The 55763-nt window shown below is 70.7% G+C and carries 56 protein-coding genes, 1 tRNA gene and 1 other RNA gene (1 of these 58 running past the window's edge); 25 read left to right on the top strand and 33 right to left on the bottom strand.

Going from position 1 to position 55763, the window contains the following annotated elements; all coding sequences use genetic code 11:
- On the bottom strand, positions 1-546 hold the 5' end (the start) of the coding sequence (locus ACWEOE_RS23385; protein WP_452012490.1) for an LLM class flavin-dependent oxidoreductase. It extends 546 nt beyond the left edge of the window; 546 of the gene's 1092 nt are visible here — the first part of the coding sequence; it begins with the start codon at positions 544-546; the stop codon falls past the left edge of the window.
- Positions 547-865: 319 nt separating this feature from the next.
- Here ACWEOE_RS23385 and ACWEOE_RS23380 point away from each other — a divergent pair, with 319 nt between their 5' ends.
- From ACWEOE_RS23380 to ACWEOE_RS23360, 5 genes are all read left to right on the top strand, one after another.
- Positions 866-2917, top strand: a complete 2052-nt coding sequence (locus tag ACWEOE_RS23380) for a DNA gyrase/topoisomerase IV subunit B (RefSeq protein WP_452012657.1) — start codon at positions 866-868, stop codon at positions 2915-2917.
- A 29-nt stretch (positions 2918-2946) separates the two neighbouring features.
- A complete protein-coding gene (locus tag ACWEOE_RS23375; RefSeq protein ID WP_452012489.1) occupies positions 2947-6345 on the top strand; it encodes a DNA topoisomerase (ATP-hydrolyzing) in 3399 nt (1132 codons plus the stop codon).
- Between the two features lie 103 nt (positions 6346-6448).
- Positions 6449-7186 carry a hypothetical protein gene (locus ACWEOE_RS23370; RefSeq protein WP_452012488.1) on the top strand — a complete coding sequence of 246 codons (738 nt, stop codon included), beginning with the start codon at positions 6449-6451 and terminating at the stop codon, positions 7184-7186.
- Between the two features lie 119 nt (positions 7187-7305).
- Positions 7306-8580, top strand: a complete 1275-nt coding sequence (locus ACWEOE_RS23365; RefSeq protein ID WP_452012486.1) for a PepSY-associated TM helix domain-containing protein — start codon at positions 7306-7308, stop codon at positions 8578-8580.
- Positions 8577-8936 carry a hypothetical protein gene (locus tag ACWEOE_RS23360; protein WP_452012485.1) on the top strand — a complete coding sequence of 120 codons (360 nt, stop codon included), beginning with the start codon at positions 8577-8579 and terminating at the stop codon, positions 8934-8936. Before ACWEOE_RS23365 ends, ACWEOE_RS23360 begins: the two co-directional genes overlap by 4 nt.
- A gap of 103 nt (positions 8937-9039) precedes the next feature.
- Here ACWEOE_RS23360 and ACWEOE_RS23355 read toward each other — a convergent pair whose 3' ends face one another.
- Positions 9040-10341 carry an RICIN domain-containing protein gene (locus ACWEOE_RS23355; RefSeq protein ID WP_452012483.1) on the bottom strand — a complete coding sequence of 434 codons (1302 nt, stop codon included), beginning with the start codon at positions 10339-10341 and terminating at the stop codon, positions 9040-9042.
- A 280-nt stretch (positions 10342-10621) separates the two neighbouring features.
- Here ACWEOE_RS23355 and ACWEOE_RS23350 point away from each other — a divergent pair, with 280 nt between their 5' ends.
- Positions 10622-11404, top strand: a complete 783-nt coding sequence (locus ACWEOE_RS23350; RefSeq protein WP_452012481.1) for a hypothetical protein — start codon at positions 10622-10624, stop codon at positions 11402-11404.
- On the opposite strand, the gene ACWEOE_RS23345 is transcribed toward ACWEOE_RS23350, so the two are convergent.
- The 6 genes from ACWEOE_RS23345 to ACWEOE_RS23320 form a co-directional block, all read right to left on the bottom strand.
- Positions 11401-11889, bottom strand: a complete 489-nt coding sequence (locus tag ACWEOE_RS23345) for a YbaB/EbfC family nucleoid-associated protein (RefSeq protein ID WP_452012479.1) — start codon at positions 11887-11889, stop codon at positions 11401-11403. The genes ACWEOE_RS23350 and ACWEOE_RS23345 overlap by 4 nt on opposite strands.
- Positions 11873-12235 carry a YbaB/EbfC family DNA-binding protein gene (locus tag ACWEOE_RS23340; RefSeq protein WP_452012477.1) on the bottom strand — a complete coding sequence of 121 codons (363 nt, stop codon included), beginning with the start codon at positions 12233-12235 and terminating at the stop codon, positions 11873-11875. The genes ACWEOE_RS23345 and ACWEOE_RS23340 overlap by 17 nt, the downstream gene beginning before the upstream one ends.
- 5 nt (positions 12236-12240) lie before the next feature.
- Positions 12241-13335 carry an NlpC/P60 family protein gene (locus tag ACWEOE_RS23335; protein ID WP_452012476.1) on the bottom strand — a complete coding sequence of 365 codons (1095 nt, stop codon included), beginning with the start codon at positions 13333-13335 and terminating at the stop codon, positions 12241-12243.
- Positions 13336-13345: 10 nt separating this feature from the next.
- Positions 13346-13651 carry a hypothetical protein gene (locus ACWEOE_RS23330; protein ID WP_452012474.1) on the bottom strand — a complete coding sequence of 102 codons (306 nt, stop codon included), beginning with the start codon at positions 13649-13651 and terminating at the stop codon, positions 13346-13348.
- Between the two features lie 80 nt (positions 13652-13731).
- Positions 13732-14544 (bottom strand): DsbA family protein, encoded by an 813-nt coding sequence (locus ACWEOE_RS23325; protein WP_452012655.1) that lies wholly within the window; start codon positions 14542-14544, stop codon positions 13732-13734.
- The gene (locus ACWEOE_RS23320; protein ID WP_452012654.1) at positions 14541-15125 is read right to left on the bottom strand and encodes a MauE/DoxX family redox-associated membrane protein; all 585 of its coding nucleotides are present in this window, start codon (positions 15123-15125) and stop codon (positions 14541-14543) included. The genes ACWEOE_RS23325 and ACWEOE_RS23320 overlap by 4 nt, the downstream gene beginning before the upstream one ends.
- Positions 15126-15213: 88 nt before the next feature.
- Here ACWEOE_RS23320 and ACWEOE_RS23315 point away from each other — a divergent pair, with 88 nt between their 5' ends.
- From ACWEOE_RS23315 to ACWEOE_RS23300, 4 genes are all read left to right on the top strand, one after another.
- Positions 15214-16044, top strand: a complete 831-nt coding sequence (locus ACWEOE_RS23315) for a glutamate ABC transporter substrate-binding protein (protein WP_452012473.1) — start codon at positions 15214-15216, stop codon at positions 16042-16044.
- Positions 16045-16057: 13 nt separating this feature from the next.
- Positions 16058-18478, top strand: a complete 2421-nt coding sequence (gene hrpB, locus ACWEOE_RS23310; protein WP_452012471.1) for an ATP-dependent helicase HrpB — start codon at positions 16058-16060, stop codon at positions 18476-18478.
- A 102-nt stretch (positions 18479-18580) separates the two neighbouring features.
- Positions 18581-19495 (top strand): ATP-binding cassette domain-containing protein, encoded by a 915-nt coding sequence (locus ACWEOE_RS23305; RefSeq protein WP_452012469.1) that lies wholly within the window; start codon positions 18581-18583, stop codon positions 19493-19495.
- On the top strand, positions 19492-20289 hold the full coding sequence (locus tag ACWEOE_RS23300; protein ID WP_452012468.1) for an ABC transporter permease: 798 nt from the start codon (positions 19492-19494) through the stop codon (positions 20287-20289). Before ACWEOE_RS23305 ends, ACWEOE_RS23300 begins: the two co-directional genes overlap by 4 nt.
- A 58-nt stretch (positions 20290-20347) precedes the next feature.
- On the opposite strand, the gene ACWEOE_RS23295 is transcribed toward ACWEOE_RS23300, so the two are convergent.
- Positions 20348-20902 (bottom strand): TetR/AcrR family transcriptional regulator, encoded by a 555-nt coding sequence (locus ACWEOE_RS23295; RefSeq protein WP_452012467.1) that lies wholly within the window; start codon positions 20900-20902, stop codon positions 20348-20350.
- 51 nt (positions 20903-20953) lie between these two features.
- Here ACWEOE_RS23295 and ACWEOE_RS23290 point away from each other — a divergent pair, with 51 nt between their 5' ends.
- Positions 20954-22075, top strand: coding sequence for an FAD-dependent monooxygenase (locus ACWEOE_RS23290; RefSeq protein WP_452012466.1), 1122 nt, complete (start codon positions 20954-20956; stop codon positions 22073-22075).
- A gap of 45 nt (positions 22076-22120) precedes the next feature.
- Here the strand turns inward: ACWEOE_RS23290 and ACWEOE_RS23285 are convergent, their stop codons facing one another.
- Complete coding sequence (locus ACWEOE_RS23285; RefSeq protein ID WP_452012464.1) at positions 22121-22705, bottom strand: TetR/AcrR family transcriptional regulator; 585 nt, start codon at positions 22703-22705, stop codon at positions 22121-22123.
- Positions 22706-22850: 145 nt separating this feature from the next.
- Between ACWEOE_RS23285 and ACWEOE_RS23280 the strand changes: the two genes are divergently transcribed.
- Both ACWEOE_RS23280 and ACWEOE_RS23275 read left to right on the top strand, forming a co-directional pair.
- A complete protein-coding gene (locus ACWEOE_RS23280; RefSeq protein ID WP_452012463.1) occupies positions 22851-23063 on the top strand; it encodes an SDR family NAD(P)-dependent oxidoreductase in 213 nt (70 codons plus the stop codon).
- Positions 23041-23634 (top strand): short-chain dehydrogenase/reductase, encoded by a 594-nt coding sequence (locus tag ACWEOE_RS23275; RefSeq protein WP_452012461.1) that lies wholly within the window; start codon positions 23041-23043, stop codon positions 23632-23634. The genes ACWEOE_RS23280 and ACWEOE_RS23275 overlap by 23 nt, the downstream gene beginning before the upstream one ends.
- A 25-nt stretch (positions 23635-23659) precedes the next feature.
- Here ACWEOE_RS23275 and ACWEOE_RS23270 read toward each other — a convergent pair whose 3' ends face one another.
- Entirely contained in the window at positions 23660-24322 is a 663-nt protein-coding gene (locus ACWEOE_RS23270) for a response regulator (protein ID WP_452012459.1), read from the bottom strand.
- Positions 24319-25878 (bottom strand): sensor histidine kinase, encoded by a 1560-nt coding sequence (locus tag ACWEOE_RS23265; protein WP_452012457.1) that lies wholly within the window; start codon positions 25876-25878, stop codon positions 24319-24321. Before ACWEOE_RS23265 ends, ACWEOE_RS23270 begins: the two co-directional genes overlap by 4 nt.
- Positions 25879-25953: 75 nt before the next feature.
- Between ACWEOE_RS23265 and ACWEOE_RS23260 the strand changes: the two genes are divergently transcribed.
- Both ACWEOE_RS23260 and ACWEOE_RS23255 read left to right on the top strand, forming a co-directional pair.
- Positions 25954-26163, top strand: coding sequence for a hypothetical protein (locus ACWEOE_RS23260; RefSeq protein ID WP_452012456.1), 210 nt, complete (start codon positions 25954-25956; stop codon positions 26161-26163).
- A complete protein-coding gene (locus tag ACWEOE_RS23255; RefSeq protein ID WP_452012454.1) occupies positions 26160-26888 on the top strand; it encodes a hypothetical protein in 729 nt (242 codons plus the stop codon). Before ACWEOE_RS23260 ends, ACWEOE_RS23255 begins: the two co-directional genes overlap by 4 nt.
- Here ACWEOE_RS23255 and ACWEOE_RS23250 read toward each other — a convergent pair.
- Positions 26870-27091 (bottom strand): hypothetical protein, encoded by a 222-nt coding sequence (locus tag ACWEOE_RS23250; protein ID WP_452012453.1) that lies wholly within the window; start codon positions 27089-27091, stop codon positions 26870-26872. The genes ACWEOE_RS23255 and ACWEOE_RS23250 overlap by 19 nt on opposite strands.
- Positions 27092-27101: 10 nt before the next feature.
- Complete coding sequence (locus ACWEOE_RS23245; protein ID WP_452012452.1) at positions 27102-28232, bottom strand: anion permease; 1131 nt, start codon at positions 28230-28232, stop codon at positions 27102-27104.
- A gap of 320 nt (positions 28233-28552) precedes the next feature.
- Here ACWEOE_RS23245 and ACWEOE_RS23240 point away from each other — a divergent pair, with 320 nt between their 5' ends.
- Positions 28553-29995: a nitrilase-related carbon-nitrogen hydrolase gene (locus ACWEOE_RS23240; protein ID WP_452012450.1), complete on the top strand. Its 1443-nt coding sequence runs from the start codon at positions 28553-28555 to the stop codon at positions 29993-29995.
- Between the two features lie 35 nt (positions 29996-30030).
- Positions 30031-30159 (top strand): hypothetical protein, encoded by a 129-nt coding sequence (locus ACWEOE_RS23235; protein WP_452012449.1) that lies wholly within the window; start codon positions 30031-30033, stop codon positions 30157-30159.
- A 59-nt stretch (positions 30160-30218) separates the two neighbouring features.
- Here the strand turns inward: ACWEOE_RS23235 and hutI are convergent, their stop codons facing one another.
- Genes hutI through hutH form a run of 5 tightly spaced genes read right to left on the bottom strand, consistent with a single transcriptional unit; the run spans position 30219 to position 37036 of the window.
- Positions 30219-31373 (bottom strand): imidazolonepropionase, encoded by a 1155-nt coding sequence (hutI, locus tag ACWEOE_RS23230; protein WP_452012447.1) that lies wholly within the window; start codon positions 31371-31373, stop codon positions 30219-30221.
- Complete coding sequence (locus tag ACWEOE_RS23225; protein WP_452012446.1) at positions 31361-32665, bottom strand: formimidoylglutamate deiminase; 1305 nt, start codon at positions 32663-32665, stop codon at positions 31361-31363. The genes hutI and ACWEOE_RS23225 overlap by 13 nt, the downstream gene beginning before the upstream one ends.
- Complete coding sequence (locus tag ACWEOE_RS23220) at positions 32662-33858, bottom strand: allantoate amidohydrolase (protein WP_452012444.1); 1197 nt, start codon at positions 33856-33858, stop codon at positions 32662-32664. Before ACWEOE_RS23220 ends, ACWEOE_RS23225 begins: the two co-directional genes overlap by 4 nt.
- Complete coding sequence (gene hutU / locus ACWEOE_RS23215; protein ID WP_452012443.1) at positions 33855-35507, bottom strand: urocanate hydratase; 1653 nt, start codon at positions 35505-35507, stop codon at positions 33855-33857. Before hutU ends, ACWEOE_RS23220 begins: the two co-directional genes overlap by 4 nt.
- 2 nt (positions 35508-35509) lie before the next feature.
- Positions 35510-37036, bottom strand: a complete 1527-nt coding sequence (gene hutH / locus ACWEOE_RS23210; RefSeq protein WP_452012441.1) for a histidine ammonia-lyase — start codon at positions 37034-37036, stop codon at positions 35510-35512.
- A gap of 139 nt (positions 37037-37175) precedes the next feature.
- Between hutH and ACWEOE_RS23205 the strand changes: the two genes are divergently transcribed.
- Together ACWEOE_RS23205 and ACWEOE_RS23200 are read left to right on the top strand one after the other, a co-directional pair.
- Positions 37176-38150 carry an aldo/keto reductase gene (locus ACWEOE_RS23205; protein WP_452012440.1) on the top strand — a complete coding sequence of 325 codons (975 nt, stop codon included), beginning with the start codon at positions 37176-37178 and terminating at the stop codon, positions 38148-38150.
- A complete protein-coding gene (locus tag ACWEOE_RS23200; RefSeq protein ID WP_452012438.1) occupies positions 38147-38944 on the top strand; it encodes an IclR family transcriptional regulator in 798 nt (265 codons plus the stop codon). The genes ACWEOE_RS23205 and ACWEOE_RS23200 overlap by 4 nt, the downstream gene beginning before the upstream one ends.
- A 47-nt stretch (positions 38945-38991) precedes the next feature.
- Here the strand turns inward: ACWEOE_RS23200 and ggt are convergent, their stop codons facing one another.
- The 6 genes from ggt to ssrA form a co-directional block, all read right to left on the bottom strand.
- On the bottom strand, positions 38992-40794 hold the full coding sequence (gene ggt / locus ACWEOE_RS23195) for a gamma-glutamyltransferase (protein WP_452012437.1): 1803 nt from the start codon (positions 40792-40794) through the stop codon (positions 38992-38994).
- 174 nt (positions 40795-40968) lie between these two features.
- Positions 40969-41376: a hypothetical protein gene (locus tag ACWEOE_RS23190; protein WP_452012435.1), complete on the bottom strand. Its 408-nt coding sequence runs from the start codon at positions 41374-41376 to the stop codon at positions 40969-40971.
- Entirely contained in the window at positions 41357-41779 is a 423-nt protein-coding gene (locus ACWEOE_RS23185) for a hypothetical protein (RefSeq protein WP_452012433.1), read from the bottom strand. Before ACWEOE_RS23185 ends, ACWEOE_RS23190 begins: the two co-directional genes overlap by 20 nt.
- Positions 41776-41901 carry a hypothetical protein gene (locus ACWEOE_RS23180; RefSeq protein ID WP_452012432.1) on the bottom strand — a complete coding sequence of 42 codons (126 nt, stop codon included), beginning with the start codon at positions 41899-41901 and terminating at the stop codon, positions 41776-41778. Before ACWEOE_RS23180 ends, ACWEOE_RS23185 begins: the two co-directional genes overlap by 4 nt.
- Positions 41898-42386, bottom strand: coding sequence for a phosphotransferase (locus ACWEOE_RS23175; RefSeq protein ID WP_452012431.1), 489 nt, complete (start codon positions 42384-42386; stop codon positions 41898-41900). Before ACWEOE_RS23175 ends, ACWEOE_RS23180 begins: the two co-directional genes overlap by 4 nt.
- 338 nt (positions 42387-42724) lie before the next feature.
- Positions 42725-43097, bottom strand: a transfer-messenger RNA (tmRNA) gene (gene ssrA, locus ACWEOE_RS23170).
- 198 nt (positions 43098-43295) lie between these two features.
- Between ssrA and ACWEOE_RS23165 the strand changes: the two genes are divergently transcribed.
- From ACWEOE_RS23165 to ACWEOE_RS23145, 5 genes are all read left to right on the top strand, one after another.
- Positions 43296-43982 carry a sensor domain-containing protein gene (locus tag ACWEOE_RS23165; protein ID WP_452012429.1) on the top strand — a complete coding sequence of 229 codons (687 nt, stop codon included), beginning with the start codon at positions 43296-43298 and terminating at the stop codon, positions 43980-43982.
- On the top strand, positions 43979-45112 hold the full coding sequence (locus ACWEOE_RS23160) for a sensor histidine kinase (protein ID WP_452012427.1): 1134 nt from the start codon (positions 43979-43981) through the stop codon (positions 45110-45112). The genes ACWEOE_RS23165 and ACWEOE_RS23160 overlap by 4 nt, the downstream gene beginning before the upstream one ends.
- Before the next feature lie 54 nt (positions 45113-45166).
- A complete protein-coding gene (locus tag ACWEOE_RS23155) occupies positions 45167-45808 on the top strand; it encodes a response regulator transcription factor (protein ID WP_452012425.1) in 642 nt (213 codons plus the stop codon).
- Between the two features lie 83 nt (positions 45809-45891).
- Positions 45892-46128 (top strand): hypothetical protein, encoded by a 237-nt coding sequence (locus tag ACWEOE_RS23150; protein ID WP_452012424.1) that lies wholly within the window; start codon positions 45892-45894, stop codon positions 46126-46128.
- A gap of 94 nt (positions 46129-46222) precedes the next feature.
- Entirely contained in the window at positions 46223-47560 is a 1338-nt protein-coding gene (locus ACWEOE_RS23145) for an acyltransferase family protein (protein WP_452012423.1), read from the top strand.
- Here ACWEOE_RS23145 and ACWEOE_RS23140 read toward each other — a convergent pair.
- The 8 genes from ACWEOE_RS23140 to ACWEOE_RS23105 form a co-directional block, all read right to left on the bottom strand.
- Positions 47550-48446: an amidohydrolase family protein gene (locus ACWEOE_RS23140; RefSeq protein ID WP_452012422.1), complete on the bottom strand. Its 897-nt coding sequence runs from the start codon at positions 48444-48446 to the stop codon at positions 47550-47552. The genes ACWEOE_RS23145 and ACWEOE_RS23140 overlap by 11 nt on opposite strands.
- Positions 48443-48925 carry an SsrA-binding protein SmpB gene (gene smpB, locus ACWEOE_RS23135; protein WP_452012421.1) on the bottom strand — a complete coding sequence of 161 codons (483 nt, stop codon included), beginning with the start codon at positions 48923-48925 and terminating at the stop codon, positions 48443-48445. The genes ACWEOE_RS23140 and smpB overlap by 4 nt, the downstream gene beginning before the upstream one ends.
- A gap of 51 nt (positions 48926-48976) precedes the next feature.
- Positions 48977-49870 carry a permease-like cell division protein FtsX gene (gene ftsX / locus ACWEOE_RS23130; RefSeq protein ID WP_452012420.1) on the bottom strand — a complete coding sequence of 298 codons (894 nt, stop codon included), beginning with the start codon at positions 49868-49870 and terminating at the stop codon, positions 48977-48979.
- Positions 49871-49926: 56 nt separating this feature from the next.
- The gene (gene ftsE / locus ACWEOE_RS23125) at positions 49927-50616 is read right to left on the bottom strand and encodes a cell division ATP-binding protein FtsE (RefSeq protein ID WP_452012418.1); all 690 of its coding nucleotides are present in this window, start codon (positions 50614-50616) and stop codon (positions 49927-49929) included.
- 204 nt (positions 50617-50820) lie between these two features.
- Positions 50821-51924, bottom strand: coding sequence for a peptide chain release factor 2 (gene prfB / locus ACWEOE_RS23120; RefSeq protein ID WP_452012416.1), 1104 nt, complete (start codon positions 51922-51924; stop codon positions 50821-50823).
- Between the two features lie 63 nt (positions 51925-51987).
- Complete coding sequence (locus ACWEOE_RS23115) at positions 51988-52488, bottom strand: PadR family transcriptional regulator (protein WP_452012415.1); 501 nt, start codon at positions 52486-52488, stop codon at positions 51988-51990.
- 594 nt (positions 52489-53082) lie between these two features.
- Positions 53083-53156, bottom strand: a tRNA-Met gene (locus ACWEOE_RS23110).
- A gap of 53 nt (positions 53157-53209) precedes the next feature.
- A complete protein-coding gene (locus ACWEOE_RS23105; RefSeq protein WP_452012414.1) occupies positions 53210-53827 on the bottom strand; it encodes a TetR/AcrR family transcriptional regulator C-terminal domain-containing protein in 618 nt (205 codons plus the stop codon).
- A 76-nt stretch (positions 53828-53903) separates the two neighbouring features.
- Between ACWEOE_RS23105 and ACWEOE_RS23100 the strand changes: the two genes are divergently transcribed.
- Positions 53904-55763 (top strand): FAD-dependent monooxygenase (locus tag ACWEOE_RS23100; RefSeq protein ID WP_452012413.1); only part of this gene is annotated, 1860 nt, incomplete at its 3' end.

Below are 55763 nucleotides of genomic sequence, written 5' to 3'. Positions count from 1 at the left end.
GCGGATCGAGCCGTGCCACACGAACGGGGGTACGTCGTCGAGCGGACGCGGAGTCGAGGTGAAGCCCTGCAGCGGCGTGCGGAACTGGCCTTCCCAGTCCACGACCTCCTCGCGCCAGAGCCGGCGCAGCAGCGCGTAGTTCTCGACCGTGAGCGGGATGCCCTGGCGGATATCCTTGCCGAACCACGGGTACACCGGGCCGGTGTTGCCGCGGCCGAGCATGAGGTCGACGCGACCGTCGGCCAGGTGCTGCAGCATCGCGAAGTCCTCGGCGATCTTCACCGGGTCGCTGGTGGTGATCAGCGTCGTCGAGGTGGAGAGGACGAGCTTCTCCGTCTGCGCGGCGATGTAGCCGAGCATCGTGGTGGGCGACGAAGGCACGAACGGCGGGTTGTGGTGCTCGCCGGTCGCGAAGACGTCGAGGCCGACCTCTTCGGCCTTGAGCGCGATCCGGACCATCGCCTTGATGCGCTCGTGCTCCGACGGCGTGGTGCCGTTGGTGGGGTCGGTCGTGACGTCGCCCACCGAGAAGATTCCGAACTGCATGACCGCTCCTCAGCCGGTTGTGCTTTCTTGCTTGGTCAACTGCTCGCGTGGAAGAAGTATTCCGCGGTGACCATACCGGTGACCTGGCGCACGCCCCCGGCCGCACCCCTGGGCCACGGGACTCTCGCCACACCGGGGCCCGAGGGCGCGGAAGCTGTCGGGGTGTGCGGATATCCTGCAGTACGGTGTCGGCTCGGGGCCTGCCCTCCGGCACCACCGCGGCCGGGCGAAACCCCAGCCGACCAGCGTGAACAAGACCAACCGCACCACCAGCCTCGACAACGCCGTACAGCGAGCCAAGATCCGGGAGAGCGACCTCGTGACTGCTGAGACTCTGTACGGGGCCGACGACCTCACGCACCTCGAGGGCCTCGAAGCCGTCCGCAAACGCCCCGGGATGTACATCGGCTCCACCGACAGCCGTGGCATCAACCACCTGTTCTCCGAAATCGTGGACAACTCCACCGACGAGGGCGTGGCGGGACACGCCACGCGCATCGTCGTCACCATCCACGCCGACGGCAGCGTGCAGGTCGACGACGACGGCCGCGGCATTCCCACCGGCATCCACGCGAAGTCGGGCCTTTCGGGCGTCGAGCTCGTGCTCACGCGGCTGCACGCCGGCGGCAAGTTCGGCGGCTCGGGCTACAAGACCTCCGGTGGCCTCCACGGCGTGGGCGCGTCGGCGGTCAACGCGCTGTCGCACCGCTTCGACATCACCGTGAAGCAGGACGGCAAAGTGCAGCAGATGTCGTTCGCGCACGGTGTGCCCGGCACGTTCGACGCGCCCGGCCCCAAGGCGAAGTTCACCCGCCACTCCGGCCTCACCCTCGTCGGCAAGATGAAGCGCGGCGAGCGCAGCGGCACGTCGATCCGCTACTGGTACGACGCGCGCTACTTCGAGACGGGCGCGGCGCTCGACGTCGAGGGCGTGCGCACGAAGCTGCGCAACACGGCGTTCCTGGTGCCCGGCGTCACCTACGTGCTGCGCACGGCACTCGAGGACACTATCAACGAGGAGACCTTCCACTACCCCCACGGGCTGGTGGACATGGTCGACTTCCTCACGCCGTCGGGCGAGAAGCCGGTGTGCGGCACGATCGTGATCACCGGTGAGGGCACGTACAAGGAGAACGCGGCCGACGCCAACGGCGTGATGCAGTCCAATGTAGAGCGCCACGCCGAGATCGAGGTGGCGCTGCGCTGGGGCACCGGCTACGAGCGCACGGTGGAGTGCTTCACCAACACGATCCGCAACGTCCACGGCGGCACCCACCGGCGTGGTTTCGACCGCGCCGTCACGCGCGCGCTGCAGGACGCGATCGGCAAGACCCGCGGGCTGCTCAAGCCCAAGGAGGACCCGCCCACGCTCGAAGACGTGCTCGAGGGCATGACCGCGGTGATCCACGTGCGCCTGCCCGAGCCGCAGTTCACGTCGCAGACCAAGGACGAGCTGTCCACGGCCGGCATCACGCGCGTGATCCAGGGAGTCGTCGACAAGCACGTGAAGGCGTGGGTCGAGGACCGCAAGACCAAGTCCGAGGCCAAGGTCGTGCTGCAGAAGGTGGTCGACGCCGCGCGCGTGCGGCTCACCCAGAAGCAGCAGAAGGACGCCGCGCGGCGCAAGACGGCGCTGGAAGGCGCGGCGATGCCGCCGAAGCTCGTCGACTGCCGCACCACCGGTGTGTCCCGCAGCGAACTGTTCCTCGTCGAGGGTGACAGCGCACTGGGTTCGGCGCGGATGGCGCGTGTGTCGGAGTACCAGGCGCTGCTGCCGTTGCGGGGCAAGATCCTCAACGTGCAGAAGGCCTCGCTGGGCGACACGCTGAAGAACGCCGAGATCGCGTCGATCGTGCAGGTGCTCGGCGCCGGCACCGGCCGCACGTTCGACCTGTCGACGATGCGCTACGGCCGCGTGATCCTGATGGCCGACGCCGACGTCGACGGTTCGCACATCCGCACCCTGCTCATCACGCTCTTCGCGAAGTACATGCGCCCGGTGATCGAAGACGGCCGGCTGTACGCCGCGATGCCGCCGTTGCACAAGCTCGTGACGAAGGGCCGCAACCCGGAAACCCACTTCACCTTCACGCAGCGGGAGATGGAGACGAAGTTCGCCGAGCTCGAAAAGGCGGGCAAGAGCATCGTCACGCCGGTGCCCCGGTTCAAGGGCCTCGGCGAGATGGACGCCGACGAGCTGTGGGAAACCACCATGAACCCCGCCAGCCGCTCCGTCCGCCGCATCACCATGGACGACGCCGAAGCCGCCGAAAGCGCCCTGGAGTTGCTCATGGGCGAAAAGGTCGAGCCCCGGCGCAACTGGCTCGTCGCCTCCTCCGACCGCGTCGACCGCGACGCCATCGACGTCTGAGTTTTTCGCAGCTACCAAGGAGTTCTCCCGTGGCACGCCGCAAGGGCACCACCACCAAGGTCGATCCCACCGCGTTCGACTCCGCCGGCGCGAACGTCTTCGACAACTCGCTGAAGACGGAGATCGAAGACTCGTACCTGGAGTACGCGTACTCGGTCATCCACTCCCGCGCGTTGCCGGACGCCCGCGACGGGTTGAAGCCGGTGCACCGGCGGATCCTGTACTCGATGAACGAGAACGGCTACCGGCCGACGCACGCTTACGTGAAGTCGTCACGCGTGGTCGGCGACTGTTTCGTCCGGGGCGCACTGGTCTCCACGCCCGCCGGGCTGCGGCCGATCGAGGACATCGAAATCGGCGACGACGTGCTCGACGCCCGTGGCCAGGCCGTGACCGTGACCGAGGTCTACGAAAACCCGGCCTCCGAACTGGTCCGCGTCACCTGGTCCAACGGGCACACGATGCTCGTCACGCCAGGCCAGCGATTCCGCACGGTGGCCGAGGATTCGACCCTCACCTGGACCGCCGCACGCGACCTCACCGACCGGCTGACTGTCGCTTACGGCAAGGCACGGCGGGATACCGGGCTGGATCTCCAGGTCCGCCGCGAAGGTCTGCTCGGAAACGAGTTCGATTCCGCGGAGACCGTCCCGGCGGCCGTTCTCGGCGACCGCTCACGCTGGGCTCCGTACCTCGCGGCGCTGTTCGACCGCGAAGACGACCTCGGCGAGAACGCCGAGATCGTTTACACCGGCACAAACGAAAAGTTCGTCCGCCAAGTTTACGCGATGCTCGCGGATCTCGGAATCCACAGTCGGCACTGGACGAATCCGGAGACTGGTCTGCTCGGCCTGTCGGTCGACGGATCCGACGTCTCCGCACTGGCTCCGATCCTGAGGCCGGGGAGCGAAGCCGGCGCTTCGTTGTCGGCAGTGAGCGGCGCGAAAGTCCGCTACGGCAAGGACCGCCACGGCACCGCGCTCGCCGATCGGTCGTTCCCGCTCGCCCGCGCCCGTCAGGACGGCTGGATCGACAAGCTGCGCCGCATCGGCTCCCCCCTGGCCGATCGGCTCGATGCATTGAATGGTTATTCATTTCTCGAGGTCGTTTCGGTTGAACCCGTGGCGCCGGATGTCACGTACGACATCCAGGTCGGCGCCGACGAGCACACGTTCGTCACCGAGGGCTTTGTCGTCCACAACTGCATGGGTAAGTACCATCCCCATGGCGATGTCGCGATCTACGACGCGATGGTGCGGCTCGCACAGGACTTCTCGCTGAACGTGCCGCTGATCGACGGGCATGGAAATTTTGGTTCCCCAGACGATGGCCCGGCGGCGAGTCGATATACAGAGGCTCGTATGTCGCCCGAAGCCATGCTGCTCGTCGGGGAGCTGGGCGAGGACACGGTCGACTTCCGGCCCAACTACGACGGTTCCCTCGAAGAGCCGACGGTACTTCCCGCGGCTTACCCGAACCTGCTCGTCAACGGCACCTCCGGCATCGCCGTCGGGATGGCCACCAACATGATCCCCCACAACCTCGGCGAGGTCATCGCCGCGGCGCGGTGGCTGATCACGCACCCGACGGCCACGCTCGACAAGCTCATGGAGTTCGTCCCCGGCCCCGACCTGCCCACCGGCGGCAAGCTGCTGGGGCTGGACGAGGTGCGCCGCGCGTACGAAACCGGGCGTGGCGTGGTGCGGATGCGCGCGACGTGCGAGACCGGGCCGCTGGAGGGCAGCCGCGGGCGGCAGGCGATCACGGTGGTCGAGCTGCCGTACGGCGTGGGCCCGGAGAAGGTGATCGAGAAGATCACCGACGAGGTCAACAAGTCCAAGCGGCTCACCGGCATCGCCGACGTCAAGGACCTCACCGACCGCGAGAACGGCACGCGGCTGGTCATCGAGTGCAAGGTCGGCGTGAACCCGCAGGCGCTGCTGGCGGACCTGTACCGGCTCACGCCGCTGGAGCAGTCGTTCGGCATCAACAACCTGGTGCTCGTCGACGGGCAGCCGCAGACACTCGGGCTCAAGGAACTGCTCGAGGTCTTCCTGCGGCACCGCTACGACGTCGTCACGCGGCGCACGAGCTACCGGCGCCGCAAGCGCGAAGAGCGGCTGCACCTGGTCGACGGTCTGCTGATCGCGCTGCTGAACATCGACAAGGTCATCAAGCTCATCCGCGAGAGCGAAAACGCGCAGGCCGCCAAGGACGGCTTGATGACGCGCTTCAAGCTGTCCGAGATCCAGGCCACCTACATCCTGGACACGCCGCTGCGCCGCCTCACGAAGTACGACCGGCTGGAGCTGGAGAGCGAGCAGGAGCGGCTGCGCGAGGAGATCGCGGAGCTCACGAAGATCCTCGAAGACGACTCGGTGCTGAGGAAGCTCGTGTCCGCGGAGCTGGCGAAGATCGCGAAGGACTTCCCGACCGAGCGGCGCACGGCGTTGATCGACGGTGACCTCAAGGAGGTGCTGGCGGCCTCGAAGCCGTCCGGGCCGCTGGAGGTCGCCGACGATCCGTGCCAGGTGATCCTGTCGGCCACCGGGCTGGTCGCGCGGACGGCGGCGGAGTCGGAGGAGTCGTCGGAGGTGCGCCGGCGCAACGGGCGCGTGAAGCACGACGCCGTGTCGGCCATCGTGCACACGACCGCGCGCGGGCAGGTGCTGCTGGTGACGAGCCGGGGCCGGGCGTTCAAGACGGACGTGCTGCCGTTGCCCGTGCTGCCCGAGCAGGCGGGCACGGTCTCGCTGCGCGGGGGCATGGCGGCGCGTGAGCTGGTGCCGTTGGAGAAGGGCGAGACGGTGATCGGCGTCGCGCCGCTGGGCGAGCAGGCGGCCGGGTCGCCGGGTCTGGCGATCGGCACGCGCGCGGGCGTGGTGAAGGTGGTCGCGCCGGAGTGGCCGGTGCGAAGCGACGAGTTCGAGATCATCACGCTCAAGACCGGCGATGAGATCGTCGGCGCAACGTGGCTCACGGACGGCAACGAGACGCTGGCGTTCATGTCGTCCGAAGCGTCGCTGCTGCGTTTCGCCGCGTCGCTGGTGCGGCCACAGGGGTTGAAGGGCGGCGGCATGGCGGGCATCAACCTGGGTGCCGGCGCGTCGGCGGTGTTCTTCGGCGCGGTGCGCACCGATGACGACGACCACGGTGAGCCGATGGTCGTCACCGCGACGGGTCAGTCGGTGAAGGTCACGCCGTTCAGCGAATACCCGGCGAAGGGCCGCGCGACGGGCGGCGTGCGCGCGCACCGGTTCCTGAAGGGCGAAACCGCGGTCACCGTCGCCTGGATCGGCCCGCGGCCGGCCGGCTCGGCCCGCAACGGTGACCCCGTGGAGCTGCCCGAGGTCGACCTGCGCCGCGACGGCTCCGGCCACGCCCACCCCGGCCCGGACGTCGTGGGCCACACCATCGAGCGAGACTGAGGTTTCTCCAGGCGGGGCACTTGCCAGGTGGCGGGTGCCTCGCCTTTTTCCTGTCCACCTATCGTGCGACGCGTTATGTATCGCCTTCCGATACGTGGGAGCCATGGCCAGCACCCGCACCATGTCCGAGCAGGCGTTTTTCATCCTCACCGCCAACGACAGGTGGCGAACGCGCGGGTGGCGCACCGGAGGCTGGGGCTGGGGTTCGCCGGGGAGGGATTGTCGTGAAAGAACTCGAGCTTCGTTATCGCCGCCTCTTGCGATTGCTGCCGGCGCGGCGCCGGCGCGGATCACCGGGGTCCTGTGGCTCACGTGGCCACCGGAGATCGCCCGAGTCGCACCGCCGGTCACGTTCGTCCTCGGCCTGCTCCGGCCGCCTGCCCTGGGCGCACTCCTGGCGGGCCACAAGAACCTCGCGGCCGTTTTCTCCGCGGCGGGCATCGTCGGCACGATCCTGCGCCTGCCGAGCAGCGGAGGTGTGCTCCTGCTGCAAATCGCCACTCTGGCAGCGATACTGGCGCACCCGCGGCCCACGATCGTCCACACGCGACAGTGGCTGTTCGCCACCGCCGCCACCGCAGCCTTGGCGTTCGGCACCCGGTGGCTCGGCGTCGTGGACGACGTCGCGGTGGCCCATCCTCCCCGCCGCGGCGGGCCTCGCGTTGCTCGGGCCGGCTCACCGCGATGTCCGCACAACCTGGCCGACCGCGGCGGCCGTGGTGACACTCGCCGAGCCGGCCACCCTGCCGACGGCCGTCGGACAGTTCGTGCCGATCACGTGGGGGGTGCTCTCCACGTTGGTGATCGTCGGCGCTGCCCGGTCTGCTCCGCAGCCGGCTGACCAGCACCGCTGTCGAACAGGAGTGACCGAGACCTACCGTCTGTGCCGCCCGCCACTCTTTACGTGAGGAGTTAAGTAAGGCTAACCTCACTTCGATCACCGGATCGAGGGGGACGGGAATGAGCACCGACGAGCTGACGCGCGTCCGCAAACCGCCGCGGGTGGGGAAGGTGCGGCGGTGGCTGAGGCGGAAGCCGGTGCGGCGGGCGTTGGTCGTCACGCACCGCTGGACGTCGCTGGTGCTCGGGTTGTTCCTGGTCCTCGAGACGACGTCCGGGGCGGTCCTGCTGTACCGCGGGGAGTACTTGCGCTCGACGCGCGGCGACTTCTACCGCCATACGCCCACCGAGCACCCCATCAGCCTCCAGCAGGCGCGGGACATCGTCGCCGCCGCGCACTCCGACTTCTCCCCCGCATGGGTGAGCCACGACGGCGGCGTGATCGCGGTGGGTGATCCGGACTACGCCGTGGCGTACGCGGTGGACCCGGGCACTGGGCGGATCAACGGGAGCGCCCGCCTGGAAGACGGGGTGATGGGGTTCCTGGCGAACGTCCACGACTGCGGCCTCACCTGCGACGGCTACCCGGGTTACCTTTCGTGGCTGGCGAAGCCGGTGCCGACGATCGGGTTCGCGTGGCCGCCCGGCACGAACTGGGGGCTGTTGCTCGTGGTGGTGCTGGGGTTGCTGATGGTGTTGCTCGCGGTCACCGGCATCGTGGTGTGGTGGCCGGGGATAAGGCGGCAGTCGCACGGATTCCGAGTCCGCACAGGGAAAGGCCGGTTCGCGCGGGACTACGACCTGCACAACGTGATCGGCATCGTCGCGGTGCCGTTCGTGTTGATGTGGGGCGTGACGGGGGCCGCGTTCTACCTGCCGCCGGTCAAGGACGCGTGGCTGGCGGCGACGGGTGGGGTGCCGGCGGATCCGCAGAAGTACTCGTTCACCGCGAACGCCGCGAAACCCGGCGCACCGGAGATCGGCATCGACGAGGCGGGGCGGGCGGCGCTCGCGAAGACGCCCGGTGAGATCCGCTACCTGGTCACACCCCAGGACGGTTACTACAGCGTCTCCATCGCCGGCGCGGGCTACCAGCCCTACTGCGCACGGCCGTTTTTCGGGGGCGACCACACCGTGTACGTCGACAGCCACGACGCCACCCATGTGTCCGATGTGGACGCCAAGCCCGAGCCGGGCGCGAACTCGTTCTACGACAGGGTGTTCGAGCCCGCCCACTTCGGCTGGCTGGTCGGGGGCTGGTGGCGCATCGTCTGGTTCGTCCTCGGGCTCACGCCGCTGGCACTGATGCTCACGGGGCTCTCGACCTGGCTGTTCCGCAGCGGCTCGAAGCGCCGGCGCCGCAAAGCCCGCAAGGTCACCCAGGTCCCCGCGTGATCGAAACCCTGGCCTTCGCCACCACGGTGGTCTGCGTGGCCGGCGGGCTCGCCGTGCTCGGCACCGGGCTCGCCGGCCGCTACCGCCGCCGCCGGACCCTTCCGGCACTCGCCGTCGTACAGCTGGCCCTGATCGTCCAGGTGGTGGCCGACGTCGCCGGCCTCCTCGGCGGCGACCGGCCTGCCGAACCGGGCACGCACCTCGCTTACGTCGCCACGTCACTCCTCCTGCTGCCCGCAGCCACGGCGTGGTCCGCCCCGGAGAACGGCCGGTGGGGTGCCATGGTCCTCGCGGTGGCGCTGCTGGCCGTGGCGGTGGTCGTGGTCCGCGCCCAGACCACCTGGCGCCCGGCTTGAAACAACCGGCAGGAAAGGCCGCCCCGGGGCGCAAACCCCGAGGCGGCCTCCGAGCCGGGCTCGCCGCCGCGTCAAGGCGGCCCGGCGCGGTTCGCGGCGGAGGTCAGGCGATCCTGAACGACTGCGCCGCCCCGCCGTTGCAGGTGGATTGCACGAGTTGCACGCTGTCGGCCGTCGAGCCGCCGGGTACGGTGAGGCACTTGCCGGTGTGGCGGGCGGTCAGGTGGTAGTAGCCGCCGCCCTCCGAGACGGGCAGCCACTGTTGGTTGGCGCCGCCGCTGTAGGACCAGAGCTGGATGCCGGCGTTGTCCGCGGTGGACACATCCTTCACGTCGAGCACTTCGGCCGCGTTGCCGCGGTTGTTCACGCGCACGTAGCCGTCGCTGGTCGGCTGGAACTGGTACTGCTGCGCGTTGGTGCTGTTGCAGGTGTACTGCTGCACAACGGTTCCGTTGTCGGTGCCCGCCGCGGCCGCGTCGACGCACTTGCCGGTGGCCTTGTTCATCACCGGGTACCACGCGGTCGGCGAGATCCCGTCGGCCGGTGGCGTGGTGGTGCCGCTGCCCCCGCCGAGCCAGCGCAGGCCGTCGAGCACGAAGCGGTTCTGGTCGGGGCTGGCGAACGTCGACGACAACGAGGTGTTGGTCTCGTAGTTCATCTTGTTGTGGCCGAAGTTGGCGTAGATCATCTTGTAGTTCTTGTTCGTCCACATGATCGGGTAGTACCCGCTATACCACGTCTGCGACGGGTCGTCGCCCACCGGGAACGTGCCCGGGTCGAGCGAGGCCAGGATCGAGATGTTCGGGTTCTGGCGCAGGTCCTTCTGCCAGGAGTACCACTCGCTGACCGACGACTGGATCGTCGCCGGCAGGTTCACCGTGGACGGGTGCGTGCGGTTCTCGATCTTCAGCGTCTCGCCGGTCGGGCCCCACGAGTTGGACACGAACCGGCCGGTGCCGAGGAAGTCGTTGTGGAACCAGTTGGCGTACGAGGGCGTGAGTTCGTCGTTGTAGGCCGTTACGTGGAAGCCGAAGAAGCCGCCGCCGGAGTCCATGTAGCGCTTGAACCCGTCGTACTGCGCCTGCGACTGCGGCGCGTCGTCGAGGAACATCACCACGTTGGCCTGGGCCGTGGTGAGCGAGGTGAGCTGGTTCCAGTTCGTGGTGGCCGTGAACGTGTAGCCGTTGGCCGCCGCCTGCTGCTGGAACCACGGGCGCGCTTCAGCCTGAAAGGCGAAGTGCGCCGGGTCGAAGTTGCTGCCCGTGTAGAACGCGAGCACCTTGAACGGCGTCGCCGCGGCGGCGTGGGGCGTGAGCGCGGGTGAACCGTACGCGAGACCGAGGCACGCGGCGAAGAACACCAGCGCTTTCCCGATCAGCCCGAACGGGCGTCGTTTCGCGGACATGGGGATCCTTCCGGCGGGGGTTGGGGAGGGAGAGGAAGGGTTACTTCTGGTGCATCACCACAGCGCGCGCTTCCGGTCGCCGACGTTCATCGGCTGCCGGGTCGGCGCTGCGTATCCGGCTGCTCCTCGTCGAGACACCAAACTTCACGCCTTGAATTAATACACAGGTTTCACAAGTGGTCCAGACCTTCACGACGAACGGGTTGCCGGTGACCGGGACCGCGCAAAGACGATCGATCCGCAGGTACCGGGTATTCTGAGGCCCGGCCTGGGGAGGACCATGACCCGCAAGCTCATCGCACCCGCCTTCATCGGGCTCGCCGTGCTGGCGATCGGTGCGCTCGTGTTCACGTACTCGCGAACGACGCCGACGACCGCGCCGGCCACCGCCGCCCAGCGCTGGACCACCCTGGCCGCTCCGGTCGACGGCATCCGGCTCGGCTCGAACGACGCCTCAGTGGTGATCCACGTTTCGCTGCCCGCCGGCGGTCCCGGCTGCTCACGGTCGCCGCGCGTCGAGCCGCTCACCGAATCCGCGGACGAGCTGGCCACCGCCGTGCAGGCCAACGTGGTCTTCGATTCGGCGAACCAGGCCTACGGCGGCTGCCCCACCAACCAGGCCGCCGAGGTGCCGTTCACGCTCGCCGCGCCGCTCGGCGAGCGCCCGCTCGTGCTGAACAACCAGGCCTGGCACCGCACCGGCGCCACGTTCGCCCGTTGCGACGAGTTCCTCGGCTGCACACCACCCGCTGACCACTGCGCGGACGCGTGGGTCGACCGTGCGGTGTTCGACCTCGACGTGCCGGTGAAGCACCTCCACGGCGTGCGCGACGTGCTCGCGTGCGACGGAAGCTGGCTGGTGTTCGACCTCAACCGGCACGTCGGCGACTGCCCGCCGGAAGGCACCAGCTGCGTCCCCGGTTCCGGCCCGACCCAGCGCGTGGTTTATTCGTGGGATCCACGGGGCTGGAAACAGGAAACCGCCACGAAAACTGGAACCTGCCAAGAAATTCGCGCCGCGCTGCCGAAGTTCCCGGCCGCGTTGTGCGCCAAGTTGCCCTAGTCCGACCAGGGTGACGCGTGGTCGAAGTAGGCGTCGTCCTCGGCGTTGGACGGTGGGCGGGTCGCGGTGCGGCGGGTGGGTGACGCGAGGCGTTCCTCGCGAAGCCGCTGGAACTCCTCGACCGTCATGCCCGGGTCGTCGTCCGCGGCGCGCGCCGGGGCCGATCGGCCGGACAGCCGCTCGATCAGCAGAGTGACGTCTTCGCCCAGCTGCAGCGCGACCTTGTTGTAGCAGTCCTGCGTGGCCTCGACCATGGCCAGCTGCGTCACCTCGAGAATCAACGCGGCGAGGCGGGCCGGGTCGGCATCGATCACCGACGGGGCCAGCCACAGGCGCCGCAGAGCGCCGAGGGCGTCGACAGTGACCTCGACCGTGCCGTCGAGGGCGTGGGCGGAGCCGCGGGTCTCCGCCATCAGAGCCTCGACCTGGGACAACGCGGTTTCCCGCGCGCGGGCCTGCTCGATGAGCTCACGAGTGCTGGGCATCGGGATCATCCTCGGCCAACCGCTCGTACCCCAGCTCGGCCAGTCGGCCGTCGTCCAGCACCGGCGCGAGCACCTCGTGCATCCGGTCACCCGCGCGCCGCGTGGCCCGCGCCGAAAGCTCCATGATCAGGCCCGCCACCGCGTCGGAACCGGAACGCAAGGCACTGCGCGAAATCTCGAGCCCCGTCAGCAGCCCGCCGGGCGCCACGGTGACGGCGACACCGTGCGCCTGAGCCTTGCCCACCACCGGTCCCGAACGCGCGAACCGCGCCTCGGCCGCCACGCCGGTGCGCGCCGCGTTGTCCGCGATGCGCGCGGCCTCCAGGCCCACGTCGAACTCAGTCACAACCCTCACCCCGTCGGCCGGTAGAAACCGATGAACTGCTGTCCCGCGTTCGTCGTGCGGATCTTGCCGATCTGCACGGGATCACCGGCCTCGACCATCTGCCCGTCGCCGATCACCATGGCGACGTGGCCGGACCACACCACGAGGTCGCCGGGCAGCAGCTGGTCGATCGAGGGCACCTCGGCGCCCACGGTCTGCTGCCGGGCCGTGCGCGGCAGCTGCAAACCCGCGTCCTGGTACGAAGTCATGGTCAGCCCGCTGCAGTCGAGCCCCTGCCCGCGCGCGGTACCGCCCCACACGTACGGCACGCCGAGTTGCGACAACGCGGCCCGCACGGCCTTCGCCGCCGTCTCGTTGGGCGCCTGCACCGTGCGTCCGCCGGGAAGGTTGATGGCGACGCCGGTACCCGGCTGCGGCGGAATCGCCACCGGCAGGCGCGGCTTCCCGACGAAACCGCCGCCGCCGTCTCCCCCGCCGCCGCCCGCGGGGGCGCCGTTGCTGTTGAACGACTGCGGCACGTGCGTGGCCGAGGCCGAGCTGGTCGTCGTCTCGTCCGACCCGCCGAGCTGCCGGCCCAGCGACGTCAGCTGCGTGATCGTCTGCTCCGAGAACGTGGCCGCCTGCCCGGTGAGCTGCCCGATCTTCGTCTGCAGCTGCAGCAGGATCTGCCGGGCCGCGGCCGCGCGGCTCTCCGGCGGCTGGATGCCGTTCACGGCCGCAAGCGCCTTCATCGACGCCGAGATCTCCCGGACGATCTCATCACGCACCTGATCGTTGCGGATCTCGCCGACGTGCAGCGTCTCGGCCGCCGCGGCCACGGCCTTCTCGATCTCGGCGCTCTCGTCGAGCAGGTCCTGGATCTCCTTCTCCAGGCTCTGCGACGTCGCGGCCGCGCGGTCGGCCGTGTGCCCGGACGCCGCGTTGGCCAGGTTGACGCGTTGCGAGCCGGCTTGGTCGCGCACCTGGCCGACGGACGTCTGGAGCGCGACGTGCCCGTCCCGGGCGCCGGAAAGAGCGGCGGGATCGTGCTTCAGCTTGGCCGCGAACTGGTTCGTGGTGTCCAGGCCGCCGCGCACGACCTGCTCGACCTCAGCCGTCATCGGAGAGCGATCACCGGAGCCGGCGGAACACGTCGCCGTGCTCCTCCTCCACCGCCGCGAAGTTGCCCTGCGTGCGCCGCGCGGCCTCGCCGACCTGGTGCCAGCCGCCGCCGAGGGCGTGCAGCCGCTGCTGCAGCGATCGCATCCGCGCGCCGTACGCACCCGAGAAACCGGACTCGTCGCCCATGTCGGAGAACCCGACCGTCACGTGCGGCGCGACGTGGCGGGCCCCCGCCTGCCGGACGTCGTCGCCGAGCGGATCGGCCTGGCGCGCGAACGTCTCGTAGGCACCGTCGTCAGCGTGAAAACCGGACACAACCCGTCCTCCCCTGAGCCGAGACGGCCAGGGTAACGGACGGGTTGTGCCCGGACAGGCGAAATGACCGGATCAGGTGGTCAGCCGGCAGTGGTGCCGGACAGCACGCCGGTGAGCCAGTCGCCCTGGGTCGAGATGGCCTTGCCGTTGACCGCGACGGTCGGCGTGCCGAACCCGACGTTGCCGCCGCCGAAGTCCTGCGCGAGGTTCTTGTCGTTCTCGGTCTGCTGGAACGCGGCCTGGATCTGCGCGTTGTACGTGCCCGCGTTGATCGTCTCGGCGAACTTCGGGTCGGTGATGCCGAGATCCTGGCCGAGCTTGATCAGCTGCGCCTTGTCGTAGCCGCGGCCGCCCTCTTCCGGCTGGCTCTTGAACAGCGCGTCGTGGAACGCGGTGAACTTCTGCGACGAGACCGCGGCCAGCGCCGCGTTGGCCGAGTCGAGTGAGTAGCCGGCCGGGTCGGAACGGTCGTTGAGCAGCGTCACCATGTGGTAGCGCACGGTCAGCTGACCGTTGTTGACCGCCTGCTCCATCTTCGGGCCGTAGGTGTCCTGCAGCTGCTTGCAGTAGGGGCACAGGAAGTCGGCGTAGAGGTCGATCGTCTTCGGCGCGCCGGGCTTGCCGACGGAGACGACCACACCGTCGAGCTTCTCGACGACGCCGGGGCCGAGCGTGGCCGACGTGCTCGCCGGGATCGCGGTCTCGGCGGTCGAGTTCTTGCTCGAGTTGATCCACAGGACGCCGCCGATCACCACCGCGGCGACCACCACGACCACCACCACGACGGCGATGATCTTGTTGCGTTCGCCTGAGGCGCCCCTGGCCTGCGCGACCGACTTCGCGGCCTGCGCCTGGCGTTGACGCTTCCGCGCTGCTTCACCCACGGTTCCTATTTCCCTTCGGAGATGCTCGCGTTGGTCGCGAGCGGCGCGGAGCCCTCCGACCCCGCGGTGTCAATCAAAGTCGTGTCGTTCGGAGCAACGTCGCCGGCGGCGAAGTCGTTCACCGCCGTGTCCTTGCGCCGGCCCCAGCCGAGCCAGCCGTCGAGCGAGAGGAACGAGCGCGGGCGCACCACCAGCCACACGGCCAGCAACGCGAACCCGGTGTCGCGCAGGATCTCCTGCGGGTACTCGGTCTGGCCGGCGGCCACGTTCCCGCCGCCGCCGAAACAACCGCAGTCGATGCTCAGGCCGCGCGCCCACGACTGCGCGATGCCGGCCACGAGCACGGCCAGCATCAGCAGCGCCGCGGTGGCGACCCAGCGGGTGGCCAGGCCGAACAGCAGCAACAGGCCCAGCACCAGCTCGACCAGCGGCAACGCGGTCGCGACCGGCCGGACCAGCGCGCTCGGCAGCACGTCGTAGGCCTGCACGGCGATGAACGTCTGCCCCGGCGAGGCCAGTTTTATGGCACCCGAAACGAGCCACACGGCGGCCAGCCCGAAACGGGCCAGAGTGCCGATGGTGTCGAGCACGGGTTGGGGCAGTCGTCGCACACGCTTAGGCTAGCCGCCGGACCTGAGAACTTCGTGAGTTGTCAACACCCACCGTCGGGAGGGGCGCATGCGGGTTCGCGCGGTGTTCGCCGCCCTGTTGCTGCTGGTCACGTGCGTGGCCTGCGGTCCGGGAGCGGTTTCGCCCGGCGATTCGCTGGTCGAACGCGCACGTGACGGTGACCACCTCACGATCGGGATCCGCTTCGACCAGCCCGGTTTGTCCCAGCGCACGGTCGACGGCCGGTTCGTGGGCTTCGACGTGGACGTCGCCAAGTTCGTGGCCGCCGAGCTGGGCGTGGACGCGGCCCACATCACCTGGCACGAGACCACCCCGGCCACGCGCGAATCGGACCTCACTTCCGGCAGCGTGGACCTCGTGGTGGCCACGTACTCGATCACCGACAAGCGCAAGCAGCTCGTGTCGTTCGCCGGGCCGTACTTCGTGACCGGCCAGGACCTGCTGGTGCGGCTCACGTCGACGGACATCACCGGCCCGGAGAGCCTCAACGGCCGCCGGCTGTGCTCGGTCACCGGCTCGACGCCGGCGCAGCAGGTGCGGGACAAGTTCGCGCAGGCCGTGCAGCTCGTCGAGTACCCGCGCTATCCCGACTGCGTCACCGCGCTGCTCGCCGGTCAGGTCGACGCCGTGACCACCGACGCCGTGATCCTCGCGGGGTACGTCGCCCAGGACCCCGAGCTGCTGCGCGTGGTCGGGCACCCGTTCTCGACCGAGCGCTACGGCGTCGGCCTGCGCAAGGGCGACACCGACGGCCAGCACGCCGTGGACGACGCGATCCGCAAGATGGTGGCCGACGGCGACTGGCTGCGGTCGCTGCAGGCCAACATCGGCCCGTCGGACTACCCGCTGCCGAAGCCGCCGGAGATCACCGAGCAGTGAGCCTGGAAGAGCAGTGAACCCGGAAAACCTGCCCGACCTGCCCGTTCGCGCGGTGCTGCCCGACGTGCTGGCGGCGCTGGCCGGCCACGGCACCGCCGTGCTGGTCGCGCCGCCCGGCACCGGCAAGACCACACTCGTGCCGCTCGCGCTGGACGACGGCGCGGGCCTGGTCGTGGTCGCCGAGCCACGGCGCCTCGCCGCGCGCGCCGCCGCTTCACGCATGGCCGCGCTGCTGGGTGAACCGGTGGGCGAGACGGTCGGCTACTCGGTGCGCGGCGACCGGAAGACGTCCGAGCGCACGAGGATCGAGGTCGTCACGTCGGGCCTGCTCGTGCGGCGCGTGCAGAACGACCCCGAGCTGGCCGGCGTCTCGACGGTTCTGCTCGACGAGTGCCACGAGCGCCACCTCGACGCCGACCTGCTGCTGGCCCTGCTGCTCGACGTCCGCGCCGGCCTGCGCGACGACCTGCGGCTGCTCGCCACGTCCGCCACCGTCGCCGCCGGCCGGCTGGCCGAGCTGCTCGGCGACGCACCCGTGGTCACCGCGCACGCCCGCACCCACCCCGTCGAGCTGTCCTACCGTGCCCCGGCGCGGGGGGCCCGGGTCGAGGCGACGGTCGCGTCCGCGATCCGGCTCGCACTGTCCGAAGGGGACGGTGACGTGCTCGCGTTCCTCCCGGGCGCCGGGGAAATCGCGCGCACGACGGCGCAGCTCGGTTCGCTCGACGCCGACGTGCTGCCGCTGCACGGCCGGCTCAGCGCGGCCCGGCAGGATGACGCGCTGCGGCCCCGGGACCGGCGGCGCGTGGTGCTGGCCACGGCCGTCGCGGAGTCGAGCCTGACCGTGCCCGGGGTGCGGGCCGTCGTGGACTCGGGGCTCGCTCGCGTGCCGCGCGTGGACCACCGGCGGGGCCTGGCGGGGCTGGCGACCGTCCGGGTGTCCGCGGCCGTCGCCGAGCAACGTGCCGGACGCGCGGGCCGCGAAGCCCCGGGACGCGCGTACCGCTGCTGGCCCGAGCACGAGCAGGCGACGCTGCCCGCGTACCCCGAGCCGGAGATCCGCACGGCCGAGCTCGCCCGGTTCGCGCTGGAGCTCGCGTGCTGGTCCACTCCGGACGGCAGCGGGCTGGCGTGGTGGGACCCGCCGGGTGAGGGCGCGCTGGCCGCCGCCCGGTCGCTGCTGGTCACGCTGGGCGCGACGGCCGCCGACGGCACCGTCACCTCGCGCGGACGCCGGATGGCCGACCTCGGCCTGCACCCGCGGCTGGCCCGTGCGCTGCTCGACGGCTCGGCGGCCGTGGGCCCGCGCGCGGCCGCCGAGGTCGTGGCGCTGCTCGACGCCGGAGCCCAGCTCACCGACGTCGAGGCCGAGCTGCGCCGCCTGCGCGCCGGCACGGACGACGCCGCGCGGCGGTGGAAAAGGGAGGCGCGCCGCCTCACCGGCCTGGTCGAAAGCCCTGGCGGCGAGGGCAAACCCGACGCCGCGCTGATCGTCGCGCTGGCCCACCCCGAACGGCTCGCGCGACGGCGCTCGGGGTCGGCGCCGGTGTACCTCATGGCCGGCGGCACGGCGGCGGAGCTGCCCGCGGGCAGTGGGCTCGGCCACGCCGAATGGCTGGCCGTCGGCGAAGCCACGCGCGACCCCGGCCGGGTGCAGGGCACGATCCGGCTCGCCGCCGTCGCCGACGAGACGCTGGCAGTCCGCGCGGCGCCCGCACTGGTGTCCGAAGTGGACGAAGTCGCGTGGGACGGTGACGTGGTGGCCCGGCACGTGCGCCGCCTCGGCGCGATCGTGCTGGCCGAGCGGCCGCTGCGGTCGCCGAAACCGCAATTGGTGCAGGACGCCCTGGTCACCGGCCTGCGCACCGAGGGCCTCGGGCTGCTGCGCTGGAGCGAGGACGGCCGCCGTCTGCGTGAGCGGATGGCGTTCCTGCACCGCGTGCTCGGCACGCCGTGGCCGACGGTGGACGACGACACCCTGCTGTCCGAAGTGGACACCTGGCTCGATCTGTCCCGCGCCCGTCGTCGCGCCGATCTGGCCGACGTGGATGCCGGCAGTGCCCTGCGTGGCCTGCTGCCGTGGCCCGAAGCCGCGCGCCTCGACGAATTGGCGCCCGACCGGCTCGAAGTCCCGTCGGGCTCCCACCACCGCGTGGACTACCGTGCCGACCAGCCCGTGCTCGCGGTGAAGCTGCAGGAGACGTTCGGCTGGACCGCCACCCCGACCGTCGCCGACGGCCGCGTGCCCGTACTGCTGCAGCTGCTCTCCCCCGCCGGCCGCCCAGCCGCCGTGACGGCCGACCTGGAGTCGTTCTGGCGCACGGGGTACGCGGCCGTGCGCGCCGACCTGCGTGGCCGCTACCCCAAACACCCGTGGCCCGAGGACCCCGCGACGGCCACGCCGACCCGGCACACCACCCGCCGCGCGCGCTGAACCCTGTCGAAGGTCGGGGGTCGCGGGATCCGGAAGTCCGATGCCCGCGGCGATCCGTGCGCCGCAGACTTCCCCCCAGGGGTCGAACGCATGGGAGGACACATGATCACGCTTCGGGGACTGACGAAGCGCTACGGGGAGAAGACGGTGGTCGACGGCCTCACGTGCGTCGTCGCGCCGGGCAGCGTCACGGGGTTCCTCGGGCCCAACGGCTCGGGCAAGTCCACGACGATGCGCATGACGGTGGGCCTCGACCGGCCCACGGCGGGTGACGTGCTCGTGAAGGGCAAGCCGTACGCCGAGCTCAAGCACCCGCTGCGGGAAGTCGGCGCGCTGCTCGAAGCGAAGGCACTGCACCCCGGCCGCAGCGCCGGGCGGCACCTGCTCGCGATGGCGCGCAGCAACGGCATCGCGGCCTCGCGCGTCGACGAGGTGCTCGCGACGGTCGGGCTCACCGACGTGGCGGGCAAACGAGCGGGCCAGTTCTCGCTCGGCATGGGGCAGCGCCTCGGCATCGCGGGCGCACTGCTCGGCGACCCGGGCGTGCTGATGTTCGACGAACCGATCAACGGCCTCGACCCCGACGGCGTGCGCTGGGTGCGCCAGCTCATGCGCTCGCTCGCCCAGGAGGGCCGCACGGTGTTCGTGTCGAGCCACCTGATGAGCGAGATGCAGCTGACCGCCGACCACCTCGTGGTGATCGGCAAGGGAAAGCTGCTCGCCGACGCGCCCGTCGACGAGTTCATCGCCGGCAATTCGCTCAGCTCGGTGTCGGTGCGCGTGCCGATGCCCGCCGACCGCGAGACGCTCGCGCGGCACCTGCGCACGCGCGGCGCGACCGTGGCCGCCGGTGAGGCCGACGAGCTCCTGGTGACGGGCGCCGACGCCGGGCAGGTCGGAGATCTGGCGCACGAGCTGGGCGTGCGGCTGCACGGCCTGGGTGAGCGGACGGCTTCGCTGGAGCAGGCGTACATGGAACTGACCGCTTCGTCGGTGGAATACGGGGTGACGGCATGACCACGGCACAGGCGCCGGTGCGCACGGGCGGCGGGCTTTCCGGCGCCATCGCGTCGGAGTGGACGAAGCTCTGGTCGGTGCGCGGCACGTGGTGGAGCCTCGCCGGCGGGGTGCTGCTGATGTTGCTCTACAGCGCCGTTTCCGGGCTGTCGAACCGCGGCGACGGCTCCGGTTTACCGAACGCGCCGCACGACATCGTGGTCGGCGGCGCGATCTACCTCACCGAGTTCTGCGTGATCGCGGTGGCCACGCTGTTCGTCACGAGCGAGTATGCCAGCGGCAGCATCCGCTCGACGCTGCAGTGGGTGCCGGTGCGCTCGACGCTGGCGTTGGCCAAGGCGGCCGTGCTGGTGCCGGTGCTGTTCGCCTACGGCGTGGTGGTTTCGCTGCTCGGCATGGCGACCTCGGCGGTGCTGATGCCGGGCGAGGTGATCACGACGACGTTCGGCGACGGGCTCACGGCGACCGCGGGCATGGGGGCGTACTTCGCGCTGCTGGGGGTGCTGTGCGCGGGCGTCGGGTTCGCGCTGCGCAGCGCGGCGGGGACGATCGTGGTGGTGATGGTGCTGCTGCTGCCGTTGCCGATGCTGCTTTCGGCCTACGTGGCGCCGGAGATCATGAACTACTTCCCGGCGTTCGCGGGGATCAACGGCATGGTGCCCGCCGGGGGGACGAACCCGATGATGGGCGGGACCGCGCCGCACTCGCCGATCGTGGGGGTGCTGATCTGCCTGGTGTGGGCGGCGGCCGGGTTGTTCGTCGGCACTTCGGTGCTGAAGAAGCGGGACGCCTGAACCACCGGGGGTGCGTCGCGCTGTCGTGAAGGGCTCCTCGGCTTCGGCCGGGAGCCCTTCACCGCGTGAGGGGAAGGCCGAGCCCGGTGAGAATCGCGCGGGCACCGTCGGCGAGTTCCCGCTTGCCCGGGGGATTTGCCGACCCGGCGCCGGCGAGCGCGTCGAAGATCGCGCCGTCGAGCCAGTTGAGCAGCACGCGTGTGTGCTGCTTCGGCCGCGGCGAACCGGCGGCCGCGAGCAGGCCGGCGCAGCGGTCCCGGATCTCCCGCCCACCTTCGTCGTAGGCGGCGCGCAGCTCCGGGCGGCGCGTGGCCTCCAGCGCGAACTCGTAGCGGGCGAGCATGCGGGTGCGACCGGAGGTGATGGCGGCGTGGACCGTCGCGGCCAGCACGTCGGCGAGATCCTTCGCGTCGGGATCGATCACGGCCTGGTCGAGCTCCACCATCCGCGCCATGGCGAGCTCCAGCAGCGCGAGACGGGTGCGCGCGTAGTACGACGTCGAGCCGGCCGGCAGCCCCGCCGCCCGGTCGACGGCGCGGTGGGTGAGCCCGCGCATCCCTTCGGCCGCGATCACCTCGACGGCCGCGTCGCCGATCGCCGAAATCCTGTCCACGATCATCACTCTACAGGTGTAGAGTCCTCTACAGACGTAGAGGAGGTGGCCATGCGACACGCGGTCGTGATCGGCGGCGGCATCGGGGGACTGTGCGCGGCGATCGGCCTGCACCGCACGGGCTGGCGGGTCACGGTGTACGAACGCGCGCCGGAGCTCACCGGCATCGGCGCCGGGATCTCGATCTGGCCCAACGCGCAGCGGGCGCTCGCGGAGCTGGGCGTCGAGACGCCGCTGAGCCCGCAGCGCGACGGCGCGCTGCTCGACCCACGCGGCCGGCGGCTCGCGGGCTGGGACATGAGCGCGTACGTCCGGCGTTACGGCCTGCCGCTCGCCGCGATCCACCGCGCGGACCTGATCGAGGCGCTGTGCTCGGTGCTGCCGGAGTCGAGCCTGCACACCGGTGTCGAGGTGCTCTCCGCGACCCGCGACGGTGTCGTCCACCACGCGGGCGGCTCGATCCGAGCCGACCTGGTCGTGGCCGCCGACGGCATCCGCAGCCCCGTGCGGCAGTCGCTGCACCCGCACGCCCGCCTCGCCTACAGCCGCGGTACGGCGTTCCGCGGCGTCGCCGAGCTGCCGTCACGCCTGAGCACCACCTGGGGCCGCGGCACGGAAGTGGGAACTTTGTCCTTGCTCGACGGACGCACGTACTGGTGGATCGCCGAAGCCCGCCCGGAAGGCCTGCGGCACGAAGACGTGCGCGCCTACCTGCTGGCCACCTACGGCGGCGCACCCGTGCGCTCGCTCCTCGCCGCGACGCCGGAGATCCTTCACCACGACCTGTACCACCTGGCCACACCGCTGCCGACCTACGTTTCCGGCCGCGTCGCGCTCCTCGGCGACGCCGCCCACGCCATGCCGCCTTACCTCGGCCAGGGCGGCTGCATGGCCATCGAAGACGCGGTCACCCTGGCCGCGACATTGGCCACCACCGAGGACACCGCCGCCGGCCTGCGTGCCTACGACGCGGCCCGGCGCCCCCGCACCCAGCACGTCGTGCGCGCCTCGATCCGGGCGGGCGCGGCCGGACCGCTGCTGCGCAACCCCGTGGGCACCGCCCTGCGCACCGCGATCCTCCGCCTGGCACCGGCGACGCTGATGTCCCACGCGGAAAGCTGGATCAACAACTGGATGCCTCCGCACCTGCCCCGCACCGCCGACCACGCCTGAGGAGGCGTGTTCCGGAGGACGCGACTCAGGACTCGGGATCAGGCATCACGATCGGAAGGCCGCGAGCGCGAGTTCGCCGTACCGCCGCCAGACGGCCGGATCCCGGTCGTCCAAGCGGTTCAGCTGGAGCACCACGCCGCAGACGACCACCCGAAGGTCCAGGATCGAGAGGTCGCCGCGCACTTCGCCCGACGGCTTCGCGGCATCGATCAGCCGGCCGATGAGCTCCAGTACCGGGCCCGCCCGCACGGTTGTCGCGTCGGCCAGCGCATCCGCGAGAAGCCGGTCTCCGGCCATCTGCTCGAACAGGTCCACGAGGTACACCCGGAACGCCGCGGGGGCATCCGGTTCGGACAGCGCCGCCCGGGTCCGGTCCTCCAGCAGGCGGAATCGGTCCTCGACCACGGCGTCGACCAGCGCGTCCTTGGTCGGGTAGTTCCGGTAGATGGTCGCCTTCGTGACACCGGCGCGTTCCGCCACGCGGGTCACGCTCGCCCGCAGCCCGAGTTCCGCGAACACCTCGTGCGCGGCCACCAGGACTTTCCGGTGGTTGCGAGTGGCATCCGCTCGCCGCCCCGGCCGTGACGGCTCGGGGGCCGGCAGCTCTTCGGAGCGACTCAGGTCGGACACGCCCTCACTGTGCCACAGCTCGACACCTGCGCGTGGACGACCGAACAAGGGGACGAAATCGTCGAAGTGACCGTGACCTCCTACCGCCGGCGATAACCGAACCCTAGGGTACGTTTAGGCGGTACGGCGAGCAAAGGAGTCCACTGTGGACCTGAATCTGGCGGAGCGGACCGCCGTCGTCACCGGTGCGTCGCGAGGGATCGGCGCGGCCATCGCCGAGGCTCTGGCCGAGGAGGGTTGCCGCCTGCACCTGGCCGCCCGCAACGGCCCGGCTCTCGAAGAGCTGGCCGAGCGCCTGCGCTCGGCACACGGCGTCGAGGTAGCGCACCAGCGCGGTGGACCTGCGAAATTCCGATGACCTCGCCGCTCTGGCAGCGGAGGCCGGGCACGCGGACATCCTCGTGAACAACGCCGGGGACATCCGAGGTGGCTCGATCAAGTCGGTCGTCGCGGAGGAATGGCGCCGCGGGTGGGATTTGAAGGTCTACGGCTACATCGCCTTGACCAAGCTCCTGTACACCGAGATGAAGAAGCGCCGCCGCGGCGTCATCGTCAACATCATCGGCAACGCGGGTGAGAGCGTGGACGGCCGGTACCTGGCCGGCAGCACGGGCAACGCCGCGCTGATGGCGTTCTCGCGCGCCGTCGGCGGACGCAGCCTGGCTGATGGGATCCGCGTGGTGGGGGTCAATCCCGGCCCGGTGGCCACCGAGCGGATGGTCGAGCACCTGAAGAAAGCCGCTCTGGAGTCCTTCTCGGACGAGAGCCGGTACGGCGAGCTCACGGCGCACTACCCGCTGGGGCGGCCCGCGGATCCGCGCGAGATCGCCGACCTGGTCGCGTTCCTCGCCTCGGACCGGTCCGGCTACACCAGCGGCGCCGTCTTCACGGTCGACGGCGGAGCGACCTCAGCCACTTCCCTTTACTGAGGATGTTCGACTAGGCGTCAGGCAGCTACTCCGCGGCTCCCCCGACCAGCCCCGCCTCGTACGCCGTGATCGCGGCCTGCACCCGGTTGCGCGCGCCGAGGCGGGTGAGGATGGTGCTGACGTGGGCCTTGACCGTGCCCTCCACGACGAACATGCGCCCGGCGATGTCCGCATTGGACAGTCCGGTGGCCAGCAGGGTCAGGACCTCGCGTTCGCGGGTGGTCAGCGCAGCGATGCGGTCGCGGGCGGCCGCGCCGCGGGTCAGGGCGCCGCCGGAGAGCCGGGCGATGACACGGGACGCGACCTGCGGTGAGAGGAACGCGGCGCCGTCGGCCACGGCGTGGATGCCCGACAACAGTTCGCGCGGGTCGCCGGCCTTGAGCAGGAACCCACTGGCGCCGAAGCCCAGCGCCCGTTCGATGTAGGCGTCCTCGCCGAAGGTGGTCAGGATGATCACGCCGGCGTCGGGCAGCACGCGGCGGATCTCGGCGCCCGCGGCGAGGCCGTCGAGGCCGGGCATGCGGATGTCGAGCAGCACGACGTCGGGGCGGGTGGCCAGGGCCTGGGCCACGGCTTCGCGGCCGTCGGCGGCTTCGGCGACAACCTCGATGTCCGCGTCGGCCGCCAGGATCGCCGCGACGCCCGCGCGGATCATGGCTTCGTCGTCGGCCAGCAGCACACGGATCACGGTTCGTCCTCGCTGTAGAGATCCTTGGTGACCAGGCGGTCCCCGACGAAGCAGAGGCGGATCGCGGCGTAGCGCACGTTCCACCAGCTGCGTGACGTGCCGTAGTACTCGCACTCGGCGCCCGCCGGCTTCGGGGGCTCGCCGAGCTGCGGCTTCGACAGCCGTTGCTGCGCGGGCAGCAGCGGCGCGATCGACGAGCGCGTCGCGCCCACCTGGAACTGCTGGTAGACCCCCATCGACACCTGCGAGCCGTACCACTGCACGAGGAACGCCACCCCGCTCCCGCCGATCACCACGCCGAACAACGCCAGCGGGATGACAATGGCCTGAACCAGGCTGCGCCGCACGTCGCGGCGCGCCAGCTCCCACTCGCGCGCCGACTCGGACTGCTCGTCGCCGGCATCCGCCGACGCGGGCCCCGGCGCGGCGCCGTGCGGCAAGGTGGCCACGACCTCGAAGCCGCCCCGCGCGTCGGGGCCGGCCCGCAGCGCACCCCCGACCAGCCGGACCCGTTCGCGCAGCCCGATCAGTCCCCGCTTGCCCGACGCACCGGGCAGTGGACCCGCGGGCGGCGGTGCGTTGACCACGCGGATCTCCGTGCTCGCCGGTGAGGTGAGCACCCGCACCGTCACCGCGGCGCCGGGCGCGTGCTTGGCGACGTTCGTCACCGCCTCCTGCACCACGCGGTACGCCGCCCGCGCGACCATCGGCGGTGCCGCCGCGAGACTGTCCACTTGCGACTCGATCAGCAGCCCCGATCCCCGTGCGCGCTCGAGCAGCTCCCCCAGGTCTCCCTGCACGGGCTCGATCGGCGCCGCGTCCTCGCGCAGCACGCCGATGATCTCGCGCAGCCGCTCGGTCGCCGTCGCGGCGTTCACGCGCAGGTCGGCGGCCGCGGCGCGCTGCGCGTCGTCGAGGCCGCCGGCCACCTCCAGCGCGGCGGCGCGCACGGCGATGAGGCTCAGCTCGTGGCCCAGGGAATCGTGCATGTCACTGGCGATCCGCGCGCGTTCCCGCAGCCGCGCCTGGTCGGCCACGAGCTGTTGCCGGCTCTCCATCTCCTCGGCCCGCCGCCACCCGGCGCGCGCCAGCTCGCGCCGCAGCCGCACGTGCCGACCCAGCAGCCACGGCGTGACACCCGCGAACGTGAGCACCCCGAGCATCGCGCCCCACGCGCCGAACCCCGCCGAGGGCAGCAGCAGCGCCACCGGCAGCCCGGCGAGGGCGATCCCCGAACACGTCAGCACGGCCACGCGCACCTGCGTCATCCGCAGCCCCGTGAGGTAGCCGACGGCGACCATGAGGAAGACCTCCCACACGGCCACCCGCCCGCCCCAGCCGAAGGCCACCACCACGGCCGTGGTCATCGTGACGATCAGCGCCGGCGTCGGCAGGCGGCGCCACAGCGCGACCGACACCGCGGTCGCCACCAGCCCGTAGATCAGCTCCCACGGATTGGGGTTGTTCGAGGCGTCCGTGGCGACGACGAGCGACAGGAAGACCCAGAGCACGACGTCGAGCACCACCCGCCACCTGCGCCTGGTCACCTCCTTCACAGGAGCTGACGCTACAAGGACCGCGGCGGCGGCCACCACTGTCGAAAGTCAACCGCTGGGGCATGATGGATCACCATGGCTGAGCGCACACTCGCCGAGCAGCTCGGCGGCCCCCTGCCCGAGGGCATCGAAGCCCTGCCCGAAGACGCCCGGCGGGACCTCGCCGCCGCGTTGCGCGACGCCCGGCACCGGCAGGCCAAGGCACTCGCCCAGGCGGGCGAGGAAGGGCTGAAGTACGTGCCGGCGCTCCTGCGCGGCGCCGTCCGCAAGGCGGTGGGCCTGTGAACCCGGAGATCCTCAAGCTCGCGCGAGTGCTCGACGTCGAACCCGAACGCCTGGGTTATCTCGCCGACGTGGACGTCGCCGACCTGCAGCTGTTCCGCGAACAGGTGACCACGACGTTGTTCGACGCGAACCTCGTGGTGCTCGAACGCATGGCGCTGGCCAGCCGGCTGCTGCCCGCGCCCGTGGTCGCGAAGATCGCCGAGAAGGTGTTCGGACCGCTGTTGTGCGCGCGGATCGCGGGTCTGGTGGACGTGTCACGCGGGGTGGACGTCGCGAAACGGCTGCCACCGAAGTTCCTCGCGTCGGTGGCGGCCGAGCTGGACCCACGGCGTGCGACGGCGATCATCACGCGCATCCCGCTGGACACCGTGGTCGCCGTGGCCGCCGAGCTGACCCGGCGGGAGGACTGGATCACCCTCGGCCGGTTCGTCGCGCACCTGCCGGACCCGACCGTGCGACGCAGCCTCGCCGTGCTCGACGACGCCGCGCTGCTGCGCACCGCGTACGTGCTCGACGACAAGACCCGCATCGGCCACGTGATGGGCCTGCTGCCCGAAGGCCGGCTGGCCCGGCTGATCCGCGCGGCCGGCGCCGACCAGTCGCTGTGGGAGCCGGCGCTCGACGTGCTGGCCAACCTGGGAGAAGCTCGCCGAGAAGCGGTGCGCCCGCTGCTCGACGAGCTTCCGGACGAACTGCGCGGCCGCGCTCAGGCCGCGATCAAGTAGATCCCGTACACGACCACCGCCGCACAGACGGCGAAGCACACGATGGAACCGGTGAACGCCGCGACGCCGGAACCGCGTTGTTCACGGGCGGTTTCGCGCGCCGAGAGCCCGCGGATGCCGTAGGCGAACAACACCGTCAGCACCACCGCCGCGGCCAGCGCGACGACGAAAACCATGCCGAGGGCGCCCCAGTCGATGTTCATGTCCGCTCCCTCAGGCCGCGACCGGAGCGGCCTTGGCGGCGTCCGGCTCGTCGTTGATGGTCTCGGCGCTCACCGGGTTGCGGCGCGACGCGAGCCAGATGCCCACCGCCACGAGCACCCCGACGGCGCCGATGAGGATCGTGCCCCAGCTGCCGCGCGTCGAGATCGCCGCCGCGATGGCGCCGACGACGGCGGCCGCCGGCAGCGTCAGCACCCAGGCGATGACCATCTTGCCCGCGACGCCCCAGCGGACCTCCGCGAGCTTGCGGCCGAGACCCGAACCGATGATGCCGCCGGAGGTCACGTGGGTCGTCGACAGCGCGAAGCCCAGGTGCGACGACGCCAGGATCACGGCCGCCGAGCTGGTCTCCGCCGCGAACCCCTGCGGCGTCTGGATCTCGGTGAGCTTCTTGCCCATGGTCTGGATGATGCGCCAGCCGCCGAGGTACGTGCCGGCCGCGATCGCGAGGCCGCAGGCCCCGATGACCCACAGCGGCGGGTTCGAGCCCGGTGCCAGCGTGCCGCCGGCGATGAGCGTCAGCGTGATGACACCCATGGTCTTCTGCGCGTCGTTGGTGCCGTGGGCGAGCGAGACGAGGCTGGCCGAGAGGACCTGGCCGGTCTTGAAGCCCTTGCCCACCACGTTTTCCTTGGCCTTCTCGGTGATGCGGTAGGTCACGAACGTGCCGATGAGCGCCACGACCCCGGCCACGATCGGCGAGGCGACCGCGGGGATCAGCACCTTCTCGACGACCTTGCCGAAGTGCACGGCGTCGGCGCCCGACGCGATCCACGTCGCACCGATCAGACCACCGAACAACGCGTGCGACGAACTCGACGGCAGGCCGACGAGCCACGTGACGAGATTCCAGATGATGGCGCCGACAAGGCCGGCGAAGATGACGACCGGGGTCACCTTCGTGTCGTCGACGATTCCGCCGGAAATGGTTTTCGCGACCTCGATGGACAGGAACGCCCCGACCAGGTTCAGCACCGCCGAAATGGCGACGGCGATTCTGGGCTTGAGGGCTCCCGTGGCAATGGAAGTGGCCATGGCGTTGGCCGTGTCGTGGAACCCGTTGGTGAAGTCGAAGGCGAGGGCCGCGACGATCACCACCAGGACAATGAGGGAAAAGTCCATGGGCGTTTCTCCAGCTAGGTGGTCGTGCCAGTTGAGAAGCTACCCATCAACCGAGCGAGCCTGATCTCGTCCGAGTGGCCGCTGATTGAACTCTCCGTAAACGAGGGAGCGGTCGGGCAGGCCCATTTCCCGCGCTCACCTGGTGATCCACAAATCGGGTAGCCAAAGTGAGTGAATCCGTGTTTGCGAAGTTGATTACCTTATGTCTGGATTGTTCGGTTCTACGGGGGCCAGCCCTACCACGGATGCTCCAGTACGGCCCAGTGTCGTGGCGCCCGGCGCCTGTCACGGTGGTGGTCCAGGTCGAAAGGGGCAGTCGGATGAGCGCCGCAGCAACCGTTTCCAGCACCACGCACCGCCGCCTCGGCACGGCCGTGGTCGCCACGGTCGCGTCGGGCGTGCTGGTCCACTTCGGGCTGGGCTTCGAGCCGGTCGCCGTGCTCGCGTGGCTCGCACCGCTGCCTGTGCTGCTGCTGGCGCCGCGCACTCGTGCGTGGGTTGCGTGCGGGGCAGCGTTCGTCGCCTACCTCGGGGGCAGCGCCGGCAGCTGGCACTACTTCCTGAACTCGCTGGCTTTGCCGCTGCCCGCGGCGCTCGCGATCCTGCTGGGGACGCCGGTGTTGTTCGCCGCGACGGTGGCCCTGTTCCGGCGGCTCGTGCGCGTCGGCCGGCCGGTGCTCGCGACCGTCGCGACGCCCGCGCTGTGGACCGCCGTGCTCTACGGCGTCTCGGTGACCGGCCCGTTCGGCGTGATGGGGACGTTCATGACGAGCCAAGGCGACCAGCCCGGCGTGCTGCGTCTCGCGTCGGTGCTCGGTGGGTGGGGTGTGGAGTACCTGGTGCTGCTGGCGCCGGCCGCACTGGCCGCAGTGCTCGCGCCGGGGGTGCGGCCTTCAGCACGCGTCGGCATCACCGTGGTGACGACCGCCGCGGTCGGGGGCGCTCTGGCCTTCGGGGCGACACCCGGCACGGCTTCCACCGGTCACGTGCGCGTCGCAACTGTCGCGCGCAGCGAGCCCGCGTGGGCGGCGGATCCGAGCGCACCGAACGGGGTTCTCCAGTCCTATGTGGACGCACTGCGCGCCTTGCCCGCCGACGTGCGCATCGCGGTTCTCCCGGAGGCCGCCTTCGGCGTGGACCGCACGCACCTGGCCGACCTCACCGCGCCACTGGCCGACGTCGCCCGCGCCAAGAACCTGCACATCGTCACCGGCGCGATCGTGAAAGACCCCGGCCGACCCACCTACAACACGGCGCTCGACGTGCCACCGGCCGGCCAAGTTGTCGAATACCGCAAGTGGCGCAACGGTTCCTCCCCCGTCGCGGCCGGCCACGACCTCGCCCACCTCGCCGGTGAGCCCATCGGCCTCGAGGTCTGCATGGACGTCAACGGCCCGTCGCCCACCCGCGACTACGCCCGCGCCGGCACCGGGCTGCTGCTGATCCCCGCGTCCGACGAAGACGTCGATGGTTGGCAGCACAGCCGCACTGCCCTCCTGCGCGGCGTCGAGCACGGTGTCGCCGTGGCCTGGAGCGCCACCCGCGGCACGTCCGTCCTCGGCGACGCGGGCGGCCACGTCCTCGCTCAGACACGCACCGGCCCGGCCTCCATGGCCGTCGCCACCGCCGACGTCCCCCTCGCCACCGGTCAGACGCTCTACACCCGGTTCGGCGACTGGTTCGCGTGGCTGTGCTGCCTCGTCGCGTTGGCCGGCCTCGGCTTCACCCGCCGCAGCGCACCCGGCCCGGCCGGTCACGAGTGAGGGCAGCGGGAGTGCCTGTCCGACACTGGCGGACCATGATCATCGAGGCCTACGGTGGCACCATGCAAGGCACCCGCGTCACCTACTGCACCGTCAACTTCCAGGGCACCCGCGTCACGCTCTCGGCGCACCGCCGTCCCCCAGCCCCTGGCGCGCGCGGGTGAGCGAACTTCGCTGAGCGCGCGACGAGGAGCAGGAGGTCGAGATCGACGTCGCACGCCGGTCAACGCACGGCTGACCTCCGTTCTCCCCGCCGCCACACCGCGTGGGTGAGCGGCACCCCGGGCCGGTAGGCCAGGTGCGTGACCGAAGGCGCGTCGAGCACGTGCACATCGGCCCGCGCGCCCGGACGCAGGTAGCCGACGTCGTCGCGCCGCAGTGCCCGCGCACCGCCCGCGGTGGCCGACCACACGGCTTCCTCCACGGTCATGCGCATCTGAAGCACGGCCGTGGTCACGCAGAACGCCATCGACGTGGTGTACGAGCTGCCCGGGTTCGCGTTGCTGGCCAGCGCGACCGTCGCGCCCGCGTCGAGCAGCCGCCGTGCCGGGGCCAGTGCTTGCCTCGTCGACAAGTCACACGCCGGCAGCAACGTCGCCACCGTGTCCGACGCCGCGAGCGCCTCGACGTCCTCGTCGCTCAGGTACGTGCAGTGGTCCACGCTCGCCGCGCCCAGCTCCACCGCCAGCCGCACGCCGGGGCCTTCGCCGAGCTGGTTGCCGTGCACCCGCAACCCGAGCCCGCGCTCAGCCGCGGCCTTGAGCACACGCGCCGACTGGGCCTCGTCGAACGCCCCCGTCTCGCAGAACACGTCGGCCCACCGCACGTGCGGCGCCACCGCGTCGAGCATCTCCCCGCACACGAGGTCCACATAGGACTCCGCTTCGGTACCCGGCGGCACGAGGTGCGCGCCCAGGTAGGTGACCTCATCGGCCACCGTCGCCGCGATCTGCGCCGACCGCGCCTCGTCGGCCACCGTCAGGCCGTACCCGGTTTTCGTCTCCAGGCAGGTGGTGCCCTGCGCGGCGGCTTCGTCGACGTGCCGGCGCAGGTTCGCCGCCAGCTGCTCGTCGGACGCCTCCCGCGTCGCCCCGACCGTGACGGCGATTCCGCCCGCCGTGTAAGGCTTCCCGGCCATCCGCGCCTCGAACTCGGTCGTGCGGTCGCCGGCGAACACCAGGTGGGTGTGGCTGTCGACCCAGCCGGGCAGCACCGCGCGGCCCTCGACGTCCACTCGCTCGTCGGCCGCCGGCGCCGACGCGGCCGGCCCGGCCCACGCAACGACGCCGCCGTCGAGCACCAGCGCCGCGTCCCGCAGCTTGCCCAGCTCGGGATCGTTGGTGGTGAGCTCGCCGATGCCCGTGATCAGTTCCGCCACAACGCCTCGATCTCCTCGGCCAGTACGGTTTCCGGTCGCTCGACGAGCACGTGCCCGCCGTCTCGCACTACGTCACGACCCGCCACGACGACGTGCCGCACATCCGCGGCGCCCGCCGCGAACACCACCCCGGACGGCTCGATCCCCGCCGTCCGCACGGAATCCAGTGCCACCGTGACCAGGTCCGCCCCGGCACCGACGGCCAGCCGGCCCACCTCGGGCCAGCCCACGGACGCGTGATCAGTGCCCGCCGCGAGCAGTTCCTCCGCGGTGAACCGGCCGCGTTCCTCACTGGCCAGCCGGTCGTCCAGCTCCAGTGCACGGGTCTCCTCGAACGCGTCGACCACGGCGTTGCTGTCACTGCCCACGCCCAGCCGCACGCCCGCGTCGAGCAGCTGCCGCGCCGGGCCGATGCCGTCGCCGAGGTCGCGTTCGGTCGTCGGGCAGAAGCAGGCGGCCGACCGGGCGGCACCCAGCCACTTCACGTCCTGGTCCGTGAGGTGCGTCGCGTGGACGGCGACCAGTCGCTCGCTCAGCACCCCGTGCTGCTGCAGCAATCCGGTCGGCGTCCAGCCGTACGCCGCCTCGCACTGCTCGTTCTCCGCGCGCTGTTCGGACAGGTGAATGTGCAGCGGCCGACCTCCTGGCACCCCTTGGTTCACCGTCGACAAATCGTCCGCGGCCACCGCGCGCACCGAGTGGATCGCCCCGCCGACGCGGAACAGCTCGTCCTCGGTCAGGCCGGCCACGCGCTCGGCCCACTTCTCCGCCGTGCCGTCGGAGAACCGCTGCTGCACCTCGTCCGGTGGCACGCCGATCCCGCCCGCCAGGTAACACGTGTCCAGCAGCGTCAGCCGGATCCCCGCGTCGCGCGCGGCCTGGCGCAACGCGTCGCCCATCGCGTTCGGCGAGGCGTAGGGCTTCCCGCCCGGCGCGTGGTGCAGGTAGTGGAACTCGCCGACGCTCGTGTAGCCGCCGAGTACCATCTCCGCGTAGACGCCGCGCGCGAGCCGGTAGTACGCGTCGGGATCGAGGCGCGCCGCGAGCGAGTACATCCGCTCGCGCCAGGTCCAGAACGTGCCGCGCTCGTGGTGCGTCCGGCCCCGCAGCGCGCGGTGGAACGCGTGCGAGTGGCCGTTGGCGAACCCCGGCAGGGTGAGCCCGGCGAGGACGGTGCCGCACTTCGGCGCGCCCGGGGCGACCGACGTGATCCGCCCGTCGCGCACCACGAGCTGCACGCCATCGGCGATCCCGTCGGGCAGCCAGGCCCGTTCGCACCAGTACGTGGTCATGCCGCCAGCCGCTCCAGCGCCTCGGCCAGCGCCCGCGCGCCGGCTTCCACGTCGGCGCTCTCGGCGAACTCCTCCGGCGAGTGGCTGATGCCGGTGGGGTTGCGCACGTACAGCATCCCGGCCGGCACGAACCCGGCCAGGATCGCGGCGTCGTGGCCCGCACCGGTCGGCAGCTCGGGCGGCGCGCCCAGCCAACTGCCCAGGTCACGGCGCAGCTTCTCGTCGAACACCACGTCGTCGGAGTACGACTCGCGGGTGACGGTGAGCTCGCAACCCTCCGCCTTCGCGGCTGCCCGCGCGGCCCGCGTGATGTCCTCGACGAGCTCCGGCGTCACCGTGCCCGGCACCCGCGCGTCGAGCCACAGGTCCACAGTGGACGCGATGACGTTGGTCCCGCCCGGCGTCGGCACGAGCCGACCGACGGTCGCCCGCGCGTCCGCCCGTTCCTTCGCCAGCCGGCGCACCGCCACCACCGTCTCGGCCGCGGGCAGCATCGGGTCGACGCGGTCGGCGATCAACGTCGCCCCGGCGTGGTTTCCCTGGCCCGCGAACGAGAACCGCCATCGCCCGTGGGCGATCACCGTGCTGCCGACCGCCACCGGCGAGCCGACGTCGATCAGGCCGCGACCCTGTTCCACGTGCAGCTCCAGGAACCGCCCGACGAGCGAGAGCCGCTCTGGGTCGGCGCCGATCCGGTCCACGTCGAGGCCGGACTTCGCCGCTGCCTCCCAAAAAGTGACGCCGTCCGGGTCGTGCAGCTTGCGCGCCTGATCGGCACCGATCGTGCCGGTCATCAGCCGCGAGCCCAGGCACGGCACGCCGAACCGGCCGCCCTCCTCCTCGGCGAACACGACCACGGCGAACGGCTTGGCCGGACGGAACCCCTTGTTCTGCAAGGCTCCCACGGCAGCCAGTGCACTGGTCACACCGAGCGGCCCGTCGAACGCACCCCCGCCCGGCACCGAGTCGAGGTGGCTGCCGGTCACCACGGCGTCCGGACCCGGCGCACCCCACCAGGCCCAGAGGTTGCCGTTGCGGTCGGTCTCGACGTCGAGGCCCAGCCCTCGCGCCCGCTCGACGAACCAGGTGCGCAGATCGTGCTCCGGTGCGTCGAACGCGTGGCGCGAGTAGCCACCGCGCTTCGCGTCGCGCCCGACGTCGGCGATCTCGCCGAGCAGCTCCGAAGCCGTCATGCGTTGTCCCGCATGGGAATCCGGACGCCACGCTCGTCGGCGATCTCGGCCGCGTGGTCGTAGCCGGCGTCGACGTGGCGGATCACGCCCATGCCCGGATCGTTCGTGAGCACGCGCTCCAGCTTCTGCGCGGCCAGCGCCGTGCCGTCGGCCACGCTGACCTGGCCCGCGTGGATCGAGCGGCCCATGCCGACGCCACCGCCGTGGTGGATCGACACCCAGCTCGCGCCCGAAGCGGTGTTGACCAGCGCGTTGAGCAGTGGCCAGTCGGCGATGGCGTCGGACCCGTCGGCCATGGCCTCGGTCTCGCGGTACGGCGAGGCGACGCTGCCGGAGTCGAGGTGGTCGCGCCCGATCACCACGGGTGCCTTGAGCTCCCCGCTGGCCACCATCTCGTTGAACCGCAGGCCCGCGAGGTGCCGTTCGCCGTAGCCGAGCCAGCAGATCCGCGCCGGCAGGCCCTGGAACGCCACGCGCTCGCCGGCCATCTTGATCCAGCGTGCGAGCGACTCGTTTTCCGGGAACAGTTCCAGCATCGCCCGGTCGGTGGCCGCGATGTCGTCGGGGTCACCCGAGAGCGCGGCCCAGCGGAACGGGCCGTTGCCCTCGCAGAACAGCGGGCGGATGTAGGCGGGCACGAACCCCGGGAAGTCGAACGCCCGCTCGCAGCCGCCGCGCTTCGCCTCGCCACGCAGGGAGTTGCCGTAGTCGAAGACCTCGGCGCCGGCGTCGAGGAAACCGAGCATCGCGTTCACGTGGTCGGCCATGGACTCGCGCGAACGGTCGGTGAACTCGTCGGGCTTCTTGGCCGCGTAGTCGTGCCAGTCGTCCACGCTGACGCCCTTGGGCAGGTACGACAGCGGGTCGTGCGCGGAGGTCTGGTCGGTCACGATGTCGACCTCGACGCCGCGGCGCAGCAGCTCAGGCAGCGCCTCGGCGGCGTTGCCGACCACGGCCACCGACAGCGGACGCCGTTCCTTCTTCGCGGTGCTGACGCGCCGGATGGCGTCGTCGAGGTCGTCGGCCACCTCGTCGAGGTACCGCGTTTCGACGCGGCGGTGTGCGCGCTGCGGGTCGCACTCGACGACGAGAGCCACGCCGTCGTTCATGGTCACGGCCAGCGGCTGCGCGCCACCCATGCCGCCGAGGCCCGCGGTCACGGTGAGCGTGCCGCGCAGGCTCCCGCCGAACTTCTTCTTGGCCACGGCGGCGAACGTCTCGTAGGTGCCCTGCAGGATGCCCTGCGTGCCGATGTAGATCCACGAACCGGCCGTCATCTGGCCGTACATCGTGAGGCCCTGCTGTTCCAGCCGGCGGAACTCGGGCCAGGTCGCCCAGTCGCCCACCAGGTTCGAGTTCGCGATGAGCACGCGCGGCGCCCACTCGTGCGTGCGGAACACACCCACCGGTTTGCCCGACTGCACGAGCAGCGTCTCGTCGTTGTCCAAAGTGGTCAGTTCGCGGGTGATCGCTTCGAAACTGGGCCAGTTGCGGGCGGCCTTGCCGGTGCCGCCGTAGACGACGAGGTCCTCGGGCCGCTCGGCGACCTCGGGATCGAGGTTGTTGTGGAACATCCGCAGCGCGGCCTCGGTCTGCCACGACTTCGCGGTGAGCTGGGTGCCGCGGGCGGCACGGACGGTGCGGGACATTCTCAGACCTCCAGACGGGCAGCGGCCAGTACGGCGCCGCTGCGGACGAGTTCTTCGGCGGCCGCGATCTCGGGCGCCAGGTGCCGGTCGGGGCCCGGGCCCGCGACCTTCGTGCGGAGCAGGTCGCGCACCGCGCCGGTGACCGGCGAAGGCGCGAGCGGCGCGCGGAGGTCGAGCGCGCGGGCGGCGGTGAGCAGCTCGACCGCCAGCACCGTGGTCAGGCCGTCGACGGCCTTGCGCAGCTTCCGCGCCGCGGACCAGCCCATGGAGACGTGGTCCTCCTGCATCGCGCTGCTCGGGATCGAGTCGACCGACGCCGGCACCGCGAGCCGCTTGAGCTCGCTGACCACCGCGGCCTGCGTGTACTGCGCGATCATGTGCCCGGAGTCCACGCCCGGGTCGTGCGCGAGGAACGGCGGCAGTCCGGCCGAGCGCGCCTTGTCGAGCATGCGGTCGGTGCGCCGTTCGGCAATGCCGGCGACGTCGGCGACCGGGATGGCGAGGAAATCGAGCACGTACGCCACCGGCGCGCCGTGGAAGTTGCCGTTGGACTCGACGCGGCCGTCGGACAGCACCACGGGATTGTCCACAGCGGACCGCAGCTCGCGGTCGGCCACGAGCTCGGCGTGCGTGAGCGTGTCGCGCGCGGCGCCGTGGACCTGCGGGGCGCAGCGCAGCGAGTACGCGTCCTGCACGCGGTTGCAGTCGGGCCCGCGGTGGCTTTCGACGATCTTCGAGCCCTGCAGTGCCGCGAACATCCGCGCGGCGCTCTCCGCTTGGCCGGGGTGCGGCCGCAGCGCCTGCAGGTCGGCCGCGAAGGCACGGTCGGTGCCCAGCAGCGCCTCGACGCTCATCGCCGCGGTGAGGTCCGCGACGTCGAGGAGGTTATGCAGGTCGGCGGCCGCGAGCAGCAGCATGCCGAGCATGCCGTCGGTGCCGTTGGTGAGCGCCAGGCCTTCCTTCTCGGCCAGCACGACGGGCGTGATGCCCGCCGCCTTCAGTGCCTCGGCGGCCGGTTTGCGTGCGCCCTCGTGGTCGACCTCGCCCTCACCCATCAACGCGAGCGCGATGGCCGCCAGCGGCGCCAGGTCACCCGAGCAGCCGAGCGAGCCGTACTCGTGCACGACCGGCGTGATGTGCGCGTTGAGCAGGGCCGCAAGCGTTTGCGCCGTCTCCGGCCGCACGCCGGTGTACCCGCTGGCGAGCGTGCGCAGGCGCAGCACCATCAACGCGCGCACGACCTCGGGCTCCACCGCCGGCCCCGCTCCCGCGGCGTGCGAGCGGATGAGGCTGCGTTGCAGCGCGGTACGGCTCTCCACGGGGATGTGGCGCGTCGCGAGCGCGCCGAAGCCCGTGGAGACGCCATACGTCGGCGAGGTCGCGTGCGCGAGGTCCTCGATGTGCAGGCGGGTGGCGGCGAGGTTCTTCTCGGCCGCTTCGGTGAGCCCGACGGTCGCGTGCCCGCGGACGACGTCGACGACGTCGGCCGCGGTCATCGGCTTCGAGCCCAAGAACACTGGATCCGGCATGTCTGCCATTGAAACAACGATCAGCGCCCGGGCGGGAGTGCGGAGTTGGCGGTAGCGTCTGGTATCCAAGACAAAGCGAGGTTGGCGCTTCGCTGCCTGGCACGAGCGTCCCGTTCGTGCACCGCCCGGAAGGAGCCAGGTGAACACGTCCGCCCTCGGCGACACCGGAATCGCGATCACCGGGTTCGTGTACGGCGCCGGTTCCATCGGCGGCATCGGCAGCGCGGCCACCACCCGCGGCCTGGGCCTCGACCCCGACGACGGACTCCGCCGGCTCGACGAGGCATACGACCTGGGGATCCGCACCGTCGACACCGCGGACAGCTACGGCGGCGGCGAGAGCGAGCGCACCGTCGGGCGCTGGCTCACCGAGCGGCCGCGCGATGACGTGGTCGTGCTGACCAAGGTGGGCGGGCTCGTGCGGCCCGGGCAGACGGGCCTCGACCTGTCCCGCCCGCACCTCGAACGCCGGCTGGCCGAGAGCGTGCGGCGCCTGGGCCGTGTGGACCTCTACCTCTCGCACGGACCCGATCCGCGGACCCCGCTCGAGGAGACGCTCACGGCGTTCGCCGCGGCGCAGGAAGCCGGCCTGATCCGCGCCTACGGGGTCAGCAACGTCGACCCGCCGCTGCTCGAAGCCATCCTGGCCACCGCGGCGGAACTGGCGCTGCCCCGCCCGGCGTGCGTCCAGAACGGACTCAGCCTCCTCGCCCGCGGCGACGAACGGGACCTGCTGCCCCTGGTCGCGGCCGAGGGCCTCGGATACCTGGCCTTCTCCCCGCTCGCCGGCGGTGTGCTCTCCGACCGGTACCTCGACGGCGCCGCGCCGGCAGCGGGCAGCCGCATCGCGCTCGCCGGGGACCGGTACTACCCGGGCGCGTACTCGCCGGAGAACCTCGCCCGCGTCGCCAGGTTGCGTGCGGTCGCGCGTGAAGTCGGGATCAGCACGGCCGGCCTGGCGCTGGCCTGGCTGGCGGCGCGACCGGGCGTGACCGCGCCGATCGTGTCACCCAGCACGGAAGCGCAGTGGCAGGCCGTTCGCGAAGCCGCGACCACCGACCCCGGCGAAGAAGTGCTCGCCGAGGTCTCGGGCCTCTTCGGCGGATCGGCATGAGCAGCTCGGACGTGCCGGCCCTGCGCAACGGCCTCGCCGTGCTGCGCCTGCTCGCCGGGCACGCCGGCCCGGTCTCGGCCGCGACCGTCGCCCGCGACCTGTACCTGCCGCGCTCGACGACCTACCACCTGCTCAACGAGCTGGTCGCCGCAGGGTTCGTCGCGCACCTGCCCGCCGAGCGCCGCTACGGGCTCGGCATCGCCGCGTTCGAGCTCGGGTCGGCGTACCTGCGCCACGACCCGCTCGAACGGCTGGCCGCGCCGCTGTTGCGCAAGCTCGTGGACCGCGTCGGCCACACCGCGCACCTCGGTGTGCTGCACGGCAACGAGTCGCTGTACCTCATCAAGGAACGCCCCGCGCGGCCGGAAACCCTGGTCACCGACGTCGGCGTGCGCCTGCCCGGGCAGCTCACGGCGTCGGGCCGGGCGATCCTCAACCACCTGCCCGCCGCCCACGTGCGTGCGCTGTTCCCGACGGCCGGGTCGTTCGTGCTCCGGACTCGGCGTGGGCCGGATTCGCTGGCCGCGCTGCGCCGGACGCTCGCCGCCGAACGCCGGCTGGGCTGGTCGGTCGAGGACGGGCACGTGACCGACGGCTTCGCCTCCGTCGCGGCGCCGGTGTTCGACCACGGCGCCCGGCCGATGGCGTCGATTTCCGTGACGCTGCGCCACTTGTGTCCACAAGACGGCCCACAAGACGACCCGTGCGGCGAGACGTTCCCCGAGTTCGCGAAGGCGGTCGCCGAGACGGCCGCTGAACTGACCAGCCGCATCGGGGGCACGACACCGCAGTGAAAAGCCCGCTCCACCGGGTCTCGGTGGAGCGGGCTTTCCCGGCTTGGTCAGCGATGTGAAGAAACCACCATCGCCGACGTGCCACCGCGGCGGACGGGTTCACCGGCCGCCAGGATCCTGCCGCCCGGCTTGAACTCCAGCCCGGCCGCGACCCCGATGGAACTGACCTGGCTGAAGCTCTGCCCCAGCGCTTCGAGCCCCTTCGTGGTGGGCAATGCGAGGAACGCCGGCTCGGCGTCGGACGTCTTCGCGTTGCGCTGCGAGGCCCGCGGCGCGGCGATGGCGTCGGGCAGGTTCATGCCGAGGTCGAGGCGGTTGACCAGGACCTGCAGCACGGTCGTGATGATCGTGGCGCCACCCGGCGACCCGACGGCGAGCACCGGCTTGCCGTCCTTCAGCACGATCGTCGGCGACATGCTCGAGCGTGGCCGCTTGCCGCCGGCCGGCAGGTTGGGGTCGGGCGCCGTGCCCTGGGTGGGTGTGAAGTTGAAGTCGGTGAGCTCGTTGTTGAGCAGGAACCCGCGGCCGGACACCGTCATGCCGCTGCCGCCGAGCTGCTCGATCGTGTTCGTGTACGACACGACGTTGCCCCACTTGTCACTCACGACGAAGTGGTTGGTGTGCTGCTCGTTGCTGTCCGAGGAAGCGGCCTGCCCCGTGGTGCAACCGCCGTTGTGCGAGTACGGGTCACCGGGCGCGACCGGGCTCTGACCGGCCTTGTCCGGGTCGATCTGGCACGCCCGGGTGGCCGCGAACTGCTTCGACAGCAGCTGCTGCTGCGGAACCCGCACGTACCGCGAGTCCCCGATGTAGCGGTTGCGATCGGCGAACGCGAGCCGGCTGGCCTCCAGGTAGTGGTGCAGCGCCTGCGTCCGGTCCATTTCGGACAGGTTGTAGTTGCCCAGGATGTTCAGCGACTCCCCGACGGTGATGCCACCGCTCGACGAGGGCGCCATGCCGTAGACGTCGTAGCCGCGGTAGTTCACCCGCGTGGGCGACCCGTCGAGCGCGCGGTAGGCCCGCAGGTCCGACAGCTGCATCGGCCCGGACATGGGCTTGATCGGCGCGCCGTCGGCCACGGGCGGGTTCTGCACCGTCTTCACGAGGTCACGGCCGACGGGCCCGCCGTAGAACGCACCAGTGCCCTCGCGGCCGATCTGCCGGTAGGTGTCGGCGAGGTCCGGGTTGCGGAACACGGTGCCCACCTTCGGCGCCTCGCCGCCCGGCAGGAACAACTCGGCACTCGGCGCGAAGTGCGACAGCTTGTCCTTCAGGGAGGCCGTCTCGCTCGAGAACTCCTGGTTGACGACAAAACCCTTGTCCGCGACCTGGATGGCGGGCTTGAGGTTGTCCGCGAGGCTGAACTTGCCCCACCTCTGCAGCGCGCGCTGCCACGTGGCGAGCATGCCCGGCACCCCCACGGAGCGACCGCTCTCCACGGCCGTCTCGAAGTCGTAGGCCTTGCCCGTGGCCGGGTCGACGAACATGTCGGACCCGTCGGCCGCCGGCGTGGTCTCGCGCCCGTCGATGGTGGACACGCGGTGGGTCCTGGCGTCGTAGTACACGAAGTACCCGCCACCACCAGGCCCGGCGACGTACGGGTCCGTCACGCCGAGCGTCGAGGCCACCGCCACCGCCCCGTCCGCCGCGGTGCCCCCCTTGCGCAACACGCCGATCCCCGCCTGGGTCGACTCGAGCGTGTCGGAGACCACCGCCCCGCCATACCCCTCGGCGACGGTCTGCTTGCCCCCGCCTGGGTGACCGGTCGGGGTCGCGGTGGCCGGGCTCGCCGCGGTTCCCACCACGACCCCCGCGGCCACCAGCACGGTGAGCATTCGACGTCGGCGCATGGCACTCCCTTCCTCAGGCCACCACGGGCCTTCCGGGACTCCCGACGAGGTCCGGACCACACCTTCCGCTCGCCGGTGAGCTTCGTGGTCGGAGGTCTACCACCGACGCGTTCGAGCAGGAAGCCACCTTAAGCCGGATTTAGGGTGGGTGCACCCGAACGCCCGCTGTGCCCCTCACCGAATGGCCGCTGCGGTGCCGTCCGGCAGGCCGGAGGGGTCGTGCCGCCCCACCGCCGCGTGTTCGAACAGGCCGACGCCCGTGCGGCCGTCCGAGGTGCGCACCGTCGAGAGCAGCTGGGTGTGCAACGTCGTCCGGTCGGTGGGGTCGAGCGACGCCAGGTCGAACGTCTCCTCGCTCACCACCAGGCCGCCGTGCCAGGCGCCGAAGGCGTGGTCCGGGTGGGAGTAGCCCAGGCCCTTCATCAGGAACGGAACGCGGGGCTCCACGGAGATCTCCCGGGTGACGCCGCCGCGGGGGGCCGAGGCCGGGGTGGCCGACGAGGGCCAGCGGGTGCCCGGGCGGTAGTGGATGGCGGCGGACACGTCGGAGGTGCGGCGGAGGTCACCCGACCAGGAGAGCACGGTGCCCCACGTCGCGTGGCGGTTGCCGGAAGAGTCTTCGTGCAGGACGGCGGCCGTGGAAGGGGAAGTCGCCACCGATGGTGGGGGAGTCGGCGCGGACGTGCAGGAGCCGCAGCCGTTCGAGGACCGCGATGGACAACGGCCCGACAGTGAGAGCGCGGTCGTCGGTCATCGGGCCGGAAGCGAACAGCGAGCGTTGGACGCCGTCGCGCGACACGGAGAAAGCGGCGTCCGCCACGCCCAGGTTCGGGTGGAGCGACAGGCCGAATCCGACCGACGTCGTCGCTTCGGTGTCGAAGGCGGAGAACCAGTACCGCTCGTAGTGGGTGGGATCGCCGGAGCCGGGGTGGGCCACGGGCAGGGGCGTCTGGTGCACGGGGTAGACGTCCCAGCGCGTGATCATGAGCCGAAGAACTCCTCGGCGCCCAGGTCGAGAGCCTGGGCAGCCCGGCGACGCAGCAGTTCGATCAGCACGCGGTCGCCGCGTGGCGTGGAGCGGACGGTGCCCGCTGCGGGGACGATCACGAACAGGATGGCCGGCGCCAGCCGCCGGTACTCCGTCCAGCCCCACACTCCTCGGTCAAGCCCTCGACGCCACGCTCGGTCAGGTCCTCCACGTGCCGGCGCACCAGCCCCTGCTCCAGCCCGCGCCGCTGCTCGGGCTCGACCGAGCTGCCGATCAGGTACACCAGGTCGAACGCCGGTGGCGCCCACGCGGCCATCTGCCAGTCGAGCACCCAGACGCGCTCGGGCGAGAACATCAGGTTGTCGAAGCGGAAGTCGTGGTGCGCGAGGGTGTAGGGCCCCGGCAGGTGCTCGGCCCACTCCCCCATCGCCCGGCCGAACCGCTCGATCAGCCGCACCGCCTCGGGCGAGAGGGCGGAACCGAACTTGTCGCGCACCACGGCCCACGGCTGCGCGTACCGCTCCACGTGCGCCGGCACCGGAACCCCCGTCCGCCGGTGCACCCACGGCCGCGGGTCCGGAACGTCGAGCTGATCCCCCGGCACCGCCACAACGCAACCACAGCCGTCTTCCACTTATACGCCAACAAGATTCCCGCAACCCCGCGTTACAACACGAAGGGCACAATCCCCAGTACCATCGGCCACCCCCATTCCCGGCCCCCTATTCAACGGCACCCAAAAAACACAACAAGCTCACAAAAACACGCGAGCCCCCAACACCCCCAGCCCCCTCCCCACCTCGACTCACCTCCCCAACGCAACTCACCGGATGGGGGTCCAGGGGGCGCAGCCCCTTGACGGGGGTTTGGGGGTCCGACCCCAAAAAGATCTCCGAACACAAGAAACCGGCTCACGCTCCGTGTGAGCATGAGCCGGCCATCTTGTGGAGGTGCCGGGAATTGAACCCGGGTCCTCTAGCGCCTTGACAGGGCTTCTCCGTGTGCAGTCCACTGTGTCGCTACTTGGCCCCTTCAGTCACGTGAACAAGCTGAAGTGACGAGCCCAGCCACTGTTTGCTTCCCAACCAGGCCCCGTGGCCGGGACTGGCGGTAAGCCTCCTAGCTGATGCCGGCGACCGGGTCGGAGGCGATCCCGGGCCGACAGACTCACTCTGCTACTTAGGCAGCAAGAGCGAAGTCGCGCTGGCTATTGGCCTTGGCGCTTATAGGTTTGCGATGACGCTTGCGGTGGTCTCTCGCCTGCACCGACACGCTTCCCCTGACTCAACGTCCAGAGTCGAAACCGTTCACCCCCTTGTAGGTGGTACATAACCTGTCCATCATAACGCGTGCGGCAACCCGGTTGATTCCCGGCGGGCCGAGCACGGGCCGAGCGCCGGCCGAGCACGGGGTGGGGCTGGCCCTACCCGGAACATGCCCGCGCGCCCCATTCTGGTGATGGCCCCCGGAAGACAAGCTGAGCTGGTCGTTCGCTTGGAGAAGGAGCCCCGCCATGGTCACTGTGCCCGCCGTGAGGAGGCGCCACCCGCCGTTGGGGCGGTCGCTGGCGTTTCTGCTGCTCAACCTGCCGTTGGGCATCTTCTCGTTCACGTTGATCACGGTTCTGCTCTCGGCCGGCGCCGGCACGCTCGTGGTGTGGGTGGGGGTGCCGTTGCTGGCGCTGCTCGTGCTGCTGGCACGTGGTGCCGGGCGGATGGAGCGGGCGCGGGTGTTCTCGCTGCTGGACACGTACGTGGATACTCCCTACCTACCCCTGCCGCCGACCGGTCAGCGCACCCGCTGGGTCACCCGGCTGAAAGACGGCGCCACCTGGCGGGACCTGTCGTACTTCTTCCTGCTCTTCCCGCTCGGTCTCGTCGAGTTCGTGCTGGTCGTGACGTTCTGGGCGACGAGCCTGAGCCTGGTCGCGCTGCCGATCTACTACCGCTTCCTGCCCCAGGGCGCCTGGTTCTTCCCGGGTTACGATGTGCGGTGGATCACCGTCGACTCGATGGTGGCCGCGCTGCCGTGGGCGGCGCTGGGGGTGTTGTTCGCCGCTCTGTCCGTGGCGCTGACCAGGGGCCTGGCAGCGCTGCACGGCGGGTTCGCCGCGGCCCTGCTGCGGCCCACCGTGGCCCAGCGCCGGCGCATGGAGCGCTCGTGGCAGGAACTCGACGGGATGAGCACGGTGACCGGATGACCAGCCAGCAGCAGCTGCCGGAGCATCCCCGGCCGAATCCGGCGCGCACGATCGTCTACATGATCCTGAGCTTCGTGTTCAGGCTCGCCCAGTTCATCCTCATCGTGGTGGGCGCCACCGTCGGCGTGGGCACGGTCGTGGTCTGGGTCGGGTTCCCGATCCTGCTCGCGACCACGGCGTTCGTCCGCTGGTCGGGAGACATGGAGCGCCGGTGGGCGCACACGATGCTGCGCACGCCGCCGATGACCATCGAGCGGCTGCCGATCGAGGGCCAGTCACTCACGCGCCGCTGGCTGACCCGCCTCACCGACCCGACGACGTGGCGTGACCTCGCCTACCTGATGATCGCGTTCCCGCTCGCCGTCGCCGAGCTGCCGCTGGCCATCGCGTCGATCGTGCTGCTGCCGATGGCGATCTGGGTGACGCCGTGGCTCGGCTGGCTCCACGGCAACCTCGCGATGTCGCTGCTGGGCCCGAACCGCACGAAGAAGCTCGAAGCCAAGGCCGAGCACCTGCAGGCCTCGCGGGCCCGCGGGGTCGACGCGGCGGAGGCCGAGCGCCGGCGCATCGAGCGCGACCTGCACGACGGCGCCCAGCAGCGGCTCGTCGCGGTCGCCATGAGCCTCGGGCGCGCGAAGTCGAAGTTCGACAACGACCCGGCCGCCGTGCGCGACCTCATCGACGAGGCCCACGCCGACGCCAAGCTCGCCGTGTCCGAGCTGCGTGACCTCGCCCGCGGCATCTACCCCGCCGTGCTCGGCGACCGCGGCCTCGACGCGGCGCTGTCGGCCCAGGCCGCGAAGTCGCCGATCCCGGTCGACGTGAGCGTGGCCGTGGAACCGCGCCCGCCGGCGGCGGTCGAGACCACGGCGTACTTCATCGTCGGCGAGACGCTCACCAACGTCGCCAAGCACTCCGGCGCCACCGAGGCCGTGGTCAAGGTGTGGCGCAGCGAAACGCACGTGATCGTCGAGATCACCGACAACGGGCACGGCGGCGCGGAGGTGCGTCACGGCGGCGGGCTCGCGGGCCTGGCCGACCGCGCCGCGACGATCGACGGCGTGATCACCGTGGTCAGCCCCGTCGGCGGACCGACCGTGATCCGGGCGGACCTGCCGTGCCAATGGTGACCCGTTCGTGAGTGAATAGCCCCGGAGCTTTTCTCTCACGAGGCTGGGGGCCTGATGCGGGTAGTGATCGCCGAAGACGCCGTGTTGCTGCGGGCGGGGGTCACGCGCCTGCTCGCCGACGAGGGCATCGAGACCGTCGCCGCCGTCGACAACGGTGACGACCTGCTCGGCGCCGTCACCGAGCACCGGCCGGACCTCGCGATCGTCGACGTGCGCATGCCGCCGACGTTCACCGACGAGGGCCTGCGCGCCGCCCTCGCCGCCCGCACGGCCGTGCCCGGTCTGCCCGTGCTGGTGCTCTCGCAGTACGTGGAGGAGAGCTACGCGGTGGAACTGCTCTCCGGTGGCGCCGGCGGGGTCGGTTACCTGCTCAAGGAACGCGTGGCCGACGTCGCCGAGTTCCTCGACGCCGTGCGCCGCGTGGCAGGAGGCGGTACCGCGATCGACCCGGACGTGATCGCGCAGCTGATGGCCCGCGGCCGGCGCAACCCGCTCGACGCGCTCACCGCGCGCGAATCGGAAGTGCTGGGCCTGATGGCACAAGGGTTGTCGAACACGGCGATCGCCAACTCGCTCGTGGTGTCCCACGGTGCCGTGGAAAAGCACATCGGCAACATCTTTTCCAAGCTCGGCCTCGAAGCCAGCTCGGAAGAACACCGGCGCGTACGAGCGGTTTTGACGTACCTGGGCCGCTGACGGAACCCCGTCACCCGTTCTGGCGGCAGCACGCGCTCGAGGGCCTCCTTTACGATGGAGCGATGTCTGGTGAGGAGTTCCCGATGACCGACCGCAGCGTCCGCTTCTTCGGCGGCCCGCTCGACGGTCGCGTTCAGGAGCTCACCGACTCCGAACCGGTGCCGGGCACGATCGTGCGCCACATCCACCTCCACGGCGGCCCGAAGATCGAGACGTTGTACGAGCTTGGCATGACCGAGCACGGCTGGGAGTACCGCGTGAGCGCCACCACGATCTCCGAGCCCTCGGCCTCCGAACCCGAGACCGACGGCCTGAGGTAGGGACAACCCCCGCATAGACCACGGGCTGGCCGGAGGTCGAACTCGGCGGCTCACCCCGCTGTCTCGAAGGCTCGTGACCACCAGCCTTGAAGGCATGACAACGAGCCTGCTGCGGGTCAGCACCGCGACCGGAAAACCCGGCCGTGACAAGTTCCTCGACGTGGTCCGGGCAGGCGCGATCCTGGCCGTGATCACGCAGCACTGGGTGATGCCGGTGCTTTCCTACTCCCACGGCACCCTGGCCACCGGCAACGCACTCGCGACGCCCGGCGGGTGGGTCGTCACCTGGCTGTCGCAGGTGATGCCCCTGGTCTTCTTCGCCGGTGGTGCGGCCAACCTGATTTCCTTGCGCCGCGCGGCATCCACTCGCGAGTGGTTCGCCGGGCGCGTGCGCCGCCTGCTCGTGCCGGTCCTGCCGCTGCTCGCCGTGTGGCTGGTGGTGCCGGATCTGCTCCAGGGCCTGGGAATCCCGGCGCAGCCGCTGCAGGTGGCGAGCTCGATCGCGGCGCAGCTGCTGTGGTTCCTGTCGGTTTACCTCCTCACGGTGCTGCTCACGCCGCTGATGGTCGCGGCGCACCGCCGTTGGGGCCTGAAGGTGCCGCTGGTGATGGCGGTGGCCGGCGCGCTCGTCGACGTCGCGCGATTCGCCGACCTCGGCCTGATCGGCTACGTGAACGCGGTGTTCGTGTGGGTCGCCGTGCACCAGCTCGGCTTCGCCTACGTGGACGGCCGGCTCGGTCGGCTGACCCGGCGGGGCGCACTCGCGTTGTCCGCCACGGGTTTCGGGGTCACGGCGCTGCTGGTCGCGTTCGGCCCGTACCCCGCCAGCATGATCGGCATGCCGGGCGCGCCCGTGTCCAACATGAGCCCGCCCACCGTGCTGCTGCTCTTCCTGGCCGTGGGTCAGCTGGGTCTGCTGCTCGCGTTCCGGCCGCAGCTCACCGCGCTGGCCGAGCGGCCGGGCCTCGGCTGCGCGCTGAGCTGGATCGGCGCGCGGTTCATGAGCGTGTACCTGTGGCACATGCCGGCGCTGATCGTGGTCTCCGGCGTGACGGTGCTCGGCCTCGGTTACGCGACGCCGGCGCCCGGTTCGGTGCTGTGGCTCGTGATGGCGCCCGCGTGGTTCGCGTTGTGCACGGCGGCGCTGCTCGTGCTGCTGCGGTTGTTCTCCCGCTTCGAAACGCAGCGCGACGACGTGGTGGTCACCGCCCGCACGCCGCAGCTCGTGGTGGCCGGGCTGATCGCTTCCGGCGGCCTGCTCGGGCTGGCCGCGCACGGATTCCAGCCGTTGAGCGACGGTTTCGCCCAGGGCCCGATCCCGTGGGTCGTGCTGCTGGTGACGGGGTTCGCGCTCGCCGGCCGCCAGCTGTCGCCGGCGCCGCTGCTCGGCCGGGCCGTCGCGATCACCGAGGCGGCGAAGGTCAAACGCTGAGCAGCTTCGCGGGGGTGTCGTGCAGCACGGCCCGCAGGAACGGCTCACCCAGGCGATCGTCGGCCGCCCAGCCGGCGATCGCCTGCAGCTGCGTGGCGTAGGAGTACGGGATGTTCGGGAAGTCGGTGCCCAGCACCACCCGATCGGCGAACTCGACGAGCCGGTCGGTCCAGTCGGCCGGCAGCGGCGACATCTTCTGCGCGAACGGAACCCCGACCATCGTCGTGTCGATGTGCACGCGCGGGAAGCGCGCCATCAGCTCGAACGCGCTGGTGAACTCCGGCATCGCCGCGTGCGCCAGCACCGCCGTGAGGTTCGGGTGCCGTTCGAGGACCTCGCCGAACACGTTCAACCCCGTGAAATCACCCTTCAGCGGCCCGTGTCCACAGTGGACGACAACTGGCACGCCGGCGTCGGTCAGCGCGCCCCAGACCGGCTTCAGCAGGTCGTCTCGCGGGTCGTACGCGCCGACCTGCACGTGGGCCTTGAAGCAGCACGCCCCGGCTCGCAGCGTTGCGTCCACTGAGGACGCGGCGGCCGGCTCAGGGTAGAACGTGCCCGTGGGCACCGCTTCGGGCACGTTCTCCGCGAACTCCAGCGCCCACGACGTGAGCCACTCCGCCATGCCCGGTTTGTGCGGGTACACCAGTGGCGCGAACTGCTTCACGCCCAGCTCGCGCAGCGTGGCCAGGCGCTCCTGCTCCGCCGTGCGGTAGTGCACCGGCCATTCGGTGCCGTAGTGGGCCTCCGCCTGGTCGAAGTAGGCCCAGACCTTGTCCATCACGGACTTCGGCAGGAAGTGCACGTGGATGTCGACGAGCCCGTCGAGGCCGAGGGACGCGGTCCACCGAGCGACGTCTGCGTCCGAAGCGGGGCCGTGCGTCACTCCGTGAACCGGCCCTTCAGCGCGCGGCCCATGGCCTTGGCGATGTCGCGGTCGGCGTCGCGTTTGGCCAGCGTTTGGCGCTTGTCGTAGGCCTTCTTGCCCTTGGCCAGCGCGATCTCGACCTTGACCTTGCCGTCTTTGAAGTACATCGACAGCGGCACGAGTGAGAGGCCCGTCTCCTTCGTCTTGCCGATCAGCTTCTCGATCTCACTGCGGTGCAGCAGCAGCTTGCGCGTGCGCCGCGGCGTGTGGTTGGTCCAGGTGCCCTGCGTGTACTCCGGGATGTGCACGTTGCGCAGCCACACCTCGCCGTCGTCGACGGTCGCGAACGCGTCGGCGAGCGAGGCCTTGCCCTCGCGAAGGCTCTTCACCTCCGTGCCCTGGAGCACCAGTCCTGCTTCGTAGGTGTCCAGGATGGAGTAGTCGTGCCGAGCCTTGCGGTTCGACGCGATGACCTTCTGTCCACGTTCCTTGGGCATGATGTCGACTCTACGTGATTTCCTGGGCCTGAGCAGGTGCTTAACGCCCCGCTAGTGCCGGACGTACAGCCGGAGCGTGACGTACCCGGTGATCGCGGAGATCACGATCGACACGGCCAGCAGGATGGGCGCCACCGGGAAGAGCAGTTCCAGCGTCGTGATCTGCGGGAACACCTCACCTGTCAGCACGGAGTCGAGGAACGAGAGTTTCGCCAGCAGCAGGAACAGGATGCCGAGCACGGCGCCGACCACGCCGGCGACCACCGCCTCCAGCAGGAAGGGCAGCTGGGTGTACCACCGCGTCGCGCCGACCAGGCGCATGATGCCGACTTCCGTGCGCCGCGTGAACGCCGACACCTGGATGGTGTTGGCGATCAGCAGCAGCGCGGCGATGGCCATCACGAGGGCGATCCCGAACGCGATGTTGCGGATGCCGTTGAAGACGTTGAACACGCGGTCGAGGAACTTCTTCTGGTCATCGACCTGCTTCACGCCGGGCTTGCCGGTGTACTCCTGGATGATCGCGCCGGTGCGGTCCGGGTCCTTCAGCTTCACCTGGAGCGACGCGGGCAGCGCGTCGCGGTCGGTGAGCTGGAGCAGCTCGGGCTGGCTCGCGAACAGCTTCTTGAAGCGCTCGTACGCCGCGTCGCGGTTCTCGTAGACCACGGACTCGACGCCGGGGTTGTTCTGGATCGACTGACGCAGCCCGGCGCACAGCGGCTGCGAGCAGTTCCGGTCGTTGGCGCTGATGTCCTCGACCAGGCTGACCTGGACCTCGACCTCGGCGAGGAAGTTCGCCTTCATCTTGTCGATGGTCCGCACGGCCAGCAGGCCACCGCCGAGCATGGCGAGGGAGACCGCCGTGGTGAGGATCATCGCGATGGTCATCGTGACGTTCCGGCGCAAACCGGTGAGGACCTCGCTGAAGACGAAACTGGCACGCATCGCAGGTGTCTGTCCCTTGTTGGGTCGGGGCTGTCGGGGAAGGCGGACGGCAGGGCTCAGCGGCCGATGCCGTAGACCCCTCGGGCGTCGTCGCGGATCACGCGGCCGAGCTGCAGCTCGACGACCCGGCGGCGCATCGAGTCCACGATGGAGTGGTCGTGGGTGGCCATCAGCACGGTCGTGCCCGTGCGGTTGATGCGCTCCAGCAGCAGCATGATGTCCTGGCTCGTGTCGGGGTCCAGGTTCCCGGTCGGCTCGTCGGCCAGCAGCACCAGCGGCCGGTTCACGAACGCCCGCGCGATCGCCACGCGCTGCTGCTCACCGCCGGAGAGCTCGTTGGGCAGGCGGTCGGCCTTGCCGTCGAGGCCCACGAGCTCGAGCACCTCGGGCACGACCTTCTTGATCGTCAGCCGCGGCTTGCCGATCACCTCGAGGGCGAACGCCACGTTCTCGGCCACGGTCTTGTTGGCCAGCAGGCGGAAGTCCTGGAAGACGCAGCCGATCGTCTGGCGCAGGCGGGGGACCCTGCGCCGCGCGAGCTTGGCGACGTCGAAGTTGGACACCATCACACGGCCCTTGCTGGGCACCTCTTCGCGCAGCAGCAGGCGCAGGAACGTCGACTTCCCGGAACCCGAAGGGCCGATGAGGAAGACGAACTCACCCTTGTCGATGTCGACCGACACCCGTTCGAGGGCAGGACGGGTCGAGGTCTTGTAGACCTTGGAAACCTCTTCGAGCCGGATCACGGTTCGGCATACTACCCATGGGCCGCGTTAAGCCGGGGTTGCCCGTGCCCCCGAAGCGGGCAAGGGACCTCCGCAGTCGCCAAGCGTGGCGTTTGCCGCGCCGGACGGTAGCGGAAGTCCCTTGTGCCGGAATCGGTTCCGGGTGCCGACACTGTCGACAGTGGAGCGGGCGACGGTGGATCCAGCCCGCTCCGGTGACGCTGGTTACGCGACCGTGGCCTGCTTGCGCCAGCGGATGCCGGCCTCGAGGAAACCGTCGATCTCGCCGTCGAGCACCGCGGACGGGTTGCCGACCTCGAAGTCGGTGCGCAGGTCCTTCACCATCTGGTACGGGTGCAGCACGTAGGACCGCATCTGGTTGCCCCAGCTGGAGCCGCCGTCCTTCAGAGCGTCCATTTCGGCCCGCTCCTCTTCCTTCTTGCGCAGCATCAGGCGGGCCTGCAGCACCTTCAGCGCGGCCGCCTTGTTCTGCAGCTGCGACTTCTCGTTCTGGCACGAGACCACGATGCCGGTCGGCAGGTGCGTGATGCGCACCGCGGAGTCGGTCGTGTTCACGCTCTGTCCACCCGGACCCGACGAGCGGTAGACGTCCACGCGGATGTCCTTCTCCGCGATGTCGACGTGGTCGACCTCCTCGACCTCCGGCAGCACCTCCACGTGGGCGAAGGAGGTCTGGCGGCGGCTCTGGTTGTCGAACGGCGAGATGCGCACCAGGCGGTGGGTGCCCTGCTCGACCGAGAGGGTGCCGTAGACGTAGGGGGCGCTCACCTTGAACGTCGCCGACTTGATGCCCGCCTCTTCGGCGTAGGAGATGTCGTAGACGTCGGTGGGGTAGCCGTGGCGTTCGGCCCAGCGCAGGTACATGCGCAGCAGCATCTCGGCCCAGTCGGCCGCGTCGACGCCGCCGGCTTCGGCGCGGATGGTGACGACGGCGTTGCGGTCGTCGTACTCACCGGACAGCAGCGTGCGGACCTCGAGCGCGTCGACGTCCTTGCCGAGCTCCGTGAGGTCGCCCTCGGCTTCCTGCATGCTCCCGGCGTCGCCCTCGGCCTCGGCCAGCTCGTAGAGCACGCCCAGGTCGTCGAGGCGCGAACGCAGGTCGGAAACGCGGCGCAGCTCACTCTGGCGGTGCGACAGCTGGCTCGTGACCTTCTGCGCCTCCTCCGGGTTGTCCCAGAGGGTGGGGCTGGAGGCCTGCTTCTCGAGCTCCGCGACCTGCGCACGCAGCGCATCGAGGTCCATCACCGACTCGATCTGCGTCAGCTTGCCGGTCAGGTCCTTGAGGGCCGCATCGAACTCATCACTCACGTTTACCAAGGTTACGGCAAAACCCACGACCGGTTGCGAACCGGTCGTGGGCTGCGGCGTGCGTCAGGCCGACGGGATGGCGTCGAGCAGCTTCAGGGCGGCCTTGGCCTGCGCCTGCGCGAACTCGGCGACCGCCTTGGCGTAGGGGCCGTCGGCCGCCTTGGTGGCGGACTTGGCCTCTTCCAGCTGCGCCTGGTAGGTGCCGCGGGCGGTCTCCAGCAGGGTGGTGCGCTGCTTCGCCGTGAGCGAACCGGCGTGCACGAGCCGCAGGATGAGCGGGCTGCGCAGGTGGTCGGGACCGGCCTCGGACGCGAGCCACGTCTTGAAGGCCTTCTTGCCGGCCGCGGTCAGCACGTACTGCTGGCTCGAGCGCGGACCCTGCTTGCCCAGCCGGACGAGGCCCTCCTTGGACAACGCCGGGAGCTCGCGGTAGACCTGGCTTCGGGTGACACTGAAGAAGGCGCCGAAGCGCTCGTCCGCTCCAGCGACGAGCTGCCCACCCGTGGCGGGACCGTCGTGAAGGAGACCGAGCAGAGCGGCGGCTGTTGCATTCAATTCGGACACACCTCTACGTTCCCACTTCTTCGTCGGTATGTCCACAGTGGCCTCGGGATCTGTCCATTGTGGCTAGTGTTATCCCCTCGTTCGGCCCAATCCGACAGCAGGTCCACTGTGGACCCGGACACGCTCCGCTACCGCGGGGCCGCGAGTTCCGGCGCAAAACGACCACGGGCCGCGAGCGCAACCACCACCCGAGCGAACCGCCAGGTCAGGGCACGAAAAACCCCGGCTTACCCAGTGTGCAAACCAGCCATTCGCGGGTTCCCAAGGGGGCGCCGCCCCCAGCCGCCCCCAGGGAACGCAACCCTCCCGGCAGCGCTCCAGGGAACGCAGCCCTCCCGGCAGCGCTCCAGGGAACGCAGCCCCCAGCAGGGCTCTAAGGGCTGCGCCCCCTGGCAGGGTTCCAGGGGCGCAGCCCTCCTGGCAGGGGTCCAGGGGGCGCAGCCCTCCTGGTAGGGGGTCCAGGGGGCGCAGCCTCCCTGGTGGGGGGTCCAGGGGGGCGAAGCCCCTCCTGGCGGGGGTCTGGGGGTCCGACCCCCAGGACATGCGAAAGAGGCCCGGCTTGCGATTTCCGCAAGCACGGGCCTCCCACCTCTGTAGCGGGGACAGGATTTGAACCTGCGACCTCTGGGTTATGAGCCCAGCGAGCTACCGAGCTGCTCCACCCCGCGTCGTTGTGTTAATAGATTACACGGGGGTCGAACTGGTTTTCCGGCACCCCCACTTAAGGACTTTCCGAGGCCCTCACCTGCGGCGATGGCCCGTCGACCCATTGGCGGGCGCCCGCGAGCACGATGGCCAGCCCGTCGGAGAAACCGGCGTCGGGGTCGGCCAGCACGGCCGAACCGGCGTCGTCCGGGCCGTAGCGCTCGTCGCGCTGACCACGCACCGGATACACGGCCTGCTCTTCGATGGTGAACCCGATCACGAAACTGTAAACGGCGAAGTGCGCCCGGGCGGCCCGCACGGGGTCGAGCCCGGCGTCCACGCGCACTTGCAGGGGAAACGGCCCGATCACGCTCGTGTCGGTGAGGAACGTGCCGGCGAAGACCTTGGCGCCGTCCCGATACGCCAGCAGCGCGTCGCGCAGGCCCCTGGCCAGGTGTTCCAGGCTCTGCCACTCGTCGAGCCCGGCGGGCGGCACGCGCCCGGCCGCGGCGTCGGCGAGCATCTGCGTCGCCATCTCGTCGAGCAGCTCCTGCTTGTTCTTCACGTGCCAGTACAACGCCGGCGCCTTCACGCCGAGGTCGCCGGCGATCAGCCGCAGCGTCAACCCGTTCAGGCCGACCTCGTTGAGCAGGCGCAGCCCCGAGCGCGCGATGTCCTGCTTCGTCAGTGCCACTCGCTCCTCCTTGACAATTTAACGATGTTAAGGGCACCATGACGACAGGTCAATTTAACAACGTTAAGGAGCGCTCGTGAACGAGCTGCACGCCGAGGTCGTCGTCGTCGGAGCCGGCCCCACGGGCTTGATGCTGGGGGCCGAGCTGCGCCTCGCGGGCGTCGACGCCGTGGTGGTCGAACGCCTTCCGGAGCGCACCGGCCTGTCGAAGGCGCTGAACCTCCAGCCGCGCACGGCGGAGATCCTGGACCTGCGCGGATTGCTGCCGAGGGCGGAGGACCGCGCGTTCGCCACCGTCCAGGAGGGACAATTCGCGGCCGTCCCGGTGAGCTACGCGGGCTGGGACACGCGCCACCCCTACCAGCTGGGCATTCCGCAGGCGCAGGTCGAGGCGTTGCTGGAGGAACGCTTCGCCGAACTCGGCGGCAAGGTGCTGCGTGGCCACGAGCTGGTGGGCCTCGCGCAGGACGCTTCGGGCGTTGTCGTGACTACTTCCGCGAACGTCTCGCTGCGCTGCCACTACCTGGTCGGCTGCGACGGCGGCCGCAGCACCGTGCGCAGACTGCTGGACATCCCGTTCGAAGGCGAAGCCGGCACCGGGCACGGCGTGGTCGCCGACGTCTTCGTGGACCGTGTCCCCGACAACGCGGCCGGCACCTGGACGTCGATGCGCGGACTGGTCCAGTCCTCCGGCCGCACCGGCTTCCGCGGCCTCATCCCCCTCGACGAGCCGCTGCTCTACCGCTTCACCTTCGGCGACCGCGCCCGCCGCCCCACCACCTTCGGCTCACCGATCACGCCGCCCGAGGTGCACGCGGCCTTCGACGGGACCTACGCCCCCGCCACCATCACGAAAATCCGCTGGGCTTCCCGCTTCTCCGACGCTGCCCGCCTGGCCGCCCGCTACCGCTGCGGCCGCGTCCTCCTCGCCGGCGACGCCGCCCACATCCACTTCCCCGCCGGCGGCCAGGGCCTCAACCTCGGCATCCAGGACGCCATGAACCTGGGCTGGAAACTCGCCGCCGCCCTCCGCGGCTTCGAAGACGTCCTCGACACCTACGAGTCCGAGCGCCGCCCCGTCGCCTCTGCCGTCCTCGACAACGTCGCCGCCCAGTCCGCGCTGATCCCCCGCACTCCCGCCACCCGCGCCCTACGGACCCTCTTCACCTCTCTGGCCGAGCTCCCCTCGGTCTCCCACCACCTCTCCGGCGTCATCTCCGGCCTCGCCGTGCGTTACCCCGCTCCCCCGGGCACCCACCCCCTCACCGGCGCCCGCCTCCCGGACTTCCGTCTCCCCACCGGCTCCTGGTCCAGCACCCTCTTCCACTCCGGCCACCACGTCCTCCTCACCACCCCCACCGCCAACCTGTCAGCCCTCCCCACGATCCCCGGCCCACTGTCCACAACAGACCTGCCCGCCCTACCTTCGCCGACACCCCCGCCGCCCTCCTCCGCCCCGACGGCCACCTCTCCTGGCTCCCCCACCCCTGACCCTTCACCCCGCACCCGCAAACCCCGACCCACCAACTGCCAGCCGCCAACAAGGCCCCCGCAACCGTCCCCACACACCCCGCCCTACCACCACCACTCCCCTACCCAACGCAACTCACCAGGGCGTCCAGGGGGCGCAGCCCCAGCAGGGTTCCAGGAGGCGCAGCCTCCCTGGCAGGGTTCCAGGGGGCGCAGCCCTCCTGGCAGGGTTCTAAGGGGCGCAGCCCCAAGCAGGGTTCCAGGGGGCGCAGCCCTCCTGGCAGGGGTCCAGGGGGCGCAGCCCCAAGCAGGGTTCCAGGGGGCGCAGCCCTCCTGGTGGGGGGTCCAGGGGGGCGAAGCCCCTCCTGGCGGGGGTCTGGGGGTCCGACCCCCAGGACATGCGAAAGAGGCCCGTGCTTGCGAGGACGTCGTAGAACCAGCGGAACGGGTAGCTGAACAGCAGCGT

The sequence above is a fragment of the Amycolatopsis sp. NPDC004368 genome, from assembly GCF_053602515.1.
The sequence above is the reverse complement of the archived record's forward strand: the minus strand, read 5'-3'. Positions and strand labels throughout refer to the sequence as shown.

Bases quoted from the DNA above. Each gene is read 5' to 3' on its own strand.
- ACWEOE_RS23370 (WP_452012488.1), top strand. From the start codon at position 6,449: ATGGCCAGCACCCGCACCATGTCCGAGCAGGCGTTTTTCATCCTCACC.
- ACWEOE_RS23365 (WP_452012486.1), top strand. From the start codon at position 7,306: ATGAGCACCGACGAGCTGACGCGCGTCCGCAAACCGCCGCGGGTGGGG.
- ACWEOE_RS23355 (WP_452012483.1), bottom strand. From the start codon at position 10,341: ATGTCCGCGAAACGACGCCCGTTCGGGCTGATCGGGAAAGCGCTGGTG.
- ACWEOE_RS23350 (WP_452012481.1), top strand. From the start codon at position 10,622: ATGACCCGCAAGCTCATCGCACCCGCCTTCATCGGGCTCGCCGTGCTG.
- ACWEOE_RS23345 (WP_452012479.1), bottom strand. From the start codon at position 11,889: ATGCCCAGCACTCGTGAGCTCATCGAGCAGGCCCGCGCGCGGGAAACC.
- ACWEOE_RS23335 (WP_452012476.1), bottom strand. From the start codon at position 13,335: ATGACGGCTGAGGTCGAGCAGGTCGTGCGCGGCGGCCTGGACACCACG.
- ACWEOE_RS23315 (WP_452012473.1), top strand. From the start codon at position 15,214: ATGCGGGTTCGCGCGGTGTTCGCCGCCCTGTTGCTGCTGGTCACGTGC.
- ACWEOE_RS23305 (WP_452012469.1), top strand. From the start codon at position 18,581: ATGATCACGCTTCGGGGACTGACGAAGCGCTACGGGGAGAAGACGGTG.
- ACWEOE_RS23300 (WP_452012468.1), top strand. From the start codon at position 19,492: ATGACCACGGCACAGGCGCCGGTGCGCACGGGCGGCGGGCTTTCCGGC.
- ACWEOE_RS23290 (WP_452012466.1), top strand. From the start codon at position 20,954: ATGCGACACGCGGTCGTGATCGGCGGCGGCATCGGGGGACTGTGCGCG.
- ACWEOE_RS23260 (WP_452012456.1), top strand. From the start codon at position 25,954: ATGGCTGAGCGCACACTCGCCGAGCAGCTCGGCGGCCCCCTGCCCGAG.
- ACWEOE_RS23250 (WP_452012453.1), bottom strand. From the start codon at position 27,091: ATGAACATCGACTGGGGCGCCCTCGGCATGGTTTTCGTCGTCGCGCTG.
- ACWEOE_RS23245 (WP_452012452.1), bottom strand. From the start codon at position 28,232: ATGGACTTTTCCCTCATTGTCCTGGTGGTGATCGTCGCGGCCCTCGCC.
- ACWEOE_RS23240 (WP_452012450.1), top strand. From the start codon at position 28,553: ATGAGCGCCGCAGCAACCGTTTCCAGCACCACGCACCGCCGCCTCGGC.
- ACWEOE_RS23235 (WP_452012449.1), top strand. From the start codon at position 30,031: ATGATCATCGAGGCCTACGGTGGCACCATGCAAGGCACCCGCGTCACC.
- ACWEOE_RS23225 (WP_452012446.1), bottom strand. From the start codon at position 32,665: ATGACCACGTACTGGTGCGAACGGGCCTGGCTGCCCGACGGGATCGCC.
- ACWEOE_RS23220 (WP_452012444.1), bottom strand. From the start codon at position 33,858: ATGACGGCTTCGGAGCTGCTCGGCGAGATCGCCGACGTCGGGCGCGAC.
- hutU (WP_452012443.1), bottom strand. From the start codon at position 35,507: ATGTCCCGCACCGTCCGTGCCGCCCGCGGCACCCAGCTCACCGCGAAG.
- hutH (WP_452012441.1), bottom strand. From the start codon at position 37,036: ATGCCGGATCCAGTGTTCTTGGGCTCGAAGCCGATGACCGCGGCCGAC.
- ACWEOE_RS23200 (WP_452012438.1), top strand. From the start codon at position 38,147: ATGAGCAGCTCGGACGTGCCGGCCCTGCGCAACGGCCTCGCCGTGCTG.
- ggt (WP_452012437.1), bottom strand. From the start codon at position 40,794: ATGCGCCGACGTCGAATGCTCACCGTGCTGGTGGCCGCGGGGGTCGTG.
- ACWEOE_RS23185 (WP_452012433.1), bottom strand. From the start codon at position 41,779: ATGATCACGCGCTGGGACGTCTACCCCGTGCACCAGACGCCCCTGCCC.
- ACWEOE_RS23165 (WP_452012429.1), top strand. From the start codon at position 43,296: ATGGTCACTGTGCCCGCCGTGAGGAGGCGCCACCCGCCGTTGGGGCGG.
- ACWEOE_RS23160 (WP_452012427.1), top strand. From the start codon at position 43,979: ATGACCAGCCAGCAGCAGCTGCCGGAGCATCCCCGGCCGAATCCGGCG.
- ACWEOE_RS23155 (WP_452012425.1), top strand. From the start codon at position 45,167: ATGCGGGTAGTGATCGCCGAAGACGCCGTGTTGCTGCGGGCGGGGGTC.
- ACWEOE_RS23150 (WP_452012424.1), top strand. From the start codon at position 45,892: ATGACCGACCGCAGCGTCCGCTTCTTCGGCGGCCCGCTCGACGGTCGC.
- ACWEOE_RS23145 (WP_452012423.1), top strand. From the start codon at position 46,223: ATGACAACGAGCCTGCTGCGGGTCAGCACCGCGACCGGAAAACCCGGC.
- smpB (WP_452012421.1), bottom strand. From the start codon at position 48,925: ATGCCCAAGGAACGTGGACAGAAGGTCATCGCGTCGAACCGCAAGGCT.
- ftsX (WP_452012420.1), bottom strand. From the start codon at position 49,870: ATGCGTGCCAGTTTCGTCTTCAGCGAGGTCCTCACCGGTTTGCGCCGG.